We start from the raw sequence: 56,455 nt of genomic DNA on the forward strand, positions 1-56,455 counted from the left end.
GGGAACGCTCAAGCTCACCGCCCAGGACACCACAGGCTTGAGCATCGACGACATCCTCACCGTCGCGCGCTTGCCGCCCGACCCCGCTGCGCCTCTCCGCGGGACGGACGCCGACGGCTCGGCCGGCTGGGAGAACGAGGGCGGGTTGGTCACCGACCAGGAATCGCCCTCCACCAGACGGCCGTCAGCGTCGGCGTGACCCGCGTGCCGCCTGCCGACCGGATCGAACGGTTCCAGGACCGCCTGTTCTGGCGGCGGACCGACTTTCCGGTCGGCAGGCATCCCATCGCATTCCAGCTTCTCCACAAAGGAGACTTCCATGACCGTCATCGACACCGCGCCACTCGCCGTGGCCGACCCGTCAAAGCCGACCACCGTTCATCTGTCCGGCGAGATCGACATCTTCACCAGCGCGGCGCTTCGCCGGCGACTGCTGAGCACGCTGAACTACAGCACGAGCCTGCTCATCATCGACCTGTCGCAGGTGTCGTTCTGCGACGCCGGCGGCCTGGCCGTCCTGGTCGGTATCCAGCGCCGCGCCCGGCCGTTGGGTATCACCTTGGCCCTGAGCGGGCCCCGCCCGTTCATGTCCCGGCTGCTGAACCTCACCGGCCTCGGTCGCGGCCTGCCGATGGTGGCGTGAGCGGGGTGCGCGCCCAGGCCCCGGCTCCGGCATACGATGGGCGATCGCCGTTCCCGCACGTCCAGCAGCTCCACAGTGCCCACGCCGGGCAGGTGGCACTGACCGCCACGATCGTCATCGCCCCGTTCATCGCGCTGAGCGCCGGAATCTGGCTGGCGTGGGGAACCGGTGTGAGCCTCACCGACCTGCTGCTGGCCGCCGTCCTCTACGTCGTGACCGGGCTGGGGGTGACGGTCGGCTTCCACCGGCTGCTGACCCACCGTTCCTTCACCGCCCGCCCCTGGCTACGCGTCGTCCTGGCCGTGGCCGGGTCGATGAGCTTTCAGGGCAACCTGATCGACTGGGTGGCCGTCCACCGCCGCCACCACGCCTTCACCGACCGGCCGGGCGACCCGCACTCCCCCTATCAGTACGGCACCGGTCTCGGCGGGCAACTGCGCGGGATTCGTCCTCACGACGCCGTCCCGCTCGGAAGCCCGGTTTCGTGCTCTGAGCAGGCTTTCGCCGCGTGATCAGGCCAGTGGCTCTGACCATCGCGGGGTGTCGGTGAACGCACAGCGCATGGCGGACAACCTGGTGCCGTTCCTGCCGCGCTGATCACGGTGCCGGCACTGATCTCGCTGCTCGCCGAGGATGCCGACGGCGTGACTGACGTGCGGCGCGGGTCCGGTGGCGCTGCTCAGCCGTTCCCGTAGGTGGGCGCGATGTCCTGTGCCGGCAGCGTTGCGGGCGGAGGGAACAGGAACGGTAGTGATCGTCAAGCGGAAAGAGATCTTCTGACATGGTGTGCGGCGGCGACCATGTTGCGCAGAGCGGTTTCGATCTCGGCAGGTTCCCGGGTCCTGAATCCGCAGTCGGGGTTGACCCAGAGCCGGTCGGGTTCGATGGACTGGAGCAGGTGGTGCAGGGCCTGCGCCATCTCGTCGGTGCCAGGAGCGCGGGACGAGCGGCTGTCGTAGACCCCGGGGCCCACGCCGGTGCGGAAGAGGGCTGCGCGGGCGCCGGACAGGGGTTCTGTGCGAGGTCGGGCGGCCTCGACGCTGGTGACGTCGGCGTCGAGGGCGCTGATGGCGGCGAGGACGTCCTGGGACCACGACTGGCAGATGTGGGTGTGGATCTGGGTGGTGTCGGCGACGCCGGAGGTGGCCAGCCGGAACACGCTCGTGGCCCAGGACAGGTAGAAGGCGCGCTCGGCCCGGCGGAGGGGCAGGAGTTCGCGCAGCGCGGGTTCGTCGATCTGGATGATGCCGATGCCGGCCGCTTCGAGGTCGTGGATCTCGTCGCGCAGGGCGAGGGCGAGCTGGCGGGCGATGTCGGCCCGGGGGAGGTCGGTGCGGGCGTACGAGCGGGCCAGCAGCGTGACCGGGCCGGTGAGCACGCCCTTGACCGGACGGTCCGTCCGAGACTGGGCGTAGGTGGCCCAGCGGACCGTCATCGGCACAGGACGGGAGACGTCGCCGTGCAGGATCGGTGGGCGCACGTAGCGGTCGCCGGCCGCCTGTACCCAGCCTTCGGCTGTCAGGGTGAAGCCTCGCAGTTGTTCGGCGAAGTAGCCGACCATGTCGTCGCGCTCGGGTTCGCCGTGGACGAGCACGTCGAGCCCGAGCCGTTCCTGGAAGGCGATGACGCGGTCGATCTCGGCCCGTACGACCTGGTCGTGGGCGGCCTCGTCGATGCGGCCGGCACGCCAGTCGGCCCGGGTACGGCGGACCTCCGCGGACCGGGGGAACGAGCCGATCGTGGTGGTGGGCAGCGGCGGCAGCCCGAAGACTCGCCGCTGGGCCGCGGATCTGACCGGCCACTCCGCCCGGGGGCGGCCGTCGCCCAGTACGTCCACCCGGGCACGCACGCGGTGGTCGGGAGCGTTCATGGCCACGTCACGGCGGGGGACCGCCCGTTCCTGACGGAGGGCCTGGCCGAGCAGGACGACCTCGTCGATCTTCTGCCGGGCGAAGGAGAGCCGGGCGCGCAGGTCCGGCTCCAGATCGGGTTCGGCGTCGAGGTCGAGCGGGACGTGCTGGAGCGAGCAGGACGTGCTCACCACCAGTTCCCCGGCCAGGCCGAGCAGAGACGCGCATGTCGCCAGGGCCCGACGCAGGTCGGTTCGCCAGATGTTGCGGCCGTCCACCACGCCTGCCACCAGTGTGCGCAGCGGCAGCCCGCCGATCGAGGCCAGCGTCCGCAGGTTGCCCGGCCCGGTGACGAAGTCGAGGCCGATCGCCTCCACCGGCGTCCCCGCCAGGACAGCCAGAGCGTCGCCGATGTCGCCGAAAGCGGTGGCCACCAGCAGCCGTGGGCGCGACGGCAGACGGGCGAGCCTGCGGTAGGCGTGTCCGAGCGCGGCCAGCTCGTGCGAGGTGAGATCGGTGGCCAGCACCGGCTCGTCGAGCTGAACCCACTGCGCGCCCGCCCCGCTCAGCCGTTCCAGCAGTTCGGCGTACACCTCGATCAGGTCGTCGAGCAGGTCCAGCGGCCGGAATCCGGCCGACGCGGCGGACAGCAGCAGAAAGGTCAGCGGGCCGACCAGCACGGGCCGGGTCTCCACGCCCAGCGTCCGCGCCTCCAGGTACTCGGCCAGCGGCTTGGACCGTCCCGCCGCCGCCAGCCGGAACCTGGTGTCGCGGCCGACTTCGGGAACGAGGTGGTGGTAACCGGTGCCGAACCACTCGCGCGTCTCCAGTCCGGGCGTCCCGTCTGTGCCCCTGGCCATCGCGAAGTAGGCGTCCAGCCCGTCCAGATGGCGGAAGCGCTCCGGGATGGCGTCGACCAGCAGGGCGGTGTCGAGCACCTGGTCGTAGAAGGAGAAGGTGTTGGAGGGGATCTGTTCGAGACCGGACTCGCGCAGGTCGGTCCAGACCGAGTGGCGCAGCCGGGCGCCCATCTCCAGCAGCCCCGCGGCGTCGAGGCGGCCCGCCCAGTAGTCCTCGGTGGCTCGCTTCAGTTCGAGCCGGGTACCGATCCGGGGGTAGCCGAGTACGGTCGCTCCGGGCACGGGGGCTGTCATGGCTGCTCTTTCTCGTCGTGAAGCGGGCGGGCCGGGATCCGAGCGCGGTCCGGGTCGCGGGCCTGGCAGCCCGGATGGGTGCCAGGCCCGCGCCGGGCTCAGCTCGCCTTGAAGTCGGTCGCCTCGCCGCGGATCTCCCGGGCCGCGGTCACCAGGTTCTCCAGCGAGGCCCGTACCTCGGGCCAGCCGCGGGTCTTCAGCCCGCAGTCGGGGTTGGCCCACAGCCGGTCGGCGGGGATCGCGTCGAGCCCCTTGCGCAGCAGCGAGGTGACCTCCGCCACGCTGGGCACGCGCGGGGAGTGGATGTCGTAGACGCCTGGGCCGACCTCGCGCGGGTAGCCGGCCTCGGCCAGCTCGTGGGCGACCTGCATGTGCGAGCGGGCGGCCTCCAGGCTGATCACGTCGGCGTCGAGGTCGTCGATGGCGGCCAGGATCTCACCGAACTCCGCGTAGCACATGTGCGTGTGGATCTGCGTCTCCGACCGCACCACAGCCGTGGCCAGCCGGAACGCCTCGGTCGCCCACGCCAGGTAGGCGGTCCTGTCGGCGGCGCGCAGCGGGAGCGTCTCACGCAGCGCGGGCTCGTCCACCTGGATCACCCCGGTCCCGGCGGTCTCCAGGTCGGCGACCTCGTCGCGCAGGGCGAGGGCCACCTGGCGGGCGGTGTCGGCGAGCGGCTGGTCATCGCGGACGAACGACCAGGCAAGCATGGTGACCGGGCCGGTGAGCATGCCCTTGACCGGGCGGCTGGTCTGCGACTGGGCGTAGGTGGTCCAGCGCAGCGTCATGGGCTCGGGACGGGAGATGTCGCCGGCCAGGATCGGCGGGCGCACGTAGCGGCTGCCGTAGGACTGGACCCAGCCGTGCTGGGTGGCGACATAGCCGTCGAGCTGCTCGGCGAAGTACTGGACCATGTCGTTGCGCTCGGGCTCGCCGTGCACCAGCACGTCCAGCCCGGCCTCCTCCTGGAAGGCCAGCACGGCGCGGATCTCCGCTTCCATGCGCTCGTCGTAGGCGGCCTGGTCGATGCGGCCGGCCCGCAGATCGGCGCGGGCGGTGCGCAGCTCGCTCGTCTGCGGGAACGAGCCGATCGTGGTCGTGGGCACCGGCGGGAGGCCCAGCCGGGTGCGCTGGGCCTCGGTCCGCTCGGCGTACGGCTGGGCGCGGCGGGTATCGGCGGCGGTGACGGCCTCGGCGCGGGCCCGTACGGACGGGACCCGGGTGAGCGGCGAGGTGGCCCGCGACCGCAGGGCGGCCTGGTTGGCGGCCAGCTCACCGGAGATATCGTCACCGGCGAGGCCGCGGGCGAGGGTGACGATCTCCGCGGTCTTCTGGCGGGCGAAGGCGAGCCAGCGTGCCACCTCGGGGTCGATCTCGGTCTCGAGTGCGGCGTCGTAAGGGACGTGCAGGAGGGAGCAGGAGGCGGCCACGTCCACCCGGGCGGCGAGGTCGCGCAGCGCGGTGAGCGTGGTCAGCGACCTCTCCAGGTCGTTGATCCAGATGTTGCGGCCGTCCACGACTCCGGCGACCAGCCGCCTTCCCGGGAGGCCGCCGAGGGCGGTCAGGTCGTCCAGGTTCGTCGCGGCGGGGCCGGTGAAGTCGAGCCCGAGGCCGTCGACGGGCGCGTCGGCGAGCACCGGCAGGGCCTCGCCGAGCCGGTCGAAGTAGGTCGCGACGAGGAGCTTGGGCCGCTGGGTCAGCCCGCCGAGGTACCGGTAGGCGGTGGCGACGGCGTCGAGCACGGCCCGGGGCCGGTCCTGCACCAGGGCGGGCTCGTCGAGCTGGACCCAGGTGGCGCCGGCGGACCGGAGCGCGGCCAGCACGTCGGCGTAGACGGGCAGCAGCCGCTCCAGCAGGCTGAGCGGCTCGAAGGCGGGGTCGACGCCTGGGGCGGGCTTGGCCAGCAGGAGGTAGGTGACCGGGCCGACCAGGACCGGACGCGCCTCCAGGTCCAGGGCGAGGGCCTCGCGCAGCTCGCCGAGCTGCTTGGCCGGGTCGGCGGTGAAGGTGGTGCCGGGGCCGAGTTCGGGCACCAGGTAGTGGTAGTTGGTGTCGAACCACTTGGTCATCTCCAGCGGCGCGACGTCCTGGGTGCCGCGCGCCATGGCGAAGTACCCGTCGAGCGGGTCGGCCTCGACGGCGGCGCGGTGCCGTTCGGGGATGGCGCCGACCATGACGGTGGTGTCCAGCACGTGGTCGTACAGCGAGAAGTCGCCGGTCGGTACCTCGGCGACACCGGCGTCGGCCAGGCGGCGCCAGTTGTCGCGGCGCAGCGTCTCGGACGTGGAGCCCAGCTCGGCCGCGGTGACGCGGCCGGCCCAGTAGCCCTCGACGGCCTTCTTCAGCTCCCGGTCCGGACCCTGACGCGGGTAGCCGTACACGGTGGCGGCAGGGATGGCGCTGGGGGTGGCAGGAGTTTCGGCCACGGAACTCTCCTTCGCGAGTCACGAGAGACCTCGACGGATCCCCGGAGCGAAGGCGCGACCGCAGCGCGGGCATGGGCACGTGCCTGCGGGTCCGCCCGGCCCGCCCTCGAGGCCGTCGACGTCGCCGCGCGCTGGTGCGCGCGGGCAGTGGCAGGTCTTCGGACTCGTGGGCGTCCTGCTCGCTCCTACTGGCCGTCGCTTCCCCGGCCTCAAGAGGCCGAGTGCTGGTGACGGCGGTCGTTCCCACTCACCGCTGCGGGGCAGTCCCGGACTCACACCGGGTTCCCTCTTACGACGCGCCTGCCTGGCGGGCAGGGCGAACCAACTGCAAGGGCCACACTAGAGCCGAAACGCATCTCACGCGACAACGGGTCCCGTGCGTGAGTCGGGATGATCTAGTGATCGGCCAGGTCGTGACCGTTCAGATCGCGAACCTTGCCGGATCAGTGCCCGATCTCTCGGGCTTTGATCCGGCACCCGGGCGTCGATCAGACTGCCTTCTTCAGGAACTGCAGGACGCGGGCGTTGTAGGCATCGGGCTTTTCGGCGGGGACGATATGGCCGGCGCCCTGAATGAAGTCGGTCTCAGAACCGTCGGCCAGGCTCTCACGGATGGCGGTCAGGGACGCCTCGTCCATGGAGACGCTCTGGTCGGCGGTGCCGTGCAGGTAGAGCGTGGGCTGGGTGGGGAGCGCGCCCCACAGCGCCATGTGGGCGGCCTCCCATTCGGGGGTGCCCATCACCTTCGGGCCGAAGTTCATCCGGTAAAGGTCCAAGGCAGCCCGCAGGCGGGCCGGTTCGTTCAGGGCCTTGCGGACCGCTTCGAAGTCCTCGGTGGCGTCGTAGCTGGGTGCGGTCCACTTGTCCTGCATGACCTGCCTCAGCCAGGCCATGTCGTTGGCGGCAACGATCGTTTCGGCCATGTCCATCTGGAAGAACCAGAAGTGGTTGAGCCGCTCGATGCCCTCATAGGTGCTGGCGTAGTTGGCGAAGAACCACAGCGGTGGGACGTCGCTGATGACCACCTTCGACCAGCGCTCGGGTGCGGTGGTGGCGGCGGCCCAGGCGGTGGCGGCGCCCCAGTCGTGGCCGATCAGGACCGCGTCGCTGCCGCCGCCGAGCGCCTGGTGTATGGCATTGGCGTCGGAGACCAGGTCGACCAGCAGCATGCTGCCGTCGGCCGGCAGGGCTGAGGGGGCAAAGCCCCGGATGTTCGGGGCGACGGCCCGGTAGCCGGCCGCGGCCAGCGCCGGGATCAGGTGCCGGTAGGTTGCCTCGCCGGATTCGGGGAAGCCGTGGAGCAACAGCGCCAGCGGACCCTCGCCCTCTTCGACGTAGGCGATTTGGATACCGTTGACGGTCACGGAACCGTGCTGCATTGCGCGATCTCCTTGCAGGTTGATGGCCTCGGAGCTGCCTCCGGGCCGAACACGCACGATCCTCACAGCTTGCCAACCACTCGACAAGTACCTACTATTTTGTAAGGTACTGACCTTTTTCTCAGTGAATGGGTGTGCGATGAAGAAGACGAGCTACTCGTGCGGCCTCGACGCCGCCGTCGACGTGGTCGGCGGCAAGTGGAAGGCGCTGATCCTTTGGGCGCTGCATCACGAGCCGATGCGGTTCGGCGAGCTGCGCCGTCAGGTCCCGGGCATCAGTGAGAAGATGCTGATCCAGCAGCTGCGCGAGATGGAGCATTGCGGCCTGGTCCATCGCGAGGTCTACCAGCAGGTCCCACCCAAGGTGGAGTATTCACTCACCGAGTTCGGCCGGTCGTTGAACACCGCGCTGATCCCGCTGGGCGAATGGGGCGAGAAGCACATGCAGACCATCGAGGCCATCCAAGCTGCCGATGGCGCTTCCAGCGTTGCCTGACCAGATTGCCGCGCCGTCTCCGCGGGCCGCTACCCAGATCGAGCACGTCCAAAGTGTCCGCATCCGGGCAGCGAGCCTGTCTACCAACAGGCCCATTTTCACGTGGGCCGACCGTCGCTGATGCGGTTCTTCCTCGGCAACTTGAATGGTCGCGGGCATTCGTCTCGGGAAAACCTTCGAACTCGGCCCTCAGCCTGGGGGACTCCGAGCAGGCGTGCTCGGCCGACTCGACCGGCACCGTCGCGCGCACCCAGCCGCGCTCGTCGGGCTCGGTGGCGGTCTCCTCCACCGCCCGCACCACGGCGTGCCGTGTACCGGGGCGTCGGTTGGACCGTCGCCCCGGCCATCGTCGTCGGCCCGGTTTCTGCTGCGATCAGGGGCGTTGGCCGGGCTGGTTCACGATCGTGGCTTCGAGTTGCGCGGTCAGGCCCACCGTGCCCGCCTTGAAGGTCTCCTTGCGGCCGTCTGCCCACTCGTAGGTCCGGTCCTTCAGCCGCGTCGAGTTGGTACCCAGGTAGCGAAAGGTCTCCGGGTCCACGATCAGGTAGCTGCGCGCCTCAACGTCGGTGAGGCTGAACGCCACGCCTCGCCGTCCGTCGGCGACGGGTACATCCTGGGTCACCGTGATGCCCTTGATCGTGGGCAGCGCGCGGAAGAGCGCGGCCCGAACATCGGGGGCGAGCCACTGATCGGTCATGAGCTGCGTGATCTCCATGAGCAGCATCACCGGCGGGACGTGGCCGTTCAGCTCCTGCGGCCCCCGGCGGTCTTCGTCGAGGACGGCCGCCTCGATCCTGGCGATCACCTCGGCCGGGGTGACAGGCGGCTTGGCCAGCTCGGCCGGATCCATGACCGCGCTGCCCTGGAACATCAGCTTGCCGTCCTGGTACCAGGCCGACCGCTTGCCGTCCACGCTGGTCCAGCGTTCCCAGATACCGCGGTGGTCTCGGTCGACGTCCCCTTCGACGCCGGTCAACTGCAGTTCCCTGGTGTAGAACCACTGCGTGGGGTCGGGGGCGGGCGTGGGGTCGTTCTCGGCCGCCCGGGCGGCGCGTTCGCCCAGTTCGGCCACGCTCGCCACCGGTGCCAAGCTCGGCTGGTCCCTGAGCGCCATGGTGGTCCCGCCGACGGCCAGGGCCAACGCCGCCGCCATCGCGACCCGCCACCCGAACCTTCTCGCGCGGGCCACGGCCGGCTTCTCGGCGGCCTCCTGCTCGTGGATCGCCGTCATCAGCCGTGCCCTGGCCGCAGCCGCGGCTTTGTCGGTGATTGCCGGGGTGCTCCGGCGAAACTCCTTGATCACGTTCATCACAGCTCCTCGTCCCCGAGCACGTTCCTGGCCGTCTTCCGCGCGCGGTGCAGCCGTGACCGTACGGTCCCCACCGAGATGTCCAGCGCTCGCGCCACCTCCTCGTACGACATGTCCTCCCACGCCACCAGCAGCAGCACGTCCCGATGCCCACGGGGCAACGACGCCAGCGCCCCCGCCAGTTCACGCTCCCTGCCCTGTGCCGTCACCCGGCGCGTCACGGTGTCGGCCAGCGCCTCAGGCAGAGGGTCCACCCCGGTACGGCTCAGCGCCCGCAGCAGTCGCTCCTCCTGCCGCCGATGTCTGGCGATCAACGTGGTGGCGATGCCGTACAGCCAGGGCCTGGCCAGCGCGAACGACGTGTCGTACGCCCCGCGCCTGCGGAAGGCGGCCAGGAACGTCTCGGCCACGATGTCGTCGGCGGCCTGTGTGCCGAGCCGCCGCGCCGCGTACAGATGGATCTGCTTGGCGTAGCGGTCGAACAGCGCGGCGAACTGCTCTGGGTCGTGCGTCGAACGACGGATCAGTTCTCCGTCGTCGATCTCGACCGTCTCAGCACTCAACGCCTCTCCTTCGTACGTAGGTATTTCACCGTGCTGTCTCCCGAAGGGGGTCGACGAGTTCCCCAGAGCCGCTGACACAGCGGGGATCGACATGCCGCCGTCCGCGGGTGTTGGTTCGCCGGCCGTCCTCAGGCTCAAAGCCGGTGACGCCTGGCAAGCTCACAGCCTCGTGTTCTGCACGAGCATCGACACTCCGCTGAACGGTTGCACACACACCGGGCCGATCATCTTCGATGACCTTCCCATCGGCTCCGCGCCGGCGGCGTCCGGCAAGACGGACGCGACTACCGCGCCGTGCGTGTGCGGTCAGGCCAAACCGCTTCGGGGTGCAGCGGCACCGCCTTGCCCGGGGCGACGTGACGGCGCACCACTGTCCTGGTTCGGTCGTGGACGATCGAGCCTGGCACGCCTGCGAAATGGTCGAACGCCCTGCGATGACAGGTCCAAAAGGTGGCCACTGGGCAAAGACCTGTGGAGAGCCCGATGCTCGGAGACGGGCACGCCGGGTTCGGGACGGCGGCTCGGGGAAACGGACCGGTGGCAACGCCGACACCGCGCCCCGGGCCGACCGCACAAGCCCGCACCAGGTACATCGTGACATCGTGGCGCCATGACTATCGCAGTTCGCCCGGCTTCAGCCTTCGAGGATGTCCGTACCCTGGTCGGTCCAAAGTCACCTGGGGCCAACGTCTGCTGGTGCCTGAGCTACCGGATCCCGTCCAAGCTCAACAACGAGCTTCGCGGGCCGGCCCGCGGTGAGTATGTCGCCGAGTTGTGCCGTGCGGAGCGCGCACCGGGGGTGCTCGCGTACGACGGCGGCGAGCCGGTCGGCTGGGCTGCCGTGGCGCCCCGTTCGGACACCTCCTTCGCGCGCAGCCGTAGGATTCCGCATATTGACGATCTGCCGGTCTGGTCGCTGTGGTGCCTCCGCGTACGCCCTGGTCATCGTAAGAGGGGGATCTCGCATGCCCTGATTGCCGGTGCGGTCGAGTTCGCTCGTGCCCATGGCGCACCGGCGATCGAGGCGTACCCGCTGGACAGCGGTGGCGCCGAGGTCGATGTGACGATGGCGTACGCCGGGATCCGGAGGAACTTCGAGCGCGCCGGGTTCGTCCACGCCGCCGACACCACCTCGGTGCTGGCCGGTCACCCCCGAGTCCTGATACGGCTCGACCTGCGCTGATAGACAGCCCGGCGCCTCAACGGCCGGCAGGACGGTGGTCAGTGATCGCAGGACCGGAGCGCCGGTCTTGTGGTTGTGCCAGATGGCCGTGGCCATCGCGAGGATGCGCTCGGCGACGCCTTCGAAGGTCCGGTCGCCGGCATGACAGACAATCTAAGTTCTCTGTCACATGTCAGGCGTTGTAGTCGCACGAGAGCGGGCGCGGTCTGGTTGGTGGTGTTCGGCGGGTTCCTACGCGCCAGCGACAATTCATCGGCAGATGCCGGGGCGCCGTTTCTTGAGGCCGGAGTTCAGTGATGCCGGTGGTGGAGTGCTCGTTGCTCTGCGGCGTCGAGTGCGGGTCTGAGGGGTGCGAGCGTGGTGTGCAGGAGGTCTGGTAGCGAGCCGGACGGCACGACGAGCCCGCTGGCCGTGGAGGACGAGGCAGTCGTCTGCAGCCACTGCTTGAGCGCCACGCGGACTGCGGCGGCCACGCTCGCCGCGAGCACCCGTGCGGTGTGCGGGTCGCCATCGCCGAGACGCTCGGCGATGGCTTCGGTGAGGGGATGTTCGATCGCGGCGGTGGTGTCGATGAATGCGTCGCGCAGCGCGGGGCGGGTGGTGATCAGCAGCAGCGCGTCCCGGCCGGGTGCGTCCGAGGCGGTGTACTGATCCACGATGGCCTCGATGACGGCGTCTGCGAGGCCGACGCCGTCGGGCCGGTCGGCCACCGCCGCCGCGACTCGTGCCTCTCGTTCCCTGGTGACGGCGGCGACGATCGCCTGTTCGCGGCTGGAGAAGTAGTTGTTGTACGTCCTCGGTGAGACGCCGGCGGCTTCGGCGATGTCATCGACGCGCACGTTGTCCGGTCCACGCTCAAGAGCCAGCCGCAGGGCCGCCGCGCGCAATGCCTCTCGGGTGGCCTGCTTCTTCTGCTCGCGCAGCCCCGTCCGGCTCGTCATCACGGTCTCAGCATAGTCTAGATGCGTGCAGCGCAAATTTGCGTGCACGCAAATTTATGCCTAGCTTGGCGTCCTCACCCTTCAGGAGGGAACCAGAACGATGAGGGCCAAGGGCATCAGCTTCGACATCGGCTTCGTCAAGAACGGAGCGAACTCCCGCAAGCTTCGACCCGGACGTGGTCGAGCGCGAGCTGCGCATCATCCGCGATGACCTGCACTGCACCGCGGTCCGTGTCATGGGCGGCGACCCGGAACGGATCGAGCTGGCGGCGGCGCACGCCGCCGATCTGGGCCTGGAGGTCTGGTTCTCCCCCTACCCCCTCGAACTGGCCGCCGAGGAGACGCTGTCGTCTCGGCGGCAAGGTGACCTACGCCTCCGTGCCGCTTGAGCGGGTCGACTGGGCACCCTTCGACATCGTGTCCATGGATCTCTATCGGTCGGCCGAGATCGCCGACCGTTTCACCGACGGCGTCCGTGGCCTGGTCGCGCAGGGAAAGCCGGTCGCGATCACCGAGTTCGGCGCAGCCGGTTACCAGGGTGCCGGCGAGCGGGGCGCTCTCGGTCTGGAGATCGTCGAGTACGACAAGGACGGCCTTGTCCAGTTGAACGGCGACTATGCCCGGGACGGGCCTGGTCAGGCCGCGTATGTGCGTGAGCTGCTGGAGGCATTCGAAGCCGGCGGCGTCGACAGCACGTTCGTGTTCACCCTCGCCCTGTACGACCATGTGCACCGGCCCGACGGCGATCCCCCCGACGACGGCATCGTCAAGGTCAACGAGAACCGGCTCGGAGCCACCACCCCGACATGCCCTGGGCACCCAAGGCCGCCTTCACCACCCTCGCCGAGTACTACCGCGGCTGACCACGTCCCAAGTCCGCGGCCCGAAGCGAGCCGCACCGGCACCGCCCACGACCCTACGCCTCAGCGCTCCACCCGTCCCACCCTGTTCCGTACGAACCAAGGAGAACACGTGATCACAGATGTCGTCATCGCCGGCGGTGGCCCGAACGGGCTGATGTTGGCCTGCGAACTGAGCCTGGCAGGGGCCCGGCCGGTCGTGCTGGAGCGGCTGATCGAGCCCAGCCAGGAACCGAAAGCGAACGGATTGCTCGGCCAAGTCGTGAAAGTGCTCGACCACCGGGGGCTGCATGAACGTCTCAGTGGTAGCCCAGAACCTCCGCAGCCGAACTCCGGATACTTCATGTTCGGCGCGATGGGCCTAGACCTGAGCCTGCTGCAGGACAGCCCTGTCTATGCCCTGCCGGTGCCGCAGCGACGCATCGTGCAGGTTCTGCAGGAGCGCGCCATCGAACTGGGCGTGGAGATCCGGCGAGGACACGAGGTCGTCGGCCTATCGCAGGACGACGACGCGGTGACCATCGACGTCGCGAGCCCGGGCGAGGAATACCAATTGCGGGCCCGGTACCTCATCGGCGCGGACGGAGCTCACAGCACCACGCGCAAGCTCTCCGGCATCACATTCCCCGGCATCACCTACGACCGGATGACTGTGCGCTCAGCGCATACGACGGTCCCGGCGGACTGGGTCGATCCTGCGACCGGTGCGCTGAACGTGCCCGGCCATGGAGCTGTCTTGCCGTTCCTGCCCCTCCGCACCGAGCACGGAGGGTTCTCCTACGCGCCGATGCCTGGCCACCCGCCGCTGGTCAGCACCACAGAGTGGGACCAGCCCACGACCGACGCTCCGATGAGCCTGGAGGAGCTGCGGGCGAGCATCCGCCGCGTGCTCGGTGTCGACGTGCCGCTTGGTCCGCCCGACGGCCAGGGACCGCACGCGCTGCGGCGGCTGACCGGCGGTAACACCCGGGTCGCCGAACGGTTCGCCGACGGCCGGGTGTTCCTGATCGGTGACGCCGCCCACGTGTACGCCGCCACGGGGGGCGGTCCAGGGCTCAACCTTGGCCTGCAGGACGCGGTCAATCTCGGCTGGAAACTCGCCGCCGAGATCCGGGGAAGTGCCCCGTCCGGACTGCTGAACAGTTACGAGACAGAGCGGCGATCGGCCGCCCAGCGCATGGTGCTGAACGCGCAGGCACAGGCGGCCCTGATCGCTCCCGGCAGCGATGTCACCGGACTGCGCGAGGTGTTCACCGAACTGCTCCGCGACCCGGACACCGTGCAGCGCCTGGCCGAACTCACCGCGGGCGTCGACGTCCGCTACGACATGGGCGGACACGAGGCGCACCCGCTGACCGGCCGATTCGCCCCGGACCTGGACCTGCGCACCCCGACCGGACCGGTCCGTCTGGCCGAGCTGACCAGAAACGCACGCCCTCTGCTGCTCGACCTGACCGAAGAGGCATCGCTAGCAGGGACACTCGCCCTGCGGCACGACCAGGTCGATATCGTCACGGCGCGCTCCCAGACCCCCGCGCCCACCGCCCTGCTCCTTCGACCGGACTGCTATGTGGCCTGGGCATCTGCATCGCCCCGGCCCAACCCCACGGAGATCGAAGATCTCCAGGCAGCCTTGCAGCGGTGGTTCGGAGTCATCAAACCCGCCCACACCTAAAGTCGTGGGCGTCGACTCACGTATATACGTGGGCGGTCCAAGACCTATCTTCCTGCTCACACAGATCCAGCCGTGAGCCCGGTAGTGGTCCGCGCCGTGCGTGGGCCACCACCGCCCACGTCTCCTCCCTATCGCGGCGCAGGGACTGTCAGGGCGTCAGCCCCAGCTCACGCAGACGGACGGAGGCGATCCGGTGATCGAGCGCCGTGGCGGCGCCGTAACCTTCTATCCGCGCCGGGTGAACCTGGCCCAGATCGGGGCGTTCGCGGGCGTCGGGCGGGTAGCGATCGCGCTGCGGCGCCGCTGGCACGACGACTTCCCGCCAGCGATCGGAGGCACAGCGGAGAGCCCGCTGTTTCACCTCCTGGAGGTGTGGGACTGGCTGCGCCAGCACCCCTCCCCGTTGGAGGTGACGGACAGTAGGTGCTTGCCCGGGGCGATTCGACAGCCCCGGTCACCTACTGCGACGGTCAGGTGGTCTCTTCGCTCGCGCCGGCGTCGACCGGACGTACTGACCACGCATACGGACCAGAAGCCGACGGCTACTCGCATGCCGGGCAAGGCATGGGTGCACGGGCAGTTCAGGCGCGGCTGGGGGATAACGAGCTGCGCCACTACCAGTTGGTTGTGTCGGGGACAAGTGACAGCGTTTGCCGGTCTCCTGCGGCATACCGAACATGGACGATCCTCTCAAACACGCACTGAGTGGGGGCTTGGCCCTTGAAGGGGGCGAAAGGTGGCAGTTCTCGCACGCCGCGTTCCGCATCTCCTTGAGACAGGCGAGTTAGCCTGGTGTTCTGCACCAAACATCGGCACTCCGCTCGATGCGGCGAACGTACGACGGGCGTTCAAAAAGATCACCAAAGACGCAAAGATCGGAACCAACTGGACGCCCCGCGAACTGGTGTTGCCGGAGCGCTTGGGCTGCCAGAGCAGTTCGACGTGCTCTACCGAGCGCTGCCTGATGCAGACTCTCAACTTCCGGTGTGATGATCGTCCGCGGTCTTCTGGGAACGGTCGGCGTCTTCACGTCGCGACAGGGGGATCCAAGCGACGACGTGATCCCAGCGAAGCGCTCGGGCTTCCTCTGTACGGATGCCGGTGGTAAGGCTGAGCACCACGTAGGCGTGGAGTTCGGACGACTCCGCAGCCTTGACATCGCGTCCGCCTGGTGCCGGGTGAGCGCCTTGCTGGGACGACCGTCCCTGCCCGAAGGCGTGGTGACCAACTCGGCAACGTTCCTCAACGCCAGGTCACGTGCCTGAGCCTGCCGAATGGCTCGCTTGAGCACGCTGTGGACATCTCGCAGCGTCCGGGTGGCCAGGTCGCTGGAGAGTGGTCCCAGCTCCGGTAAATACGTTGCGGGGTCCGAAACGGGCGGGGCATGCTGGGTCGATCGAGCGGCGGAGAGCGCTGCCTGGACTAAGGAGGGCTGACGGATGGCCATCACTGCGCTGCGGCATGTCCGCATCAGTCCCACCTCTTTGTTCAGGAGCACACCCGTTGTCTTCCGAGTACGAACTCTCTGATACCTACTCCGACCTCGACTCCCGCCGCTCCGAATTCGTCGGTGACGAGTCCCAACCAGATCCGGCCGCAGCCTTCGTCTTCAAGTTCCATTCGGTCGACGAGGAGCTGGGCCCGGACCAGCGGTGGTCCACCTGGCTGGAGGTCGAGCGCGGTTCTCGCGGCCCGGAGCCACGGCCCTCGTGGGTTGTGACGGAACAGGCTGCGATCGACACCGAGCTCGGCGTCCTCAAAACCGGCAAGGAAGCCGACGTCTTCCTGCTCGAACGCGCCGTCGAAGCCATTGGCGACAACCCGGCGAAATCCTCGCTGCTGGCCGCGAAACGGTACCGCACCGAGGAACACCGGTCCTTCCACCGCAGTACGTCGTACGTCGAAGGTCGCCGTACCCGCAACAGCCGCGACAATCGGGCGATGGCGAAGAAGACCTCGCACGGCCGCAGTGTCGCGGCCGGTCAGTGGGCATACGCCGAATGGGACGCCCTCAACCGGTTGTGGAAGGCCGGCGTCCCGGTGCCGTATCCCGTGCAGGTGGACGGCACCGAGCTGCTGATGGAGTTCATCGACGACGGCGAGGGCGGCGCCGCGCCCCGGCTCGCCCAGGTCCGGCCATCGAAGGAGCTGCTCGGTGTGTACTTCGAGCAGCTCCGCAACGGCATGCGTGAACTGGCCCGCGCGGGGCTCGCGCACGGCGACCTCTCGCCGTACAACGTCCTCGCGCAGGCCGAGCGGATCGTGATGATCGACCTGCCCCAGGTCGTCGACATCGTCGGCAACCCGAAGGGCATGGACTTCCTGCTGCGCGACTGCCACAACATGGCCACGTGGTTCACGAACCGCGGGCTCGAGATCGACGAACAGGAGCTGTTCGCCGACCTGCTCACGATGGTGTTCTGATCGCCTTCATGCTCGCGCTGGTCTGGCCTGCGACGCAGCGTCAGGTCCACGTGATTTGAACTGTCGCCCGAGCCCGGTGGTCGGAGCCGGGTGATCATGGTGCCCAGGAGAACTTGTTTGAACCCGCCAGTGACCCTTGGAGCCGTTCAGGGCGACGGTCAAATGACGGTCAAACGGTCAAGGGCCTGATCGCTGTCTCCAGCGATCAGGCCCTTGACCTGCAACCACACTGTCGGGGTGGCGGGATTTGAACCCACGACCGCTTCGTCCCGAAGCAAGTCGAGCACTAGTTCGTATAATGCTGCGTGAGGCTGTGACCTGTGCAGATGGTGCGGGAACGTACGTCGGTGTTCGTGATCGTCCTTGCTGGTTGTCACGCAGAATGTCACTCAGGCTCTCGTTGCAGCCGTCCAACAAGTGGGCCACTGACCAGTCACCACTTGTCCCATCCCGAGTATGCGTACCAAGGGCCGGAGATCGGATCGAACTGCTCCACATCGCTGTCGGGCATTTGGCCGGCCGGACTCCAGATGAAACCGGCCGACGTGCGCACTCCCGGGTCATCGACGGTGAATCTTGCTCCGCCGCAGGGTGTCGCTTCCGACCAGCAGGTGGGATAGAGGCCCACCTGGTGGCACTCCCGGGAGACAGTGCCGCTCCGGGCTACGGCCTGGGCATGGGCAATCAATGCTGACTCCGACAATGCGAACCGCACCCGGAACGGCATATCGAGACTTACGGCGACAACAACGCCGCAGACGATGATCCACGGTATGAACCATCGGAGCTTGCGGTCCCGGATCGCATCGGCATCGCCAATGAGCGCGGCGACTGCACGTACAGTCCAGACGAGGGCAAGCGCGCAACCAATGAAGAACACCCAAAGGCGGAACTCGACGTATACGTAGGGAGCGCTGGCCCACCACAGGGCTACCAGAGCCGCGAGGGAAAACGCCGTTAGTAACGGCCATCCGGGAGGTTTGGTGAGCACCGCGCAACTCTAAGACCTTCGCTTGGATCTTGACTAGATGGATGCCAAGCGGGCCGGGACCTGCGGAGGAATTTGGGCATGATCAGCGGTGAGTGATCGTCAACTCGCAATGAGTTCATGATCTCGGGGGGCCGATGATGTGTGATTGTCCACCGTCCGCGTTCGTCCGTTGTACGCCTTCAAAACCCCGGCGTGTCCGTGGGCCGCTCGGCATCGCGCTCGCATTCGCCGTCACTATGGGGTCCAGCGCAGGTCTCGGGTTTTCTGCCGGTCATGCGATACAAGCGGAACGCGCGATCGCCCGCGCCCAGCCCGCCGCAGCGCAACCGGCCCCAACGCCGCTGACTGCTTCTGCCGCGACTGCGGCAAGGCCGGTGGAACAGACGTCGTCCACCGTCTCGAAGCGCGCGCCCGCGCCGAAGGCGAAGTCGGCACCGTCACGTCTCTATCGACCCCGCGCCTTGGGCTCCCTGAGCAGTACAACGGTGGTGTAGTCACGCAGTTAGCCACTCAGAAGACAAGAGAGGCCGCTTCCGATCTTCGGAAGCGGCCTTCTATCTGCGGCAATACTGTCGGGGTGGCGGGATTTGAACCCACGACCTCTTCGTCTCGAAGCAAATCAAACGCTAGTTCGTATAGTGCTGCATGCGGCTGTGACCTGCGCAGTCGGTACGGGAACGTACGTCGGTGTTCGTGATCGTGCTTGCTGGTTGTCACGCAGAATGTCACTCAGACCCTCGTTGCAGCCGTCCAGCAAGTGGGCCACTGACCAGTCATCACTTGTCCCATCCTAAGTAGGCGTACCAAGGGCCAGCGGAGCTTGCGATCCCGGATTTCTAACGCGCCCGCCCCGAGGGCAGGTGTCGGGCAGGCGCTACGTTGGTGTTACCGGTCGTTGATCCGGGCGAGCTTGTCGGGGTTGGTGACGGAGTAGATTCCGCGTACGTGGTGGCTGTCGGGAATCAGGTCCAGTACCAGGACGGCGATTGGGGAACCGCTGTCGAAGAGCACCGCGGAAGGATCGCCGTTGACTCGCCGGTAGCGGATGTCGAGGCCACGCGCGTAAGCGGCGACGGTCAGCAGGGTCCGGGCGACAGCGTCGCGGCCGTGGATGGGGTGCAGGCTGGTGGCTGGTCCCTTCCCGCCGCCATCGGTCCACAGCGTCACCTCTGGCGCGAGGACCTGGAGGAGTGCTTTCAGGTCGCCGCCGAGCGCGGCGGACAGGAACCGTTCGGTCACCTCGCGGCGCAGGCGGGGGTCGGCGTGGTGGCGGGGGCGTCGGGCGTGGACGTGTTCGCGGGCGCGGTGCGCGAGCTGGCGTACCGCGGCAGGGCTGCGGCCGAGCAGGTCGGCGATTTCGGTGTGGGCATAGCCGAACACCTCGTGCAGCACGAAGACGGCGCGCTCGGCCGGGGTGAGGGTCTCCAGCACCACGAGCAGCGCCATCGAGGCGGAGTCGGCCCTGACTGCCGCCTCGGCGGCGTCCCCGGCGCCGCCGGTGTCCGCCAGCGGGGTGACGACCGGTTCGGGCAGCCATTGCCCGACATATGTCTCCCGCCGCCGGTCGATCTCCGCTCGCTTGGCCAGGGCCTGGTTCACCGCGACCCGTACGAGGTAGGCGCGGGGGTTGTCAACTTGCCCGGCGTTCCTCGACCCCGTACGCGTCGCCCAGGACAGCCAGGTCTCCTGCAGCACGTCCTCGGTGTCGGCGACGCTGCCGAGGATGTTGTAGATGACCGCGAACAGCAGTTCCCGGTGACCGACGAAGACCCGCGTGGCGTGGTCGGCCACGGCGATGTCGGCTTTCTGCCCCTCGGTCATGGTGGATGCCTCCTTTCCAGGCTCGCTTGATGAGAGGTACGCCGGCTCCGCGAGTGTGACACCGGCGAGGCAAATGTGATCGACGTCTCGGCGCGGCTTGTGGTGTCACACTTACGGCCTCGTCCTGCCTCTTGGATCGCGTAACCGCCGGGGCACCCCGCCTCGGCAATCTACGCAGTCCAGGAGGGCCGATGCGTACCCTGATCCGTGATGTGCGCGTGTTCGATGGTGAGCGGACCGTTCCGAGGACCGACGTCCTCATAGACGGGGACCGGATCGCCGAACCCGACGGCCGCCCCGCCGACGTCGAGGTCGACGGGTCCCGCAAGACGCTGCTTCCCGGCCTGATCGACGCGCACACCCACACCTTCGACGGCAGCCTCGCCCAGGCGCTGGCGTTCGGCGTCACCACCGAGTTGGACATGTTCTGCCTGCCCGGCAACCTGGCCCGCCAGCGCGAGTTGGCCGCCGGCGACGACGAGGTGGCGGACCTGCGCAGTGCCGGGATGCTCGCCACCGCCCCGGGGGGGCACCCCAGTCAGTTGATGGGCGGGTTCGACGCCTCGACGCTGGAGGCGTTCGGTGATGCCGTTGGCGGGTTCGACACCGTCGCGGACCCCGGGCAGGCCAGGCGGTTCGTCGAGGCGCGGCTGACCGAGGGGATCGACTACCTGAAGATCGTGGTCGACGACGGTGTGGTGCACGGCGCCCGGCTCCCGGCGCTGACGCCGCAGATCGTGGCCGCGCTGGTCGAGGCCGCCCACACCAACGGGCTGACCACCATCGCCCACGCGATCACCATACGGGAGGCCACGATCGCGCTGGACGCCGGCATCGACGGCCTGGCCCACGTGTACGCCGACGCCGTGCCCGAGGACCCGGCCGGGCACGAGCTCGCCGCCCGGATCGCCGCACAGGGCGTGTTCGTGGTCACCACGTTGGCGTACTTCGAGGCGATCACCGGGCAGACTGAAGCGGCGGACCACGCGCTCCCCGGCTGCGCCGACAACGCCGTCCACGCCGCCCGGACCCTGCACCAGGTCGGCGTACCACTGCTGGCCGGCACCGACGCCAATCCGTTCGCCCCCGTACACGGCGCCGCCATGCACCGCGAACTTGCCCTGCTCACCGAAGCCGGGCTCAGCAACGAGGAGGCCCTCGCCGCGGCCACCAGTGTGCCCGCCCGCCACTTCGGGTTGGCCGACCGCGGCCACGTCGCCCCCGGTCTACGCGCCGACCTCCTGCTCGTCGACGGCGACCCGACCAGCGACATCACCGCCACCGCCGCGATCGCCGAGGTATGGCGCCGCGGCACTCGCCAACCCCGCTAGTACGGCAGCCGCCATTCGTTAGCTGAGCTGGGTATATGCGGTGGACAGGCGGGCGCACCGGTGGAACCATCGGGCGCGTTCGTGTGGTGAATGCGTGGGACCGCTGTTCTTCGGATGGCACGTCTGTGGTGATCCGTGGCGTCCTGCTTGCCCGCAGTGGCTCGCGCCCTGGTCATCACAGTGGCGGACGCATCCCCTTGCACGCAGAGGTGACCTCCGTCCACCTGCAGCGCCGCGTTGAGCTTGTCCGCAGCCCACAGGGGTGCGATCAGGTGGGGCCGCCCGGGTGCTGGGTCGTTGGCGCGGCCCGGTGAGTGGCCTTATGCCAAGCTCTCATTCCCTAGGCCGACCCCGTCGCCGCCCTCCCGATCGTCCGCCACCGCCACGGCGGCGCCCCTCAACCTCGACGTGCCTGACGCGGCGTTGGATCTGGCGTGCGCTGATAGTGCAAGAACATCCACTGGCGTTCGTGATCGCCTCTTGCGGTTGTCACGAGAACGTCATGCAGAGGCCAATGTATGGATGGGGAGAGCCCCATGTGGGGTCACGGGCCCAGACGCGGGAACGATCAACGATAGGTGATCGTCTACTCGCAATGAGTTCATGATCTCGGGGGGCCGATGATGTGTGATTGTCCACCGTCCGCGTTCGTCCGTAGTACGCCTTCAAAACCCCGGCGTGTCCGTGGGCCGCTCGGCATCGCGCTCGCATTCGCCGTCACTATGGGGTCCAGCGCAGGTCTCGGGTTTTCTGCCGGTCATGCGATACAAGCGGAACGCGCGATCGCCCGCGCCCAGCCCGCCGCAGCGCAACCGGCCCCAACGCCACTGACTGCTTCTGCCGCGACTGCGGCAAGGCCGGTGGAACAGACGTCGTCCACCGTCTCGAAGCGCGCGCCCGCGCCGAAGGCGAAGTCGGCACCGTCACGTGTGCGGCAGGTGAGGCGGCCCGTGATTCACAAGAAGAGGGGCGTGAGCCGTGCCTATGTCCACAGGTCCACAGTGGTCGTTCACAAGAGTGTTCATGCCAAGCGTCCGCAACGCCTCGGGGTCGACGGGCTGAGGGAGCGTATCCGCAGAGCCATCTACGCACGAGTGCTGAAACACTTGAGGGCGCGGCCAGCCAGGTAGCCAGTGTTCCAGACATCCCGGGGACAGGCTGGGCAGTGCTGTCCCCGGAATGTCCCTCTCCGCCGCAGGCATTTCCGCACCTCAAGAGCGGGTGAGAGACAGCGGGGACAGCCGGGACGCATTCATGGCTGCGAGGCTGTCAGGGAGTCCTTGATCGCCTCTGCGCCGGGTGCACCCGCCGACGCTAGGTCCTTGGCGGTTCGTCGGAGTTCGGTTACGGCGTAGGCGTTGAGCGCTGTAGCGTCCGGGGCCACGTCCAGGGCGGTGGAGATTGCTGCTTCGGCGTCGCCCTGGAGGGCTTGGGCGCGGGCGAGGCAGGCTCCGTACCAGGCTCTGTCGCGGCGGTAGTGGTCGGGGAGGGTGGACAGGCCGCGTTCGAGGTAGTCGGCAGCGCGGCGGCCGTCGCCGAGTTCCAGTTCGGCCATGCCGCGTTGCATGAGGAACCAGCCCTCGTTGTAGAAGTACATCCAGGGTGGTTCGTCTTCGGGGTGTTCGGCTGCGGTTCTGATGAGGTCTTCGGCTTCGGCGAGCTGGGTGCGGGCCTGGTTGGCCTCGCCCATCTGGGCGTGTCCGCGGCCGGCCATCTGGGCGGCCATGCCTTGTACGCCGTGGGTGGTGCGGCCGTCGTGCCAGCGGGAGGCTTGGGCGAGGCGGACGCAGCGTTGTGCGTCGCCGAGGCTCCATGCCTGGTGGGCGCGCATGTTGAGGGTGGTGGAGGCGAGGCAGGCGTCTCCAGCTTCCAGCGCCCAGGCGTGGGAGCGGTCGTACCAGGCCAGGGCGGCGGCGTGCTGGCGGGAGTCTTGGCACATCCAGGCGATGAACTGGGCGTATTGGGCCAGGACGGCGATGGCGCGGTCGGCGAGCGGGCCTTGGGCGCCTCGGGCGAGGTCGGCCACGGTGGAGAGCTGGGCGTGGATCAGGGGCAGGAGGGGGCGGCTGCCGATGGTGTCTTCGACGCGGCGGTGTTCGGCCAGGCAGTGTTCCAGCCATTGCACGGTGGCCAGATCGACGCGGGAGGGGTGCTCGATGGCGCGGGTGATGCGTTCGTACAGGTCGGCGTCGGGGGACAGCGTGGGGAGGGCGAGGGCGGGGACCGGCTTGATGACGGTGCCGAAGAGCTGGTCTTCCGTCAGGCCGAACGCCTTGCAGTAGAGCGTGGTGTAGAAGGCGTCAGGACGGTGTTCGCCGGTCTCATGCCCTCGGATGCGGCGGATGAGGTTCGGCAGCTCGGTGAGGGGCTTGTCGGCGGCCTTGATCAGCTCGCGGGCCAGGTCGCGCTGGGACCAGCCCTTGGCGATGCGTGCGGCCAGCAGACGGGTGGCCCAGACGGGAACCGCTGGAGTGGCATTCATCCGGTGCACCTCCGGGGGCGGACATCGGGCCTCGCCTCTCAGTGTCCTCTTCTGACGCGCTGCCGCTGCTGGCTCTGATGTAGTCGTGCACGGGGACACCGATGGTTTCTACTCGTGGACGGCTTCTGACAGCGACGGCCGGGGCTCGTGCGGCATAACCGGTGAGCTCGAGCGGGCCACCGAGCTTCTGCGGCAGGCGCTTGAGTCCTTAGCACCCGGTGCCACGGGCTCAGTTCAGGTCGTGCGTCTTGACCGCTACGCATCGGCCCCCTCCTACATCTACGGCACGACCGCGTTGTGCCTGCGCAGGGTGAGGGCCGCCGACGTCAGCTCTTGAAGCTGGTCGGACCAGTTCAGCGATCGCAGGGGGCGACGGCAACGGACGCCGCCCTCTGCCCACGAAGCGAAAGCAAACCGCCATGTACGTCTGGACGCGGCATGTCCCGTACGGCCCACGTCCCGTACGGGTGATGGAAACCTCGTGCTGCGGCGAGTACGAGTGGTGCTGTGATGCCGGGCAATTCCTCATCCTTCGCCACAGCGAGGAGAACGGATAGGACGAGACCGTACGAGGGCGCCACGCCACTGCTCGCCGCGTCTGGGCCGCGCTGGTTGCCGGCCATCGGCACAGAAAGCGGACCTCTTGAGGCAGGCTGCTCTTGTCACACATCGGCCTCGGCACTCCACTCGATGATGTTCTCGACTGGGGTGGGAGCGGCCCGCCGTTGGAAGCAGGCTCCTGAGTCACGCCCCTTCACGTCGACCGACCGGACGTGGTCAAAGCCCTGCTCCCGGTAGTAGCGCTGGAGCCCCTTGTTGGTGCGACACACGTCCAGGCGTAGCCAGGGGAACCCACGCCGCGCGGCCTGGTCCACCGACCAGTTCACGATGTCGGCCCCCAACCCCTCGCCCGCGCGGTCGCGTGCCAGGAGGAGCTTGTACAGGTAGAGGGCGGGCCCGTCGGCGTCAAGGTCCCAGAAGTCGAGATCGGGCCGGGCGTTCAGGGTGACTGCGGCGATCGCCTCGCCGTCGTCCTCGAATACCCAGGTCTCGCGGTTGGCGATGTTGCGGCGGATCTTCTCCCGGCCGATCTCGTCCCACCTGGCCGTCCACTGCTGGATGCCGCGCTTGGCCAACCAGCGTTCGGACTCGGCACGCAGTTCGATGACGCGCTCTGTGTCGCTCTTTACGGCGAGGCGGGCCGCCAGGACGGGACGCTCAGGCATCGCTGTGGCCCACGTGGTAGACGACTTCGACCCGTTGCCCGGTCTGATCTGGTGCAGCACCAGGACCGGCTTGCCTGAGGTGGTCAGCGTGGTCCGCACCACTTCGAGCACGGCCATGACACCGGCCAGATTCAGCCGGTCCGTCTCCTGCCGGGAGGCGATCCGCGGGGTCAGCTCGTCGACGTGGTCGCGCATCGGACACCTGAGGTCGGCCAGGACCTGAGCCGTGTTGACGCTGTCCGGCTCCATGATCCCGGTGTCCTTGACGAGGTTGTAGGCGTAGTAGGAGTCGGCCAGCGATTCGGGTTCGTTGGCGGGCTGGTCGAGGCCGGGGCCGATGTAGCGGACGCGGCTGCGTACGACGATCCTTTCGTTCTCAGGGATGCCCAGTCGCTCGGCGATCGGTGTTCCAGCGACCAGGTGGCTGCCGGGCAGGATGCTCACGCTGATCGAGCGACTCGCGGACGTAGAAGCCCTTTTTCGGGACCGCCACGACCAGGCCCTCGCCGATGAGCGCCTGGTAGGCGTGGCGCACGCTCAGCGACGAAACCTGCTCCTGCTCCATGAGCTCTGACGTGCTGGGAAGCCGGTCGCTCAAGCCGGTGATCACCAAGGGCGCTCACACCATGAACACAATCTTCGGCGACAAGCCGACGGGTTGAGTCCGAGTGAGATGGCTCCCCGATTGGCTCCCATCGACTTCCAGAAACGGAAAAGGGCCCGACCCGCTTGGCGGATCAAGCCCTCTACCTGGCAAAACTCTGTCGGGGTGGCGGGATTTGAACCCACGACCTCTTCGTCCCGAACGAAGCGCGCTGCCAAGCTGCGCTACACCCCGGTGCACGCCCTTCGTGCGCGTGCTGTTGAAGTCTAGCGGACTTCCATGGTGGTTGTGACCGCCTTTATCTCCGGGGGACCAGGGTGAGTAGGGTCGCCTCCGGGAAGCAGGCGAAGCGGGCCGGAGCGCACGGGGAGGTGCCCAGGCCGGCCGAGACGTGCAGCCAGGCACTGTCGTGGCGGCTGAGGCCCTTGACGCGGGCGCGGTCGATGCCGCAGTTGGTCACCAGGGCGCCGTAGAACGGGATGCAGAGCTGGCCCCCGTGCGTGTGGCCGGCCAGCAGGAGTTGGTAGCCGTCGGCGGCGAAGCTGGTCATGTTGCGGGGCTCCGGCGAGTGCATGACCCCGAGCCGGAGGTCGGCGTCCGCGGGGGCGGGGCCCGCCACCAGGTCGTAGCGGTCGCGGGAGATGTGGGAGTCGTGGATGCCCGCCACCGCCACGTCGAGGTCGCCGATCTTGATGCGGGCGGTGGTGTTGTTCATGTCGAGCCAGCCCTCGGCCGCCATGCCCGCCCCCAGCTCCTCCCAGGGCAGGGAGGGCACGTGCTGGCGGCGCTCGTTCTTCGACGTACGCCACAGGTAACGGGCCGGGTTCTTGAACTGGGGGGCGTAGAGGTCGTTGGAGCCGTACACGAACAGGCCGGGTCGGGACAGCAGGGGCTCCAGGGCGTGCAGGAGCGAGGGGACGGCCTCCGGGTGCGCGATTGAGTCGCCGGTGTTGACGACGAGGTCGGGCTCCAGCGCCCCCAGCGAACGGACCCAGTTGATCAGCATCGTCCGGCCCGGCGTCAGGTGCAGGTCCGACAGGTGAAGGACGCGTACGGGACGCTGGCCGCGATCCAGCACGGGCACGTCGAAGCGGCGCAGACGGAACCAGTTCCGTTCCACCACGGAGGCGTAACCCAGCCCGGCCAGGCCGAGACCGAGCATGGTCAGGGGTACTGCGACGGCTTTCCTCACGTATTCATGATGCCCGACATCCGGCGCGGGACGACCGTTCGCGATGCCTCACCTGGTGCGCGTGGCGGAGGGACCGGTCTACGTGGTGGAGGGGATGGGGCGTTCACCTGGTGGTGAGGGGGTCGGGCGCTTGCCTGGTGTGCGTGGCGGACAACACGGGTCGCTCGCCTGGCATGCGTGAGGGAGGGACGGGTGGCTCGTTTGGTGCGGGTGGCGAACGGGGGGTTCGTTCGTCTGCTGTGCGTGGTGAACCGGGCCGGTCCGCGCAGGCGGCAAGATGGACCGCATGAGCGCATTGAAGGACAAGCTGAAGGCCGACCTGACGGCCTCGCTGAAGAGCCGTGACGAGCTACGCCTCCGTACGATCCGCATGGCACTGGCCGCGGTGAACGTCGAGGAGGTCGCCGGCAAGGAGGCCAGGGAGCTGACCGACGACGAGGTCATCAAGGTCCTGACCAAGGAGGCCAAGAAGCGGCGCGAGGCGGCCGAGGCGTTCGGTAACGCGGGGCGTAAGGAGCAGGCCGAGGCGGAGCTGGCCGAGCAGGCGGTGCTGGAGGGGTACCTGCCGGCGCAGCTCTCCGACGAGGAACTGGCCGCGCTGGTCGACGCCGCCATCGCCGAGACGGGCGCGGCCGGGCCGCAGGCCATGGGGCAGGTCATGAAGGCGGTCAATCCGAAGGTCGCCGGGCGAGCCGAGGGCGGCCGGGTGGCCGCCACCGTCCGTTCGCGCCTGTCCGCAGGTTAGAAAGTCCCTGCGGAGCGCCTCCGTACGTGCGCGCCTGTCCGCAAGCTGCTGGAAAGCTCCTGTGGAGCGCCTCCGTACGTGCTCGCAAGCTGGAAAGCCCCTGTGGAGGGCCGGTGAGTGTGCCTGTCCGCCGGCTCTTCTGCGGGGTTCGCGGGGTTCGTCTGTTGAAGGCGCCGTATGGGCCCGCTGCTCGAGAGCCTCTGCGGGAGGCCGGGCATGGCCCTGTGCGGTCCTCAGCGCCCGTTGGAGGCCCCAGGAGCCCGCGAGCCCCTCCTAGGCCAGGGGCCACGGGCCCGCGGGGCGTGAGAGGGTCTCAGCAGCTCTCAGCCGCCCGGCGTGATGATGGGGCCGGCGTCGCCGCCGCGGCCGTTGCCCTGGCCGTTGTTGCCGCCGGGCCCGCCCCAGCCCCCGCCGCCGTCGTCGGTCGGGCCGCCGCCGTTGCCGCGGTCGAAGATGTCGAACGGGTCGTCGGGCCCCGGCTCTTCCTTGTCCTTCTTGGGCTTGGGCGCGCAGTTGGCGGTGCAGCCGCCGAACCGTGACTGGTCGACCGGCGAGAACTCCGTCTTGTCGACCCCCTTGAGCGCCTCGATCATGGAGTCCTTCCAGATGCGCCCGGAGATCGAGGCCCCGTACACGTACGGGTAGTACTGCCCGCCGATCGTGATGCCGATGAGCTTGTGGGCCGAGGTGCCGCGCGGGTCGCCCAGGCTGACGGCGGAGGCGAGGTCGGGGGTGTAGCCGGAGAACCAGGCCGACATGTAGTTGTCGGTCGTGCCCGTCTTGCCGGCCGCGTCGCGTCCGATGCCGCCGACCTCCGTCATCGTGCCCTTGGTGAAGACCCCGGACAGGATGCCGCTGACCGCGTCGGCGACCTCCTCCTCGAGCACCTGCGAGCACTTCGGCTTGTACTGCGTGGCCTTGCCGTTCCTGTCCTTGATCTCGGTGATCGCCAGCGGCTTGCAGTATTGGCCGCGCGAGGCGAAGACCGCGTAGGAGCTGGCGATCGTGACGGGGTCGACCTCGTTCACCCCGAGCGTGAACGTCTCGACCTCAGAGAGCTTCTGTCCGTCGGCCCGCTTGACGCCGAGCTTCTTGGCCATCTTGACCACGTCGCAGAGGCCGACCTCTTCCTGCAGCTTGACGAAGAACGTGTTCACCGAGCCCCAGGTGCCGGACTCCAGGGTCTTGAAGCCGCCGCCGCCCTCGCTGGAGTTGCGCACGGTGTGGGTGGGGTCGCCGACGTTCTGGTTCTTGCAGTTCTTGAACGAGCTGTAGCCGCCGGCGGTGTAGCCGGCGGGGGACGGGAAGCCGTCGCCGTACTTGAGCCCCTCTTCCAGCGCCGTGGCCAGCGTGTAGACCTTGGCCGTCGAGCCCTGCTGGAACCCGCGCCCGCCGCCGTGCGCCGCGTCGGCCACGATGTTGTAGCTCATCTCGTTGCTCGACTTGCTGCGGCCGAACTTCCGCGAGGCGGCCATGGCCTTGATCTCGCCGGTGCCGGGGACGACCATGGCCTGCGAGGCGACGGGCTTGTCCTTGGCGCTGACGTACTTCTTGATCGCCTTCTCGGCGGCCGCCTGTGTCTTCGGGTCGAGGGTGGTCGTGATGCGCAGGCCGCCGCGCTGGAGGAGCTTCCTGCGCTCGTCCTGGTTCTTGCCGAAGTCTTCGTTGTTGAGGATCTCGTACTGGACGTAGAGGCAGAAGTACGGGTATTTGCTGGCCTCGCAGCCACCGGGGACCTTGACGTCCTTGTAGCCCAGTTTCTCGGCCTTGGCCTCGGCGGCCTGCTGCGGCGTGATCACCTTGATCTCCGCCATCCGGTCGAGCACGACGTTGCGCCGCTCCTGCAGTCGCTGCCGGGACTCGGCGCCGATGTTGGGGTCGGTGCGGGCCGGGTTCTGGACGGCGCCGGCGAGCGTGGCGGCCTCGGAGAGGTCGAGCTCGGAGGCCGGCTTGTCGAAGAAGCGCCTGGCCGCCGCCTGGATGCCGTGCGCGCCCGCGCCGAAGTAGGCGATGTTGAGATATTTCTCAAGAATCTGGTTCTTGGTGTACTTCTTCTCGATCGCCATCGCGTAGCGCAGTTCGCTCAGCTTGCGCGAGACCGTGGGGGCGATGGCCGCGGCCTGCTCCTCGGGCGTCTCGGCCTTGTTGACCAGCACCTGCTTGACGTACTGCTGGGTGATCGACGAGCCGCCCTGCGTCACGCCGCCGGTGGTCAGGTTCTTCACCAGCGCTCGGGCGGTTCCTTCCACATCGATCGGCCCGTGCTGGTAGAAACGGAAGTCCTCGATCGCGATCAGCGCCTGCTGCATGATCGGGGCGACCTTGTCGAGCGTCACGGACTGCCGGTTCTCGAAGTAGAACTGCGCGATCCGCTTGCCGTTGGCGTCGAAGAGCTCGGTGCGCTCCGACAGAGGAGGCTCGTCGAGCGCTTCCGGCTTGAGGTTGAGCGCCTCGACGGCGCTCTTGGTGGACATGCCCGCTCCGCCGACCGCCGGCAACGCCACGGCGGCCGCGAGCACCCCGGCGGCGCCTCCCGCGATGACGAGGCGCAGGAGGCTCAGGATGGGGTTGGAACGATCTTTGCCCTGGGCTTGCACGCCTCTAAGAGTACGTCGAAAGACTGGCGTTTTCGGTAGCGCGACACCATTTCGCCTTGACTGACGGGGGTGACTAGTCATTCCCGGTCAAGACAGCCGCGAGAAATTGGTCCTCTGGGGTCTGTCGGCCCGAACGTCTAGTTGCGTACGTTCTCCTCTGCGGCAACTGAATACGGAGGCTCGGCGCCCGCGCCCGTCGGCCCCAAATGACGACTGACCACCTAAGGGGAGTGGGGTCGAACAAATGTGGATCACGGATTGGACCTCCCGTGCCGCCTGTAAGGGTGCGGATCCGGATGCCCTGTTCGTGCAGGGCGCCGCGCAGAACCGAGCCAAGCTCATCTGCCGGGGCTGCCCGGTTCGTACCGAATGCCTCGCCGATGCGTTGGACAATCGCATCGAGTTCGGGGTGTGGGGCGGTATGACCGAGCGGGAACGACGTGCGCTGCTTCGACGGCGGCCCGATGTGGACTCGTGGCGCGACCTGCTCGAGTCCGCCAAGGAAGAGTACGAACGCACCAACGAGTTGATCGCGGGCTGATCCCAGCCCGGCGACCGCGTACGGCCGGCGCCGCCCGCCGGCCGTACTTCTATGCGGTGGCCAGCAGGTCCCCGATCCGCCGCAGTCCGGCGAGATCGTGGACGTCCTCGGACATGGCGCGAACCTGTGCCACGGGCACCGTGGGATGGGCCGAGATGAAATGCTCCTGCTCGCGGCTTTCGCGGGCAGCGAGCTGCATTCGCCCGGCGTGCAGCCGCAGCACCGCCGCGGTGAGCTCGTGCTCGCCCCTCGACTCCAGATCCTCCGCGGCGGCGGCGCTGCGGGCGGCGGAGAGTGCCGAGGCGGGTGACCCGTGCACCCGGTTGACCACGAGGCCGGCCAGGGGCATGCGCTCCTCGGCCAGGCGTTCGACGAAGTAGGACGCCTCGCGCATCGCATCGCGCTCGGGCGCGGCCACCACGAGGAAGGCCGTGCCCGGCGCCTGGAGCAGCTTGTACGTCATCTCGGCACGCTGCCTGAACCCGCCGAACACGGCGTCGAGGGCGGAGACGAAGGTCTGCAGGTCCTTGATCACCTGTGCGCCGAGCAGCTTGGTCATCGCCCCGGCCATCAACCCGAACCCGGCGTTGAGCAGCCGGAACGCGCTGCGTCCCCCGGCCTTGGCCGGCGCGGTCAGCAGCCGGATGAACCTGCCGTCGAGGAAGCGTCCGAGTCGCTCGGGAGCGTCGAGGAAGTCGAGCGCCGAGCGCGAGGGCGGCGTGTCGACGATGATCAGGTCCCACTCGTCCGAGCGGCGGAGCTGTCCCAGCTTCTCCATGGCCATGTACTCCTGTGTGCCGGAGAAGCTGGAGGACAGGGACTGGTAGAAGGGGTTCGACAGGATCTGCCGGGCTCGCGCCGGGTCGGCGTGCGCCTCGATGATCTCGTCGAACGTACGCTTCATGTCGAGCATCATCGCCCAGAGCTGGCCGTCGCCCTTGGGGGAGACGACCAGGCGCGGCGTGTTGTCGAGCTCGGTCAGCCCCATCGACTGGGCCAGGCGTCTGGCCGGGTCGACGGTCAGCACGACCGCGCACCTGCCGCGCTCGGCGGCCCGCAGGCCCAGCGCCGCCGCGGTCGTGGTCTTGCCCACCCCGCCGGCGCCGCAGCAGACGATGATCCTGGTGCCCTCGTCGTCGAGGATGGCGTCGATGTCGAGTGTGGCGGGCTTCTTCACGCTGCTCCCTGGGTGCGCATGCTCTCTGCCAGCTCGTACAGGCCGGCCAGGTCGACGCCGTCGGCCAGCAGCGGCAGCTCGTACGTGGTCAGCCCCGCCCCGGCCAGCGTCTCTCGTTCGGCGCGCTCCAGCTCGGTGCGGTGGGCGTGCTCGGCGACCTCCGCCGCGAGCGCCTGGGCCAGTGCCGTGGCCTGCGCGGCGTCGGTGACCCCGGCGGCCTTGAGCCCCAGTGTGAGCTCGTCAGCGTCGAATCGGCCCTTGACAGCCCTGTCAAGAGCGGCCCGCGGCAGCAGTGACTCGGCCACCATGTTGATGAAGATCCCGCCGGGGGGAAGCTTCGCCGAGCGCAGTTCGGCCAGGCCGTCGAGCGTCTCCTGCACCGGCATCTCCTCCAGGAGGGTGACGAAGTGCACGGCGGTCTCGGGGGACTTCACGACGCCGTTGACGAGCTCCGAGTGGTTCTTGATGGGCCCGACCTTGGCCAGGCCCGCGACCTCCTTGGTGACGTTCAGGAAGCGCGTGATGCGGCCCGTGGGCGGCGCGTCGAGCACGACCGCGTCGTAGACCCTGCGGCCGTTCCTGCCGCGCCTGCGTACGGCCTCGGTGGTCTTGCCCGTGACGAGGACGTCGCGGAAGCCGGGGGCCACGGTGGTGGCGAAGTCGACGACGCCCATCTTGGTCAATGCCCGACCCGCCCGGCGCATGCCGTAGAACATCTCCATGTACTCGAGCATGGCCTCTTCTGGGTCGACGGCCAGCGCGTACACGTCGCCGCCCGAGGGGGCGACGGCGATCCTGCGCTCCTCGTAGGGCAGGGGCGGCAGGTCGAAGATCTGCGCGATGCCCTGTCTGCCCTCCACCTCCACGAGCAGCACTTTGCGCCCGCCAGAGGCCAGGGCGAGCGCGAGGGCGGCGGCGACGGTCGTCTTGCCGGTGCCGCCCTTGCCGGTGACGACGTGCAGTCGTACGTCGGCCCAATCCGGGTCCGGAGAGTCCACGATTCGAGGCTACCGAACGGTCACTTGTCGAAAGCCGACGACCACCCTTTGAGATTGCTCACAATAAGCTGCCCCCATGAAGAAGTGGGAGTACCTCACAGCCCCCGTGCTGATTCACAACACCAAGATGATCCTCGACAACTTCGGCGCCGACGGCTGGGAGCTCGTCCAGATCGTGCAGGGCGCCTCGCCCGAGCAGCTCGTCGCCTACTTCAAGAGGGAGAAGCAGTGACCCCGGAGCAGCGGATCGAGGAGCTGGGTTACACGCTGCCCGCGCCTGCCGCGCCGGCCGGCTCCTACCTGCCGGCCGTCCGCACCGGTGACCTGGTCTACACCTCGGGCCAGGTGCCGATGCTGGAGGGCAAGCTGCACCAGACCGGCAAGCTCGGCGCCGACCTCGGCGTCGACGAGGGCAAGGCGCAGGCGCGCATCTGCGTGCTCAACGCGCTGGCCGCGCTGAAGGCGGAGCTGGGCGAGCTGTCCAGCATCCGGCGGATCGTCAAGGTCGTCGTGTTCGTCGCCAGCGACCCCGGCTTCACCCAGCAGCCGCAGGTGGCCAACGGCGCCAGCGACCTGCTCAGCGAGGTGTTCGGCGACCAGGGCAGGCACGCGCGCAGCGCCGTGGGCGTCGCCGCGCTGCCGCTGGACTCGCCCGTCGAGGTGGAGGTGATCGCCGAAGTCGGTTGAGCAGGCATATGTCACCATGACCGAGTGATGTTCTAAAAGGAGGTCATGTGACCGGATTGCCGCTTTCAGCCGAGCTCGCCGCCCGGGCGCGGGACGTGCTGGCCGGCCGGGTCCGTCCGGCGCCGGCCCGGGACGCCGCCACGGTCGTGCTCCTGCGCCCCGGGCCGGAGGTCTACCTGCTGCGACGCAAGGCCACCATGGCCTTCGCGGCGGGCGCGTACGTCTTCCCCGGCGGCTCCGTCGACGCCCGCGACGCCGACCAGGACGTCGCCTGGGCCGGGCCCTCCCCGGCCGAGTGGGGCGAGGTCTTCAATGCGGGCGAACGGCTGGCGCGCGGGCTGGTGTGCGCGGCCGTACGCGAGACGTTCGAGGAGTCCGGGGTGCTCCTGGCGGGCCCGGGGCCCGATTCCGTGGTGGCCGACACGACCGGCGACGACTGGGAGGCCGACCGGCTGGCGCTGATCGACCGGAGCCTCGGCCTGTCGGACTTCCTGGCCAGGCGCGGCCTGGTGCTCCGTTCCGACCTGCTCAAGCCGTGGGCCCACTGGATCACGCCGGAGATCGAGAGCAAACGGTTCGACACCCGGTTCTTCGTCGCGGTGCTGCCGGAGGGGCAGCGTACGCGGGACGTGGGCGGGGAGGCCGACCGGGTGATCTGGCAGCGGCCGGGCGAGGCGCTCGAGCTGGCCCGCGAAGGGGAGATCTTCCTCATGCCGCCCACCCACCACACGCTCGGCGAGCTGACCGCCTACGACCGCGTGGCCGACGTCCTGGCCGCGCGCAGAGAGATCGTGACCATCATGCCCAGGGCCGTGGAGATCGAGGGCGAGCTGCGGCTGGTGACGTCGTGAGCGAGCGCGCGCACGCCGGGAAAGGAACTGGATGAGCGGCCTGCACATCCCGATCGGGACGCCCGACGGCTCGCGTACCGAGCACGCCGAGAACCTGCTCGCCCCCAACCCCTCCGCGATGACCCTCGACGGCACCAACACCTGGGTGATCGGCGCCGGCGAGGAGGTGGTCGTCGTCGACCCAGGGCCGGCGGACGAGTCGCACCTGCGCCGCGTGCACGAGCACCTCGGGGCCCGCCGGGTCACCGAGATCCTGCTCACCCACGGGCACTTCGACCACAGCGGCGGAGCCAGGCGGTTCGCGGAGCTGACCGGCGCGCCCGTACGCGCGCTCGACCCGCGCCACCGGCTCGGAGACGAGGGCCTGGCCGACGGCGACGTGGTCACCGTGGCCGGGCTGGAGATCCACGTCTACGGCACCCCGGGCCACTCGTTCGACTCGCTGTGCTTCTGGCTGCCGGCCGACCGGGCGATGCTGACCGGCGACACCGTACTCGGCCGGGGCACCACGATCATCGCCCGCGACGGCGGATTGGCCGACTATCTGCGCAGCCTCGACCGGCTCAGGGCGGCGGCCGAGAGCCTTGAGGCGCGGGCGCTGCTGCCCGGCCACGGCCCGGTGCTGCCCGACCCGATCGGGGCCCTCGACGGGTACATCGCGCACCGGCGTGAGCGGCTCGACCAGATCAGGGCGGCCCGCGCGCAGGGCGCCCGCACTCCGCGCGAGATCGTCAAGATCGTGTACGCCGACGTCGACCGCTCGCTCTGGCCGGCCGCCGAGATGTCGGTACTGGCCCAGCTCGACTATCTCGACCGGTTGTAGAGCCGGTCGATGTCGAGGATGACCACGGCCTTGGCCTCGATGCGCAGCCAGCCGCGCTGGGCGAAGTCGGCCAGCGCCTTGTTGACCGTCTCGCGCGAGGCGCCGACGAGCTGCGCCAGCTCCTCCTGCGTCAGGTCGTGGTGCACCCGCAGGCCGTCGTCGGTCTTGGTGCCGAACCGCTCGGCCAGGTCGAGCAACTGCTTGGCCACCCGTCCTGGCACGTCGGTGAACACCAGGTCGGCGAGCACGTCGTTGGTGCGCCGCAGCCGCTGCGCGAGCGCGCGCAGCAGGTGGAGCGCCACCTCCGGCCGGCCGGTCAGCCAGGGCCGCAGGTCGTCGTGGCCCAGCCCGGCCAGGCGCACCTCGGTCAGCGCCGTCGCCGTCGCCGTACGCGGGCGCGGGTCGAACAGCGACAGCTCGCCGAACATCTCGCTCGGCCCCAGCACGCTCAGCAGGTTTTCCCGCCCGTCAGGAGAGGTACGGGAAAGCTTGATCTTGCCTTCCAGCACGACGTAGAGCCGGTCGCCCGTCTCGTTCTCGTGGAAGAGCGTCTGGCCCTTGGACAGCTGGACCTCAGTGATGCTCGTGCGCAGCGCGGCGGCGCTCTCGCGGTCCAGCGCGGCGAACAGGGGGGCCTTGCCCAGCACATCTTCGGTGTTCACTCTGCCTCCTCTGCTGCCATTGTGACTCACCCCACTCTGGGCAGCACACACAGGTTAGGGGAATGTGAGAGTGCTCTGGACTTGCCCAGATATGTCGAGTCCAGGGGAAAGGTACAGGACTGCCGCTCCTGTACCGTGACCGGTCCCCTTCCGCACGCTGGGTCGTACGGGGAAATCCCGTCCTGGGTTCAACCCTCCTCAGGAGCTTCTACGCTTGCCGCATGGCGACGAACGCGGCGGGGCGCAAGCCGGAGACCCAGCTCGCACTGGTGCGGCGGGCGCGCAAGATGAACCGCATCCTCGCGGAGACCTACCCGGACGCCCACTGCGAGCTCGACTTCGCCAACCCTCTGGAGCTCCTGGTCGCGACCATCCTCTCCGCGCAGTGCACGGACAAGCGGGTCAACATGGTGACCCCCGTCCTCTTTGCGAAATATCCGACCGTGGATGACTACGCCGCCGCCGACCGGTCGGAGATGGAGGAGATCATCCGCTCGACCGGCTTCTTCCGTGCCAAGACCAACAGCATCATCGGCATGGCCCAGGCGGTCTGCGGGCGGTTCGGCGGCGAGGTGCCGGGCAAGCTGAAAGACCTGGTCACGCTGCCCGGGGTGGGCCGCAAGACGGCCAATGTGGTGCTCGGCAACGCCTTCGGCGTCCCGGGCCTGACCGTGGACACGCACTTCCAGCGGCTCGTGCGCCGCTTCGGCTGGACCGAGGAGACCGACCCGGTCAAGATCGAGCACCTCGTCGGCGAGCTGCTGCCCCGGCGCGAGTGGACGATCTTCTCCCACCGGGTGATCTGGCACGGGCGCCGCATCTGCCACGCCCGGCGGCCCGCGTGCGGCGTGTGCCCGCTGGCCGGGCTCTGCCCCTCGTACGGCACCGGCCCCACCGCCCCCGCCGAGGCCTCGAAGCTCGTCAGGCCGGGCCCGTTCTCCTGACCAAAGAAAGCCGCTACCACGGGAAGCCATTACCACGGGAAGCCAATCGCATGACGTCGTGTTGGAGGATGCGTGACTCAAGTGCCCGACTGGCTGGAGAGACTGGCGGCGCAGGCGCAGCGGATCGGGGTGCCCCCCGTCCTGCGGCCTCCGGCAGGGCGCGGACGCGCCGCCGCGGTGCTGATGCTGTTCGGTGAGGGGCCGAACGGGCCCGACGTGCTGCTCATCCAGCGCAGCACCCGGGGGCGCAGGCACGCCGGCCAGCCGGCCTTCCCCGGTGGCGGCGTCGACCCCGAGGACGCCGGGCCGATCGAGGCGGCGTTGCGCGAGGCCGAGGAGGAGACCGGGGCCGACCCGGAGGGCGTCCACGTCCTGTGCACGATGCCCGAGCTCTACCTGACCTACAGCGACAACCGGGTGACCCCGGTGATCGCCTGGTGGCGTGAGCCGTCGGCGGTGCACGCGGCCTCGCCCGACGAGGTCGACTCCGTCGAACGGGTGCCGATCGCCGAGCTGGTCGATCCCGGCAACCGGATCATGCTCCGCCACTCCAGAGGCACGGCGGGGCCGGCGTTCCGGGTGCGCGGGATGCTGGTGTGGGGCTTTACGGCGATGGTGCTCGACACGGTGCTGCGCGAGGCCGGGCTCGAACTGCCGTGGGACCCGACGCGTACGGAGGAGCTGCCGCCCGAGGTGGTGAACCTGGCCTCGCGGCGGTGAGCCGGGCGCTCGATACCGCCCCGGTCAGCGGGCCGCTCTGAGCGCGACCCCGAGCGAGGCCCAGCCGGCCACGTCGGCGTCGCTGTCGTCGGCCAGTGCGCGCAGCGTCTCCAGGCCCGCCCGGTCGGGGGGCTCGCCGAGGACGTGCTGCAGCGCGTACGCGGCTCCGTACCTCACTCTGGGGTCGTCGTGGCGGGCCAGGTCGATCACCGACGGGAGCGAGCGCGGGTCCGCCAGATGGCCGAAGGCGATCAGCACCGAGTAGAGCACCATGGCGTCGTCCTCGCTGGCGGCCAGATAGCGCAGCACCGGCAGCGTACGGTCCACGAACGGCCGCAACATCCCCATGATGTCCACGCCCAGCAGCCGCTCGGCGACGCTGTCGGCCGCGCACAGCCGCCGCGCCTCGATGAACGACTCCAGGTCGCCCCGCTGACGCAGCAACGAGATCACGTGCCAGCGCAGTGGCCCGTCGGGGTCGGTGTCGCGCAGCGCTGCCTGGATGAGATCGCGCACTGTTCCCTCGTCCGGCGGCATACCGCTCAAGATAGCCAGGTGAGTGACGCCGTCCTGATCGAAGACGTGCACACTTGACCGTATCCCTGGTTACCTTTGAAACGTGCGCGGTGATCTGCTTGACCTCATCTTGATCGGCCTGGTGATCGCCTTCGGCATCTCGGGATACCGGCAGGGCTTCATCATCGGAGCGATGAGCTTCGTGGGGTTCGTGGGCGGCGCCGTGCTGGGGGTGTTCATCGCGCCGCCGATCTCCAAGGTCGTCGTCGACGGCGACACGCCGCAGGCCCTGCTGGCGATCGTGATCGTGTTCCTGGCGGCCACGATCGGGCAGTTCGCCTCCTCGACGCTGGGCGCGGTCGTGCGCAGCCACGTCACGTGGGAGCCGGCCAAGGTCGCCGACGCGGTGGGCGGGACGTTCGCCAGCGGGCTGTCGGTGCTGGTCATCGCCTGGCTGATCGGCTCGCTGATCGTCTCCACGTCGTTCTCCCCGCTCGTCGACCAGGTCAAGAACTCCGCGCTGCTGACCACGGTCGACGACGCCATCCCGCAGGCCGCGCGCAACTGGCAGCAGCCGTTCAGGAAGTTCATCGACCGCTCCGAGTTCCCGCCCGTCTTCGACGCGATCGGCGCCGGGCAGCTCATCGACGTGCAGCCGCCCGACCAGAGCGTGCTGCAGGGCGCCGAGCTGTCGCGGGCCCGCCGCGCGATCGTCAAGGTCCAGGGCAACGCCGAGAGCTGCAACAAGCACATCGAGGGCACCGGCTTCGTCTACGCCCCCGGCCGGATCATGACCAACGCCCACGTGGTGGCCGGAGTCAGCCGCGACCTGCAGATCATCGACTCCACCAACACCCGCCACACGGCCACGGTCGTGCGCTACAACCCGCGCCGCGACATCGCCATCCTCTACGTGCCCGGCCTCGACCTGCCGCAGCTCTCCTTCGAGGGCGACGGCTCACGCGGCGACAACGCGATCATCGCCGGCTTCCCCAAGGGCAAGGGCTTCACCGCCGAGCCCGCCAGGATCGGCAGCCAGCTCACCGCCGAGGGCCCCGACATCTACCGGGCGAACACGGTCAGCAGGAAGGTGTACGCGATCCGCGGCCAGGTGCTGCCGGGCAACTCCGGGGGCCCGCTGCTGACCGTCGACGGCAAGGTCTACGGCGTGATCTTCGCCGCCGCCACCAACGAGGAGCAGACCGGCTACGTGCTGACGGCCGAGGAGGTCGCTCCCGACGCCTCGGCGGGCCGCACCGACACCACACCGGCCAGCACGCAGGAGTGCGACTAACCACGCACCTCTGATCCATTCACCTCCAGGAAGGGATCTCCCTTCCGCGCGCCCCGATGTGATAGCTTCTCACAATGTGATAGCCAATCACATTGAGGGGGAGTCATGACGACACGCAGACTCGGCCGAACCGACATCGAGCTCAGCCCCATCGGCCTGGGGTGCATGCAGTTCTCCGGCACCAGGAACGTGGTGCGCTGGATGATCAGGCCCATCGACCAGGAGACGGTCACCTCGGTGGTGCGGGCCGCCCTCGACGGCGGCGTCAACTGGTTCGACACGGCGGAGATGTACGGGCAGGGCCAGTCGGAGGAGGCCCTCGCCGCCGCGCTCAAGACGTGCGGCATCGCGCCCGGCGAGGTCACGGTGGCCACGAAATGGGCGCCGCTGGGCCGTACGGCCGCCGACATCACCCGGACGATCGGCGACCGCCTGCGCCACCTCGGCGGCTTCCCCGTCGGCCTGCACCAGATCCACATGCCCACGGGATCGTGGTCGAGCATCCCCGCCCAGCTCAAGGCCATGGCGGCGCTGCTGAAGTCGGGCGAGATCCGCTCGGTCGGGGTGAGCAACTTCTCCGCCAGGCAACTCGTGCTCGCCCACCGGGTGCTCGCGGCCGAGGGCGTCACCCTGGCCGCCAACCAGGTGCGCATCAACCTGCTGCACAGGAACGTCGAGCGCGACGGCGTCCTCGACGCGGCACGCAGGCTGGGCGTCACGCTGATCGCGTACTCGCCGTTGCAGGGCGGGTTGCTCAGCGGCCGGTTCCACGACGACCCCGCGCTGGTGAGATCGCAGCCGGTGATGCGCCGCTTCTTCGGCGTCCTCGACCGGCGGGGGCTCAGCGCCCAGGGGCTCGCCCGTACCAGGCCGCTGGTCGACACCATGCGCGCGATCGGCAAGGCGTACGGCGTCTCGGTCTCCCAGGTGGCGCTCAACTGGCTGATCACCCGCTACGGCGACACCGTCGTGGCCATCCCCGGCGCGTCCAAGCCCCGGCAGGCGGCGGACGCGGCCGCCGTGATGGAGTTCCGGCTCACCGAGGCCGAGATCGGCAAGCTGGACGAGCTGTCGCTAACCTGAGGCGGTGCCCAGAACCGCCAAACGCGACCGTTACCACCACGGCGACCTGCGCGCCGCGCTGATCGACACCGCTGTGGAGATGATCGCCGAGCAGGGCGTGCAGGGGTTCTCGCTGGCGGAGGCGAGCCGGCGGCTCGGGGTCGCGGTCAGCGCCCCCTACCGGCACTTCGCCGACCGCGACGAACTGCTGCTGGCGGTGGGAGTGCGCGCTGGGGAGCTGCTCGTGGCCGCCGTGACGGCCGAGCGCGGTGGCGACTCTCCGCAGGAGCGGCTGGCGGCGGTGGCGCGGGGATACGTGCGGTTCGCGGCCGGGCACCGGGCGCTGTTCGAGGCGTTGTTCGGCGCGTTGACGCCGGTCGGGGAGCCGGAGCTGGAACGAGCCGCGCAGCCGGTGAAGGCGGCCTTCCAGTCGGCCGCGATGTCCCTGTCGGGCGGCGACCAGAAGGCGGCAGAGGCGCTCGGGATGGCGGTGGCCGCCACCGCGCACGGGCACGCGGGGCTGCTGCACCTGGGGATGTTCGGCGAGGGTGCGCAGGCCGTGGACACCGCCGTCCGGCATGCCGCCGCCGCCACGCTCGCCCTCGTCGCCGGGCGCGCCGCACTGACCCTCTGACGGCCCCTCTGACGGCGGCCGGTCAGCGGGGCAGTCTGCCCAGCACCGACGCGATGGCCGTGTCCGGGTCGCTGTCCTGGGTCAGGGCCGAGGCCGCCTTCCCCACGGCGTCGTACGCGCCCCCGTACGACTGCGCCTTGGCCGCCCCCCTGCTGAACAGCGTGACCGCCCCCCGCCCGTTCCCGCGCTGCAGGTGCGTCAGCCCCACGCAGATCTGCGCGAGCCCCTGCCACAGCTCCCGCTCGTCGTCCGGCGCGCACTTCCAGCGCCCCTCGAACACCTCGTGCGCGTTGAACGGCAGCCCCTCCTCCAGGAACCGGCGGCCGTCGGCGAGCGCCTGCTCGGTGGTGGGGGCGTAGTCGTCGGGGACCCTCGGCATGCCGGGCGCGCCGTAGGGGAGCGGCCGGCCGTACGCGTCGCGCGGGCGGGCGTTGCGCGGTCTGCCCCCGGGGTCGCGGTCTCTCATCGGTCGGGCTCCGGATCGTTCAGCCAGCCGAGCAGCTCGGTGTCGAACACGTCGGGAATCTCCTCGTGGGGGAAGTGGCCGGCGCCTTCGAGCAGCCGCCACCGGTAGGGCGCCGCCACGTAGCGGCTCGAACCGTGCGCTGTGCGCGGCAGGACGCTCGGGTCGAGCGCGCCGTGCAACTGGAGCGTGGGGGCCTCGACCTCCGTACGCATGGCCCTGGCGTAGCGCCGCCCGTCGGGGCGTAGCTGGGAGCGGCCGAACCACCGGTGGTATTCGAGCGCCGAGTGCGCCACGGCCGGGATGCGGAACGCCTCGCGATAGGTACGCGACTCGGCGGGGTCGGGCCAGCCGGGCCGGGACCAACCATCCAGCAGCCGCCCCACGAGCACCGCGTCCTGGCGGGTGAGCCGGTGCTCGGGAAGCAGCGGAAGCTGGAACCCGAGCCGCCGGCCACTGGCCCTGAGCTGCCCGAAGGGGTCGGCCACCAGCGCGCTGCGCAGCCGCAGCGGATGGGGGGCCGACACGGCGACCAGACGGCGTACGCACTTGGGGTCGAGCACGGCCATCGTCCAGGCCAGCAGCCCGCCCCAGTCGTGCCCCACCACGATGGCCCCGGTCTCGCCCAGCGCCCTGATCAGCCCCGTCGCGTCGGCGGCCAGGGTGGGCAGGTCGTAGCCGCGCGGCGGCTTGTCACTGCCTCCGTAGCCGCGCAGGTCGGGCGCCACCGCCCGGTATCCGGCCCCGGCCAGCGAGACGAGCTGGTGTCGCCACGTCCACCAGAACTGGGGGAACCCGTGCAGCAGCAGCACCAGGGGCCCCTCACCCGCCTCGACGACGTGGAAGCGGGTGCCGCCCGCGTGCACCGCGCGGTGCGTCCAGGGCCCGGGGATCTGAACGACCGACTCGTCAGGTGCCATCGCGGGTCACCGGCTCGCGGTCGGGGGCGAGCGCCGGCAGTGGCTGCTCGTCATGCGTGGCGATCTCCTTGAGTCCCTTGATCGATCTGGCCGTGCGCTTCATCCCGGCCAGCCCCTTGAGCCGGCGGATCCCGATGAACACCAGCAGACCCGCGACCAGCAGATAGAACACGGTCACGATGAGGAAGGCCGCCCAGTTGGGCAACCACTGGGCGAGCACGAACGCGATCGTGAACGAGGCGAGGATCAGACACAGGTGCGCCATGAAGGCGGCGGCGGCGAACAGCCCGCCCGCCATGCCGACCCGCCTGGCGTCGAACCGGAACTCGGCCTTGGCCAGCTCGATCTCCGAGCGGATCAGGGACGAGATGTGGCTGCTCGCCTGGGCGACCAGCGAGCCCAGGGATTCTTCCTCGGGAGTCTGCGGCATGAAACGTCTCCTATCGGGGCCTGGCGGCCGTGTCAAACATCATCCAGCGCCGTGCGACGCGTGCGTACCCGGGCCTTGAGCAGCGCCGCCGCCAGGATCGACGCGACGACGCTGGCCGCGAGGATCCCGATGGTGACGGCTTCGGCGCGCTGCCGGTCGGCTCCGTACGCCAGGTCGCCGATCAGCAGTGACACCGTGAACCCGATCCCGGCCAGCAACGACACCGCCGCCATGTCCCGCCAGTGGAGCTCCTCCGACAGTCTCGCCAGGCCGAGCCGCACCGACAGCCAGGCACCACCGAACACGCCGAGGAACTTTCCGAGCACGAGCCCCGCCATCACTCCCAGAACTACCCGATCGGACAAGATAGCGCCGAGGTTTGAGCCGTCCATTTTCACCCCCGCCGACAGGAAGGCGAACGCGGGCACGGCCAGGCCGGCGGAGATGGGCCGGAAGAAGTGGTCGGCCGCCTCTGCGGGGGAGCGCAGCTCGGGCCGGTCCGGGGTGACCCTGGTCAGCAGGCCGAGGGCGACGCCCGCGACGGTGGCGTGCACGCCGCTGTTCTCGACGGCGTACCAGGCGGCCAGCGCGAGCGGCACGAGCAGCCACGGGCTGGTGACGCGGCGGCGCTGGAGCAGCCCGTACGCGGCCACGAACGCGGCGCCGAGCAGGAGCATGAAGACGTTCAGCCGCTCGGTGTAGAAGATCGCGATGACCAGGATCGCGCCCAGGTCGTCCACGACCGCGCAGGTCAGCAGGAACGCGCGCAGCGCGGCCGGCATCGCGCCGGCGGTCACGGCCAGCACGGCGAGCGCGAACGCGATGTCGGTGGCCGTCGGGATCGCCCAGCCCCGGGCCGCGTCCGGCGCGCCCCAGCTCACGAGCAGGAAGACGACGGCCGGCATGACCATCCCGCACAGGGAGGCGATGATCGGGAGGGCGGCCTTGCGCGGGTTCGCCAGCTCGCCGTGGACGAACTCCTCCTTGACCTCCAGCCCCGCCACGAAGAAGAAGATCGTCAGCAGGCCGTGCTGGGCCCACTTGTACAGTTCGAGCGGGCCGACCTCGGTGGCGCGGAACGCGTCGTAGCCGGTGGGGGAGAGGTTCGCCCAGATCAGGGCGGCTGCGGCGGCGAGGAGCATGATGATGCCGCCGATGGTCTCGGTCCGCAGGGCCTCGGCCAGGGCACGGGCGTAGCGGGCGCCGGTCGGGAACGGCCACAGCTCGGTACGCAAGGAAGCTCTCTTTCGTCTGGTCCGTCGTTGCTCTGACTCGCCGACCAGACTTCCCGGCACACCACATACCAGCGTACAGAAGACATCTAGCCGCATATCCCGATTTTTCGGGACATGCGGCTAGATGGGGCTTTCTAGCGCGCCGGAGAGATCAGTCCTCGGCCTTGGCGGAGGGGAGCTTCTCCGAGATGAGGTTCATCACCGTGCTGTCGGCCAGCGTGGTGACGTCGCCGACGCTGCGGTTCTCGGCCACGTCGCGCAGGAGGCGGCGCATGATCTTGCCCGAGCGGGTCTTGGGGAGTTCGGGCACCACCAGGATCTGGCGCGGCTTGGCGATCGGGCCGAGCGTCTTGGCCACGTGGTCGCGCAGGTCGGCGGCGATGTCGTCGCTCTCCTCCGCCGTGCCGCGCAGGATCACGAACGACACGATGGCCTGGCCCGTCACCGGGTCGGTCGCGCCCACGACGGCCGCCTCGGCCACCTTCGGGTGGCTGACCAGCGCGCTCTCCACCTCGGTGGTGGAGATGTTGTGGCCGGAGACCAGCATGACGTCGTCCACGCGGCCGAGCAGCCACAGGTCGCCGTCGTCGTCCTTCTTGGCGCCGTCGCCGGGGAAGTACATGCCGTCGAAGCGGCTCCAGTAGGTGTCGATGTAGCGCTGGTCGTCGCCCCAGATCGTACGGAGCATCGACGGCCACGGCTCGCGTACGACGAGGAAGCCGCCGCCCCCGTCGGGGACGCTGTTGCCCTGGTCGTCGACCACGTCGGCGCTGATGCCCGGCAGCGGGCGCATGGCGGCGCCGGGCTTGGCCGAGGTCACGCCGGGCAGCGGGCTGATCATGATGGCGCCGGTCTCCGTCTGCCACCAGGTGTCCACGACGGGGCAGCGGTCGTGGCCGATGTGCTCGCGGTACCAGACGTACGCCTCGGGGTTGATCGGCTCGCCGACGGAGCCCAGGACTCGCAGGCTGGACATGTCGTACTTGGCGGGGATGTCGTCGCCCCACTTCATGAACGTCCGGATCGCCGTGGGAGCCGTGTAGAGGATCGTGATCTTGTACTTCTGCACGATCTCCCAGAACCGGCCCCGGTGCGGGGTGTCCGGGGTGCCCTCGTAGATGACGCTGGTGGCGCCGTTGGCCAGGGGGCCGTACACGATGTACGAGTGGCCGGTCACCCAGCCGATGTCGGCCGTGCACCAGTAGATGTCGGTCTCGGGCTTGAGGTCGAAGACCGCGTGGTGGGTCCAGGCCGCCTGCGTCAGGTAGCCGCCGGTGGTGTGCAGGATGCCCTTGGGCTTACCGGTGGTGCCGCTGGTGTAGAGGATGTACAGCGGGTCCTCGGCGTCGTGGGGCTCGGCGGTGTGCTGGTCGCTCTGGCGATCCACCAGGTCGTGCCACCAGACGTCCTTGTCGCCGGCGGCGACGTCCTGGCCGGTACGCCGTACGACGAGGACGTGCTCCACCTGCGGGCACTCGGCGACGGCCTCGTCCACGGTCGGCTTGAGGGCCGACGGCTTGCCCCTGCGGTAGCCGCCGTCGGCGGTGATGACCAGCTTGGCGTCGGCGTCGTCGATCCGGCTCTTCAGCGCGCCGGCCGAGAACCCGCCGAACACCACCGAATGGATCGCCCCGATGCGGGCGCAGGCCAGCATCGCGATCGGCAGCTCGGGGATCATCGGCATGTAGATCGCGACGCGGTCGCCCTTGGCCACGCCGAGCTCCTGCAGGGCGTTGGCGGCCTTGCTGACCTCGTTCTTGAGGTCGCTGTAGGTGAGGGTGCGCGTGTCGCCGTCGGGCTCGCCCTCCCAGTGGTAGGCGACCTTGTCGCCCCGGCCCTCCTCGACGTGGCGGTCGACGCAGTTGTAGGCCACGTTGAGCCGGCCGCCCACGAACCACTTCGCGAAGGGCGGATTCCATTCGAGCGTCGTGTCCCACCGGTCGGCCCAGGTCAGGCGTTCGGCCGCGCGTTCCCAGAAGGCGAGGCGATCGGCTGCGGCCTCGTCGTATGCGGCTTCGGTCACGTTCGCGGCCGCCGCCAGGTCAGCAGGCGGTGCGAACCGGCGGTTCTCCTGCAGCAGGTTGGACAGCGCCTGGGTGTCGTTGCCAGCGGTCTCGGGGGCCACTTCGTGCTCCTTCTATGGCCAGATTGGATAGGTTCGTGTCCCACTTCACCAGCTCACGACCTCCGTACACAAGAGGTCTAGACAGGTCTGTACCGAGCGGCCGGTGGCGGGGATGTTTTATCACGATGCATTACAAATGCTATTGAAATGTTGTCATCCTGAAATCTTGAGAATGTGCGGGCGAGGGATGGCGGCGCTTTATGGGTCCCATTTGTGGAGGGCTCCGCGGTCGGCTTGTCCGAGGGGCGGGCGCTCGCGTCCTGTCACTCTCGGTCGGGACGCGGGGCTCGGTCGCGCCCCGATCGCAGGTCACCGGCGTCCGCGCGGCCTTGGGAAATCTGGGTCCTACCCGCGGGTAAGGTCGGGACCGTGAGTGATCCACTGGCCGTCATCGCGGAGTTCCCCGGCGTCCCCGAGGCGGTGGACGAGGCCCGGCAGGCCGTCGACAGACTGTACCGTCACCGAGTCCTGCGCCGGGCCAGCCCCGCAGTGTCCGCGGAGTCGGCCCTGCGCGGCGCCCGTGCGTCGGCCGCCGTCGAGGGCGTCGACGTGCCCCTCGACGCCCTGCGCCGCGACGAGATCCACGATCCCCTGGTCCAGGGGGCGCTGCGCGTGTCTGCGGAAATGGGACGCATGGGGCCGACCTGGCGGAAGGCGCCCAGGCAGGTGCTCGCCAGGTTGCACGCCGTGGCCGCGGCCGGGCTCGTGTCTCAGGAGGAGTTGGGGCGCCCGCGTTCGTTCGACGAGACCTCCGACCCCTTGGGTCTGGGCCCCGCGCCGGCCGCCGCCGACGCCGCGGTCCGCGTGGAGGGCCTGCTCGACCTGCTGGAACGGCCCACGAAGGCGTCCGCGGTCGTGCTGGCCGCCGTGGTGCACGCGGAGTTGGCGGTGCTGCGCCCGTTCGGTACGGCGGACGGGGTCGTGGCCCGCGCCGCCGAGCGGCTGACGCTGGTCGAGTACGGCCTGGACCCGAAGTCCCTGGTGGCGGTGGAGGTGGGGCATCTGGAGCCCGCGTACGGGGAGGCGCTGCGGGCGTACCTGGGCGGGACGCCTGAGGGGGTGGCCGCCTGGGTACAGCACTGTGCCTCCGCGGTAAGGCTCGGCGTACGCGAGACGACTGCGATCTGTGAGGCCATGCAGCGCGGCTGACGTTCCGGCCCCGGGCCTCGGCCGCCTGGGGGTGCGGGAGCCTCGGCGACCGGGGAAGCCCGAGCACTCGAAATCCATCGAGGAACACCAGGTCAGGGCGGGAATGCCAGGTTCGTTGAGTAACGCTGGATCCATAGGGGAATGCCCGGATTCTTGAGGAATGTCTGGATTCTGGGAGGAATCCGACATAGCTGACGGCGTCTCTGTCACGAGACGCCGCCTGCCTGCGCATCACGCCGGGTTACCAAGCGTGCACCTGTATTCGTCGAAGCGGGTCAAGCCCGTTACGACGCGCCTCCCGCGGCTGGTCGCGCGTGGGTGCCCGGTTGATGCACCCGGACAACTGTCCGTAACCCCTTTCTACGTCGGATCTGCCCTGATGGGAACCCCTCGGAGCAAGACCTTTACCCCGCTGTGGTCGTGCTCCGGCGGCGCGCGAGGGCGAGCCGTTGGAGCGATCCCGACGCCAAGCCGTGATGCTTACTCTGAGTAACGGTCTTTATGTGATCGTTATGAGGTGGCGAAAAAACTTGGCGGAAATGCGAGATTGCTCCTCGACGAAACTCAAGTTGATCGGGCAGCATACGGAGGTATCGCCCGAAACTGGAGCGTCCTTGCACGGGAAGCTTTGCAAGTCCCTTGCCAGGCTCCGGTCTAGTGATGAAAGCTTTCTTCTGAAACGGGACCGGCTCTACCCCCCCGGAGCCGGACCGGTCAGGCGACCCCCGCTCTCCCCCCCGGCGGGGGTCGCCCCTTTTCCGGCCCTTTTGGCCCGCGCGGGCGATGCGCCCTCCGCAGGCGGACGGCCCCTCACAGACGCCACGCGTACGGGCCACGCTTCCTCGCCCGCGTAACAGCCGTTCGTTCTTTGGGACGCCGTTGAGCACGTACGCCACCGCTCGTCCCTCGACGCTCCACTGAGCACGTCCCACGGGGCCGCACACCACGGTGCCCTTGACCTTCATCGCTCCGCCGCACCCACCTGGCGTGGCTCCGCGCGTCACCTGCCCTCCGCGCCACTCACGCCTTCACCCGCGCCAAGACGCCCGCCTCAGCCGTCACCGCGCCTGCCGTCACCGCGCCTGCCGTCACCGCGCCTGCCGTCACCGCGCCTGCCGTCACCGCGCCTGCCGTCACCGCGCCTGCCGTCACCGCGCCTGCCGTCACCGCGCCTGCCGTCACCGTGCCCGGCGTCACCGTGCCCGGCGTCCGGCCCCATCGCCGCGCCCGGCGGTCCGTACCACTGAGCGTGCCTATCACGGCCTCCCGGAGGCGCGTGGCCAGCAACCCCCGGACACCCCATCCACACCGCGCTGCCCCCACAACCACCACAGCCACTCGAAGGCCGGGGACTCACTCGTCCACAGCCACTCACCACCTCCACCTCCACAATCCACAGAACCCCGTTCGGCTCCCCACCGCCTTGCCCACCTCCAGCAAGCTCGACCTCCCAACGCCGGCCCAAGCCGCCACACCCACCCGGCCCCAAGCCGCCACACCCATCCGATCCCAACCCGCATCCACCCGGGAGGCCGACCACCATGCACCGCCCCTTGGTCATCACCGAAGACTATGCCCTGCTCGACGACCTGGTCCGCATCGCAGCCGCAGCAGGCGCGCAACTCGACGTGGCGCACGTCCCAGCCCACGCCCGCCCGTTCTGGAACCTCGCCCCACTCATAGCCATAGGCGCCGACCAGGCCGACAACGTGGCCGCCACCTCACCCCCACCCCGAGACCAGGTCCTCCTCGTGACCCGAGACGGCGAAGACCCCGACACCTGGCGAAAATGCGTAGCAGTCGGTGCCCAGGCCGTCATCACCCTCCCGGGCGACGAGCGCGACCTGGTCGACCGGCTCGCGGACGCCATGGAGCCAGACCCCCGCTCGGGATCCGTGGTCTGCGTGATCGGCGGCCGAGGCGGGGCGGGCGCGAGCGTACTCGCCGCCTGCATGGCCCTGCGAGCTTCGGCCGACCGCCTTCGCACCCTCCTGGTGGACGCCGATCCGCTCGGCGGCGGCATAGACGCGCTCCTGGGCCACGAGGAGGCGTCAGGCGCCCGCTGGGGCGACCTCGTGGCAAGGGAGGGCAGGATCAACTCCAGCGCGCTGCAGGCGGCGCTCCCGGCGTTCGGAGACCTGGCCGTCCTGTCCTTCCACAGAGGCGAGGTCGCGGAGATCCCGTCTCAGGCCATGCGCTCGGTGCTCGAAGCGGGCAGACGCGGCTTCGACCTGGTCATCGTGGACCTCCCCAGGCACCTGGACCCCGCCGCGACAGAGGCCCTGACCCGAGCGCAGACGACACTGACGGTGGCCACGGCCGACGTACGCGGCATCCTCTCCGCCGCCCAGGTCGTTTCCGAGGTACGCAAACACACCGCCGACATCCGCGCCATCCTCCGCCCGGGAGTCCTGGACGACGACGTGGCCATGTCCTCGCTGGGCATCCCCTCGGCAGGGAGCCTCCCCGACCAACCCAGGCTCACAGCCACCCTCAACCGTGGCGAACTCCCGGGACTCGGCCCGCGCACCGTACTGGGCGCCCTGTGCACCTCCCTCCTCCGCGACCTCCTACCGGCGACATGACCACAAACTCCACCACCACCCCACGCCCACCCACCCCACAAGCCATGGGCCCACGCCCATCCCAATCTCCCCAAAAGCAGCAGCACCAAGCGCAACAAGGACCCCAACCACGAACACACCAGCCACCACAACAAGCCGCCCTGCTTCCCCCAACCACCACGGTCTCCCCTGACCTGGTCGAAGCCGTTCGCGTCCGCCTCGCCCGCGCAGGCGTGGAGCCCACGGCCGCCCAGGTCGCGGTGGCTCTGAGAGCGGAGAAGGCCGTATACGGCGACGCGGAGATCCTCGCCGTGGCCAGGGCACTCTGCGCCGACCTGATCGGCGCGGGCCCGCTGGAGCCGCTCCTCGCCCGCCCCGACGTAACGGACGTCCTGGTCAACGGCCCTCGTGAGGTGTGGATCGACGACGGCACCGGCCTACGCCGCACGTCGGTCGCCTTCACCGACGACGGAGCCGTACGCAGGTTGGCGCAACGCCTCGCGACCGCCGCCGGTAGACGCCTGGACGACGCCTCCCCGTACGTGGACGCCCGCCTTCCGGGCGGCGTACGCCTCCACGCGGTGCTTCCCCCCGTGGCCTCCGGCGGCACCTGCGTCTCCCTACGTCTGCCGCCACGACGCACCTTCACCCTGACCGACCTGGTCTCCGCGGGCACGATCACCCCATCCGCGATCCCGGTGCTCACCGCCATGGTCACCGCCAGGCTCGCCTTCCTGGTCACGGGCGGCACCGGCACGGGCAAGACCACGCTCCTGTCGGCCCTGCTCTCCCTCGCCGACCAAGGCGAACGCCTCCTGCTCGTGGAAGACTCGGCCGAGCTGCGCCCGATCCACCCCCACGTGGTACGCCTGGAGACCCGCCCGGCCAACCTGGAGGGTGCGGGCGGGGTGGAGTTGCGTGACCTCGTACGTCAGGCACTCAGAATGCGCCCGGACCGCCTGGTGGTGGGGGAGGTACGCGGAGCGGAAGTCGTGGACCTGCTGGCCGCCCTGAACACCGGGCACGAGGGCGGTTGCGGCACGTTGCACGCCAACACGGCGGCCGACGTACCACCCCGCCTGGAGGCCCTCGGTTGTGCGGCGGGCCTGACCAGGGAGGCCGTACACAGCCAGCTCGCAGCGGCTCTCGACGCCGTCATCCACCTGACCCGCAGCCGCCAGGACGGCCGCAGGCGCATAGCCGAGATCTGCCTGCTCGCCAGGACTCCGACGGGCCTGGTCGAGTCGGTTCCGGCCCTCACCTTCAACCCTCAAGGCACCGTCCAACCCGGCCCCGGCTACGAGGCCCTGGCCCGCCGAGCCCGTCCCTAGAAGCGACGAGACAGCAGAAGCGACGGAGACAGCAGAAGCGACGAGACAAGCCAGACGACCAGCAGCAACAGCCGCATCGCGCAAGGCGATACCCCCTGATGCGAGGCAGCGCCCACCACCCACGACGGCAGGCAACACCTGCTGCCATCCGCCATCCGCGTCGCGAAGCCGCAGCACCAGGGAGCCCTCACCCCGCCACCCCCACTACGAGACCCCATGACCAACGCCCTGATATCCGCCCTGTCCACAGCCTGCGCGATCTGGCTGTGGACAGGCCCCACCACGGCCACCACCCGCCTCTCCCACCTGCTGACCTCAAGCACCCCCGCACCAACGTGGCCATCACTGTCCAAGCTGCTCACCCGCCCCAGCCCCACCCGCCGTGCCGACGCCTGGCGACGAGCCTCGATAGAGCTCTGCCAGTCCCTGTCCGCAGAGCTCTCAGCCGGACGCACTCCAGGCGAGGCCATGACCAGAGCCATCTCGGCAGTAGACCTCCCCGACCCCGATCTCCTCCGCTCGGTCATCGCCGCGGCCAGGGACGGCGGCGACGTCGCAGCCGCGCTGACGACAGCGGCCCCACTTCAAGGAGGCGAAGGGCTCCGCCAACTGGCGGCCTGCTGGGAGGTCGGCACCACGGTTGGGGCAGGAATGGCCTCCCTGATCGACCGGGTGGCACAAACGTTGAGAGCAGCCCAAGCCCATCGCCAGGACGTCGCAGCACAACTGGCGGGCCCGCGCACCACGGCCAGAATGCTCGCCGTCCTGCCGGCCCTCGGCCTCCTCATGGCCGGGGCCCTGAACATGCATCCGCTCGAGTTCCTGTTCGGCAGCATCCCGGGCTTCATGTGCCTGATCGCCGGTGTGTCACTCGACGCGTGCGGCCTGTGGTGGACCAACCGCATGGCCACCCAGGCGCAGGGCTGAACGAGCTGCGGCATTTCGGCGAAGGACGCGACCCGCCGTTCTTCGCACTCGCACCGAACCACCGATCGGACCTGACGATGCTCCACCTGCTGTCTGCCCTGTGCGCAGCGATGTCCGCCTGGCTCTGGCTCTCACCCAGAACCCCCACAGAACGCCTCACCCGCCTACACCCCCACCCATCACCGCCTTCCCACACCCTCGAACCGCCCCAGGCCCACCCCACCCCACCACGCGCCAAGCACCAGACCCCACGCGCCAAGCAACAGCTCCCACCCGCCAAGCACCAGCAAGCCACCACCAACCCCCACATCCAGCTCCCACACCCCGCCTGGTTGGAGCAGCCGACCCCACGTCAGCACCGCCTCACCCGCAAATCGGTCCTGACAGCCATCTGCATCGGCCTGATCTTCGCGCTCCTGATCGGCGGCAGCGCAGGAGTCGTCGCAGGCATCCTCATCACCCCCGCGGCGGCCCTGTTCCTGCACCACAAAGCGCAAACCTCGCCACAAGCCCAAGCCGACCGTCGCCGAATGGCCGCCGACCTCCCCTTCGCCGCCGACCTGATGACTGCCTGCCTACGCGCAGGCCGCCCCGTCAGCGCCGCCACCGAGATCGCCGCGAGCGCGATCGGCGGCCCACTCGGCGAACGCCTGTCATGGGTCAGCAGCCAACTAGGGCTCGGCGCAGACCCAGAGCCGACCTGGTCCTCCCTGGCCCGAGAGCCCGCCATGGGCCAACTCTCCCGAGCCATGAGCCGAGCAGCTCAAAGCGGCGCCCCTGTGGCCGACGTCCTGACCCGCCTGGCGGACGACGCCCGAGAGGCGAGCCGAGCCGCATCCGTCGCCTCGGCAAGAAGCGTCGGGGTGAAAGCCGTGGCACCCCTTGGCCTGTGCTTCCTGCCGGCGTTCGTCCTGCTCGGCATCGTCCCAGTGGTCGCCGGCCTCGCCTCCACGATCATCATCCCGTAGGCCACCACCAACTCGCTCGCACAAGCAGCCCACGGACAACGACCACGCCCGCACCTCTCCCACCAACCGCGCCCCCACAACGCCGTACTTCCAGCTCGCAATCAGCCCCCACCAGCGCAAGCAAGGCCATCACCGCAAACCGTCCGCCACGAGCGGGACCACACGCAAAAGCGGTGCACGCCAAGCACGAACTCGCACCCCACGCACCCATCGCATGTAAGGGCACCCGTACGCATGATCGCCACAACCCCTACCAGGCCCTCCCGCTACGAGCGTGCGCCGCTACGAGCGTGCGCCCGGAAGCACGTCCAGCACGCGTCTCGAGGAAGTGGCGATCAGCCCCGGACCCTCCCCTCATCCACAAGATGCGTCCGCCGCCATCGGCTTTTCCACAGAATGCCGCTCGGCCCACACCCGCCCCCACCCCCTCGGCCACCCTTGAACTCCCGCCGGACAAGACCCCGGCTCCAACCACCTGGAGGCAAGATGCCCAGTCCCGCTATCACGCCAGACGACATCAAAGCCGCCCCAGACCACTCGCACGCCATCCCGTCGCCCCGTCACTCGCATCCCCAAATCACACGAAGCCCGACCACCCCCATCGCAGCCAAGCCGATGACCACCGCAAGCACGCCGCCCTCCCCTGTCCTATCGACACCCGCCCCAGCAACACCTTCCACGACCTCAACCGGACGTTCGACCAGCACACCCACCCTCAGCCCCACCCCCAAGCGACAGAAGCAGCAGATCAGAAACCCCTGGCTGCGAGCCGACAAGTGGCTCCACTACGCGGCCGTCAACAAGGAGCGCGGCATGTCGACCGCGGAATACGCGGTGGGGACGATTGCGGCCTGTGCCTTCGCCGCGCTCCTCTTCAAGGTCGTGAGCAGCCCAGAAGTCCAGGAGATGCTGACCTCACTCATCAACCGAGCACTCAACACCACCAAGGAATGAGCCTCCGCCACACGCGGGCCTCGTCTAGCAGCACGCGGTCGGCATCGCGCGGTTCGGTGACGGCCGAAACCGCCGCGATGCTGCCCGCCCTCATGGTCGTCCTGGCAGCCGCCCTGTGGGCCGTCCAAGCCGTTGGCGTTCAACTCGAATGCGTGGACGCAGCCAGAGCGGCCGTCCGAGCGGCAGCCAGAGGAGAACCCCTGGATCAGGTCCGCGACTACGCCCGCTCAGTCACCAGCCCGAAGGCCGAAGTATCCATCACACGCGACCCCGAACTCACAAAAGTGCAGATATCCGTAGAAGTGCGCCCATCCTGGGCCAACCCCCTGCCAGCAGTCCGAGTCTCAGCCACAGCAACCGCCGACACGGAACCGTAACTCCCCACCGCATGCGCGAGAGGACACCCGACTCCCACAAATCCAACCGAATCTTCCTCCTTCGGCTGGCTGGGTGAACAGACAGCCAGTCGACCGAGAGCGGATGGCGGACTGGACCACAGCCCTTCGACGGGCCGGTCGTTCCACGGCCAATCCTTCCTTCACCGTGAGCCGAAATAGCCCGCCCATCGCCAGACATCCACCCATCCCGACAGGCACTCAACCCTTCCCCCACCCCGCAGTCCTCCCCTCCAGAGCGCCCAACCCCTTACATCCACTGCCCGTCCACTCCTTCAAAGCTTCGGAGGAAGCGTGAACACGAAAGACCGAGGCTCGGCAACCCTGTGGGGTGTGGCTCTCATGGGCTTGCTGATGGCGGTCGCCACCACGCTCGCCACGGTGGGGTCCGTGCGCGTGGCCCGCCACCGAGTCAACAACGCCGCCGACCTCAGCGCCCTGGCAGCGGCCAAGCTGGCGTTGATCGCCCCGGACAGAGCCTGCGAGAAGGCAGCCGCCCTGGCCACCGAGAACGGCGTCGAGCTCACGGAATGCAAGATCACCGGCGACGTCGCCGATATCCGGACCGCACTGCCACTCTCGCTCCCGTTATTAGGAACCCGAACCTTGACGGGCAGATCACGTGCCGGCCCAGCGGACCCCCGCCCCTGAACGGACCCCACTCCGAAGCGTCCTTCCTCACCAAGAATCTCCCAAGCTCCCAAGCGCCCCGCCCCTGGATAGACCCGTCTTGAAAGGTTCGTCATGGAGACGTCCGTCCCAACTCCATCTGTAGAGCTTCTGCTGTTGGCCACAGACACCGATACGCCGCAGCACCAGGCCAAAAGCGCCAGAGACGCTTGCCTCGGGCCCGCGCATCAATTGAGTGGCCGCAGATGTGGATGGACACCACCGGCCAGCAGCAAGAACAGCGGGACCCGACGACGGCGTGCCAACTCGGCCTCATCCCCATCGAACCGATCCGGATCGGGCGCACACTCCCGAAGAGCCGTAAGCGTGAAACCGGCGTTGAGCATGGCGGCCACATAATCCTCGACAGTGCGATGAAACCAGGTGACCGTGCCGCCCAGCCAACCCCTCTCCCTTGGCCCATTGACGAAATAGTCGTTCACAATCCAGTGGGTGCGTTTCACCTCCATCCCCGGGTCATACGAAGTCAGGACCGGGTGTACCACCGTGAAGACGATCCGCCCGCGAGGCGAAAGTACAGCGTGACAGGCTTCCAGAATCGGGTTGAGATCCTCGAGATAGTGGAACGCGAGACGCGCAAGGATGAGATCGAAAGACGATGGTGGCGCTGAGAAGTCCTCGATGTCCATCAGATCCACACGGCCGGACGTCCCCCGCAGCCTTGCCCTCCCGGCCTCGACCATCACGGCCGAGCCGTCCAGTCCCAAGTAGCTCAGGCATCCGGCCTCCAGCAGGGCCTGGCCGGTGGCGGCGTCGCCGCATCCGAGATCGAGTACGCGAAGCCCCGCGACCGGGCCGAGTTCGTCCAGGAGAGCCGGTTCCTCCATCACGTGGTTGGGGCTGGAGACACCGCTATGCCGATGAGTGAGATACCGATCGAGGATTTGAGGCGCGTCGTAGAAGGAAGCCCCGCGTTTTTCTGGATCATGGCCGGAACTGTATATAGGCGATTGCATCGATGAAACACCTGGTTGTCCGGCTGAGGCTGTGGTCCTACGGCGGTCCGGGGCCGGAGATGAACGACGAGGTCTTGCCCGCTTGGCATCGCAGAATCACGTAACTGCGCTGTTGAGAACGGTTGTCAATTGGCGATTGAGTGCTTTGTGGTGCCTGTGGCTTACGGGGCAATGTCGCAATCGAGTCACGAGTTCTTAGACGTTCTGTCCAAGAGCTGTGTATCTCCCGTAAGGTTCCGCTTACCCTCGGTCCATGCCGTATGTGACAGGGAGTCTGGGCGAGCAGGAACACAGTCGCTAGGGTGCGGGTTCGGGGACGGTCGGTGACCGTATCGGCCGGACGGACTGCACTTCCGGTCGTCGCGTGGGCGCCCCGAGGGTGCTCAGGCGGCGCGAGGCTCTCGATGGAGGGAAGCGTCGTGTCGGTAGTCGGCAGAGTGGTGGTCGCAGGGTTGGTCGCGGTTGGATCCATCGCGCTCGGCGGTCCCGCTCATGCGGCCGTGGCGACGCGGCAGCTCGGCTCCTCCGGTCAGGCTGGTCATGCCAG

At 69.0% G+C, this 56,455-nt stretch carries 53 protein-coding genes, 1 tRNA gene, 1 pseudogene and 1 riboswitch (1 of these 56 running past the window's edge); of the genes and pseudogenes, 28 read left to right on the top strand and 27 right to left on the bottom strand.

From position 1 onward, the window contains the following. The 3 genes from ABD844_RS13465 to ABD844_RS13475 form a co-directional block, all read left to right on the top strand. Nucleotides 1-199, top strand: the 3' portion of a protein-coding gene (locus ABD844_RS13465; protein ID WP_344877054.1) for a DUF5994 family protein. Its footprint begins 341 nt before the window's first position; the window shows 199 of its 540 coding nt (coding positions 342-540); its start codon lies beyond the left edge, outside the window; it ends in the stop codon at nt 197-199. A gap of 120 nt (nt 200-319) precedes the next feature. After that, complete coding sequence (locus ABD844_RS13470; protein ID WP_344876629.1) at nt 320-643, top strand: STAS domain-containing protein; 324 nt, start codon at nt 320-322, stop codon at nt 641-643. Beyond that, nucleotides 640-1,155, top strand: coding sequence for a fatty acid desaturase (locus ABD844_RS13475; protein ID WP_344876631.1), 516 nt, complete (start codon nt 640-642; stop codon nt 1,153-1,155). The genes ABD844_RS13470 and ABD844_RS13475 overlap by 4 nt, the downstream gene beginning before the upstream one ends. 245 nt (nt 1,156-1,400) lie before the next feature. On the opposite strand, the gene metE (ABD844_RS13480) is transcribed toward ABD844_RS13475, so the two are convergent. From metE (ABD844_RS13480) to ABD844_RS13490, 3 genes are all read right to left on the bottom strand, one after another. Continuing rightward, nucleotides 1,401-3,647, bottom strand: a complete 2,247-nt coding sequence (gene metE / locus ABD844_RS13480; RefSeq protein WP_344876633.1) for a 5-methyltetrahydropteroyltriglutamate--homocysteine S-methyltransferase — start codon at nt 3,645-3,647, stop codon at nt 1,401-1,403. 98 nt (nt 3,648-3,745) lie between these two features. After that, on the bottom strand, nt 3,746-6,073 hold the full coding sequence (gene metE / locus ABD844_RS13485; protein ID WP_344876635.1) for a 5-methyltetrahydropteroyltriglutamate--homocysteine S-methyltransferase: 2,328 nt from the start codon (nt 6,071-6,073) through the stop codon (nt 3,746-3,748). 132 nt (nt 6,074-6,205) lie between these two features. After that, nucleotides 6,206-6,415: riboswitch (cobalamin riboswitch) on the bottom strand. 146 nt (nt 6,416-6,561) lie between these two features. Beyond that, on the bottom strand, nt 6,562-7,452 hold the full coding sequence (locus tag ABD844_RS13490; RefSeq protein ID WP_344876637.1) for an alpha/beta fold hydrolase: 891 nt from the start codon (nt 7,450-7,452) through the stop codon (nt 6,562-6,564). 139 nt (nt 7,453-7,591) lie between these two features. Here ABD844_RS13490 and ABD844_RS13495 point away from each other — a divergent pair, with 139 nt between their 5' ends. Next, a complete protein-coding gene (locus ABD844_RS13495) occupies nt 7,592-7,948 on the top strand; it encodes a winged helix-turn-helix transcriptional regulator (protein ID WP_344876639.1) in 357 nt (118 codons plus the stop codon). A 373-nt stretch (nt 7,949-8,321) separates the two neighbouring features. Here ABD844_RS13495 and ABD844_RS13500 read toward each other — a convergent pair whose 3' ends face one another. Both ABD844_RS13500 and ABD844_RS13505 read right to left on the bottom strand, forming a co-directional pair. Next, entirely contained in the window at nt 8,322-9,257 is a 936-nt protein-coding gene (locus tag ABD844_RS13500; RefSeq protein WP_344876641.1) for a CU044_5270 family protein, read from the bottom strand. Beyond that, nucleotides 9,257-9,820, bottom strand: coding sequence for an RNA polymerase sigma factor (locus ABD844_RS13505; RefSeq protein WP_344876643.1), 564 nt, complete (start codon nt 9,818-9,820; stop codon nt 9,257-9,259). Before ABD844_RS13505 ends, ABD844_RS13500 begins: the two co-directional genes overlap by 1 nt. A gap of 610 nt (nt 9,821-10,430) precedes the next feature. Between ABD844_RS13505 and ABD844_RS13510 the strand changes: the two genes are divergently transcribed. Next, nucleotides 10,431-11,003: a GNAT family N-acetyltransferase gene (locus ABD844_RS13510; RefSeq protein WP_344876644.1), complete on the top strand. Its 573-nt coding sequence runs from the start codon at nt 10,431-10,433 to the stop codon at nt 11,001-11,003. 39 nt (nt 11,004-11,042) lie between these two features. Here the strand turns inward: ABD844_RS13510 and ABD844_RS53105 are convergent. Further along, nucleotides 11,043-11,141, bottom strand: a pseudogene (locus tag ABD844_RS53105) (IS982 family transposase); the annotation flags it as partial. A gap of 152 nt (nt 11,142-11,293) precedes the next feature. Next, nucleotides 11,294-11,944 (bottom strand): TetR/AcrR family transcriptional regulator, encoded by a 651-nt coding sequence (locus ABD844_RS13515; protein ID WP_344877056.1) that lies wholly within the window; start codon nt 11,942-11,944, stop codon nt 11,294-11,296. Nucleotides 11,945-12,120: 176 nt separating this feature from the next. Here ABD844_RS13515 and ABD844_RS13520 point away from each other — a divergent pair, with 176 nt between their 5' ends. Next, a complete protein-coding gene (locus tag ABD844_RS13520; RefSeq protein WP_344876645.1) occupies nt 12,121-12,333 on the top strand; it encodes a hypothetical protein in 213 nt (70 codons plus the stop codon). After that, nucleotides 12,323-14,479: an FAD-dependent oxidoreductase gene (locus ABD844_RS13525; RefSeq protein ID WP_344876647.1), complete on the top strand. Its 2,157-nt coding sequence runs from the start codon at nt 12,323-12,325 to the stop codon at nt 14,477-14,479. Before ABD844_RS13520 ends, ABD844_RS13525 begins: the two co-directional genes overlap by 11 nt. Before the next feature lie 148 nt (nt 14,480-14,627). Here the strand turns inward: ABD844_RS13525 and ABD844_RS13530 are convergent, their stop codons facing one another. After that, on the bottom strand, nt 14,628-14,789 hold the full coding sequence (locus tag ABD844_RS13530) for a hypothetical protein (RefSeq protein ID WP_344876649.1): 162 nt from the start codon (nt 14,787-14,789) through the stop codon (nt 14,628-14,630). 1,151 nt (nt 14,790-15,940) lie between these two features. Here ABD844_RS13530 and ABD844_RS13535 point away from each other — a divergent pair. Next, complete coding sequence (locus ABD844_RS13535) at nt 15,941-16,903, top strand: serine protein kinase RIO (protein WP_344876651.1); 963 nt, start codon at nt 15,941-15,943, stop codon at nt 16,901-16,903. A gap of 433 nt (nt 16,904-17,336) precedes the next feature. Here ABD844_RS13535 and ABD844_RS13540 read toward each other — a convergent pair whose 3' ends face one another. Continuing rightward, nucleotides 17,337-17,894, bottom strand: coding sequence for a hypothetical protein (locus tag ABD844_RS13540; protein WP_344876653.1), 558 nt, complete (start codon nt 17,892-17,894; stop codon nt 17,337-17,339). 885 nt (nt 17,895-18,779) lie between these two features. Continuing rightward, a complete protein-coding gene (sigJ, locus tag ABD844_RS13545; RefSeq protein ID WP_344876655.1) occupies nt 18,780-19,715 on the bottom strand; it encodes an RNA polymerase sigma factor SigJ in 936 nt (311 codons plus the stop codon). 191 nt (nt 19,716-19,906) lie between these two features. Here sigJ and ABD844_RS13550 point away from each other — a divergent pair, with 191 nt between their 5' ends. After that, a complete protein-coding gene (locus ABD844_RS13550) occupies nt 19,907-21,046 on the top strand; it encodes an amidohydrolase family protein (RefSeq protein WP_344876657.1) in 1,140 nt (379 codons plus the stop codon). Nucleotides 21,047-22,298: 1,252 nt separating this feature from the next. On the opposite strand, the gene ABD844_RS13555 is transcribed toward ABD844_RS13550, so the two are convergent. The 5 genes from ABD844_RS13555 to ABD844_RS13575 form a co-directional block, all read right to left on the bottom strand. Next, the gene (locus ABD844_RS13555) at nt 22,299-23,528 is read right to left on the bottom strand and encodes a helix-turn-helix domain-containing protein (RefSeq protein WP_344876659.1); all 1,230 of its coding nucleotides are present in this window, start codon (nt 23,526-23,528) and stop codon (nt 22,299-22,301) included. A gap of 662 nt (nt 23,529-24,190) precedes the next feature. Further along, a complete protein-coding gene (locus ABD844_RS13560) occupies nt 24,191-25,198 on the bottom strand; it encodes a GNAT family N-acetyltransferase (RefSeq protein WP_344876661.1) in 1,008 nt (335 codons plus the stop codon). Then, complete coding sequence (locus tag ABD844_RS13565) at nt 25,131-25,364, bottom strand: GntR family transcriptional regulator (RefSeq protein ID WP_344877058.1); 234 nt, start codon at nt 25,362-25,364, stop codon at nt 25,131-25,133. The genes ABD844_RS13560 and ABD844_RS13565 overlap by 68 nt, the downstream gene beginning before the upstream one ends. A gap of 154 nt (nt 25,365-25,518) precedes the next feature. Then, nucleotides 25,519-25,592: transfer RNA gene (locus ABD844_RS13570), tRNA-Pro, on the bottom strand. Nucleotides 25,593-25,656: 64 nt separating this feature from the next. Continuing rightward, a complete protein-coding gene (locus tag ABD844_RS13575) occupies nt 25,657-26,520 on the bottom strand; it encodes a metallophosphoesterase (RefSeq protein ID WP_344877060.1) in 864 nt (287 codons plus the stop codon). Between the two features lie 316 nt (nt 26,521-26,836). Here ABD844_RS13575 and ABD844_RS13580 point away from each other — a divergent pair, with 316 nt between their 5' ends. Continuing rightward, complete coding sequence (locus tag ABD844_RS13580; RefSeq protein ID WP_344876663.1) at nt 26,837-27,295, top strand: GatB/YqeY domain-containing protein; 459 nt, start codon at nt 26,837-26,839, stop codon at nt 27,293-27,295. A 323-nt stretch (nt 27,296-27,618) separates the two neighbouring features. Here the strand turns inward: ABD844_RS13580 and ABD844_RS13585 are convergent, their stop codons facing one another. Next, nucleotides 27,619-29,892, bottom strand: a complete 2,274-nt coding sequence (locus ABD844_RS13585; protein WP_344876665.1) for a transglycosylase domain-containing protein — start codon at nt 29,890-29,892, stop codon at nt 27,619-27,621. A 244-nt stretch (nt 29,893-30,136) separates the two neighbouring features. Between ABD844_RS13585 and ABD844_RS13590 the strand changes: the two genes are divergently transcribed. Next, complete coding sequence (locus tag ABD844_RS13590) at nt 30,137-30,433, top strand: WhiB family transcriptional regulator (RefSeq protein WP_090771382.1); 297 nt, start codon at nt 30,137-30,139, stop codon at nt 30,431-30,433. Nucleotides 30,434-30,482: 49 nt separating this feature from the next. On the opposite strand, the gene bagB is transcribed toward ABD844_RS13590, so the two are convergent. Together bagB and bagA are read right to left on the bottom strand one after the other, a co-directional pair. After that, nucleotides 30,483-31,610, bottom strand: a complete 1,128-nt coding sequence (gene bagB, locus ABD844_RS13595) for an ATPase BagB (RefSeq protein WP_344876668.1) — start codon at nt 31,608-31,610, stop codon at nt 30,483-30,485. Then, nucleotides 31,607-32,608, bottom strand: coding sequence for an ATPase BagA (gene bagA, locus ABD844_RS13600; RefSeq protein WP_344876670.1), 1,002 nt, complete (start codon nt 32,606-32,608; stop codon nt 31,607-31,609). Before bagA ends, bagB begins: the two co-directional genes overlap by 4 nt. A gap of 76 nt (nt 32,609-32,684) precedes the next feature. On the opposite strand from bagA, the gene sp36 reads away from it, so the two are divergent. The 4 genes from sp36 to ABD844_RS13620 are packed head-to-tail and all read left to right on the top strand — an operon-like array spanning nt 32,685 to nt 34,969. Further along, nucleotides 32,685-32,840, top strand: coding sequence for a Sp36 family protein (gene sp36 / locus ABD844_RS13605; RefSeq protein ID WP_217708645.1), 156 nt, complete (start codon nt 32,685-32,687; stop codon nt 32,838-32,840). Beyond that, entirely contained in the window at nt 32,837-33,295 is a 459-nt protein-coding gene (locus tag ABD844_RS13610; protein ID WP_344876673.1) for a RidA family protein, read from the top strand. Before sp36 ends, ABD844_RS13610 begins: the two co-directional genes overlap by 4 nt. 56 nt (nt 33,296-33,351) lie before the next feature. Beyond that, on the top strand, nt 33,352-34,146 hold the full coding sequence (locus ABD844_RS13615; protein WP_425568563.1) for an NUDIX hydrolase: 795 nt from the start codon (nt 33,352-33,354) through the stop codon (nt 34,144-34,146). A gap of 31 nt (nt 34,147-34,177) precedes the next feature. After that, nucleotides 34,178-34,969, top strand: a complete 792-nt coding sequence (locus ABD844_RS13620) for an MBL fold metallo-hydrolase (protein ID WP_344876677.1) — start codon at nt 34,178-34,180, stop codon at nt 34,967-34,969. Here the strand turns inward: ABD844_RS13620 and ABD844_RS13625 are convergent. Beyond that, nucleotides 34,951-35,631, bottom strand: coding sequence for a Crp/Fnr family transcriptional regulator (locus ABD844_RS13625; RefSeq protein ID WP_246074851.1), 681 nt, complete (start codon nt 35,629-35,631; stop codon nt 34,951-34,953). The genes ABD844_RS13620 and ABD844_RS13625 overlap by 19 nt on opposite strands. 221 nt (nt 35,632-35,852) lie before the next feature. On the opposite strand from ABD844_RS13625, the gene nth reads away from it, so the two are divergent. Then, on the top strand, nt 35,853-36,575 hold the full coding sequence (gene nth / locus ABD844_RS13630; protein WP_344876679.1) for an endonuclease III: 723 nt from the start codon (nt 35,853-35,855) through the stop codon (nt 36,573-36,575). Between the two features lie 72 nt (nt 36,576-36,647). Then, nucleotides 36,648-37,295 carry an NUDIX hydrolase gene (locus ABD844_RS13635; RefSeq protein WP_344876681.1) on the top strand — a complete coding sequence of 216 codons (648 nt, stop codon included), beginning with the start codon at nt 36,648-36,650 and terminating at the stop codon, nt 37,293-37,295. A gap of 24 nt (nt 37,296-37,319) precedes the next feature. On the opposite strand, the gene ABD844_RS13640 is transcribed toward ABD844_RS13635, so the two are convergent. Further along, complete coding sequence (locus ABD844_RS13640) at nt 37,320-37,832, bottom strand: HEAT repeat domain-containing protein (protein ID WP_344876683.1); 513 nt, start codon at nt 37,830-37,832, stop codon at nt 37,320-37,322. A gap of 82 nt (nt 37,833-37,914) precedes the next feature. On the opposite strand from ABD844_RS13640, the gene ABD844_RS13645 reads away from it, so the two are divergent. The 3 genes from ABD844_RS13645 to ABD844_RS13655 all read left to right on the top strand — a co-directional run bounded on the left by ABD844_RS13645 (nt 37,915) and on the right by ABD844_RS13655 (nt 40,801). Further along, nucleotides 37,915-39,105, top strand: a complete 1,191-nt coding sequence (locus tag ABD844_RS13645) for a MarP family serine protease (RefSeq protein WP_344876685.1) — start codon at nt 37,915-37,917, stop codon at nt 39,103-39,105. Between the two features lie 105 nt (nt 39,106-39,210). Then, nucleotides 39,211-40,188 carry an aldo/keto reductase gene (locus ABD844_RS13650; protein ID WP_344876688.1) on the top strand — a complete coding sequence of 326 codons (978 nt, stop codon included), beginning with the start codon at nt 39,211-39,213 and terminating at the stop codon, nt 40,186-40,188. Nucleotides 40,189-40,192: 4 nt separating this feature from the next. Beyond that, the gene (locus tag ABD844_RS13655; protein WP_344876690.1) at nt 40,193-40,801 is read left to right on the top strand and encodes a TetR/AcrR family transcriptional regulator; all 609 of its coding nucleotides are present in this window, start codon (nt 40,193-40,195) and stop codon (nt 40,799-40,801) included. A gap of 22 nt (nt 40,802-40,823) precedes the next feature. Here ABD844_RS13655 and ABD844_RS13660 read toward each other — a convergent pair whose 3' ends face one another. From ABD844_RS13660 to acs, 5 genes are all read right to left on the bottom strand, one after another. Beyond that, a complete protein-coding gene (locus ABD844_RS13660) occupies nt 40,824-41,267 on the bottom strand; it encodes a DUF309 domain-containing protein (protein ID WP_344876692.1) in 444 nt (147 codons plus the stop codon). Then, complete coding sequence (locus ABD844_RS13665; protein ID WP_344876694.1) at nt 41,264-42,184, bottom strand: alpha/beta fold hydrolase; 921 nt, start codon at nt 42,182-42,184, stop codon at nt 41,264-41,266. The genes ABD844_RS13660 and ABD844_RS13665 overlap by 4 nt, the downstream gene beginning before the upstream one ends. Beyond that, entirely contained in the window at nt 42,174-42,614 is a 441-nt protein-coding gene (locus tag ABD844_RS13670; protein ID WP_344876696.1) for a phage holin family protein, read from the bottom strand. The genes ABD844_RS13665 and ABD844_RS13670 overlap by 11 nt, the downstream gene beginning before the upstream one ends. Before the next feature lie 32 nt (nt 42,615-42,646). Beyond that, entirely contained in the window at nt 42,647-43,849 is a 1,203-nt protein-coding gene (gene nhaA / locus ABD844_RS13675; protein ID WP_344876698.1) for a Na+/H+ antiporter NhaA, read from the bottom strand. Nucleotides 43,850-44,000: 151 nt separating this feature from the next. Then, nucleotides 44,001-45,974, bottom strand: a complete 1,974-nt coding sequence (gene acs / locus ABD844_RS13680; protein ID WP_344876700.1) for an acetate--CoA ligase — start codon at nt 45,972-45,974, stop codon at nt 44,001-44,003. Between the two features lie 369 nt (nt 45,975-46,343). Here acs and ABD844_RS13685 point away from each other — a divergent pair, with 369 nt between their 5' ends. After that, complete coding sequence (locus tag ABD844_RS13685; RefSeq protein ID WP_344876702.1) at nt 46,344-47,123, top strand: Fic family protein; 780 nt, start codon at nt 46,344-46,346, stop codon at nt 47,121-47,123. 1,020 nt (nt 47,124-48,143) lie between these two features. On the opposite strand, the gene ABD844_RS13690 is transcribed toward ABD844_RS13685, so the two are convergent. Continuing rightward, the gene (locus tag ABD844_RS13690; RefSeq protein ID WP_344876704.1) at nt 48,144-48,383 is read right to left on the bottom strand and encodes a hypothetical protein; all 240 of its coding nucleotides are present in this window, start codon (nt 48,381-48,383) and stop codon (nt 48,144-48,146) included. 293 nt (nt 48,384-48,676) lie between these two features. Between ABD844_RS13690 and ssd the strand changes: the two genes are divergently transcribed. The 7 genes from ssd (at nt 48,677) to ABD844_RS13725 (ending at nt 54,913) form a co-directional block, all read left to right on the top strand. Then, nucleotides 48,677-49,708: a septum site-determining protein Ssd gene (ssd, locus tag ABD844_RS13695; RefSeq protein ID WP_344876706.1), complete on the top strand. Its 1,032-nt coding sequence runs from the start codon at nt 48,677-48,679 to the stop codon at nt 49,706-49,708. A gap of 44 nt (nt 49,709-49,752) precedes the next feature. After that, entirely contained in the window at nt 49,753-51,018 is a 1,266-nt protein-coding gene (locus tag ABD844_RS13700; RefSeq protein ID WP_425568552.1) for a TadA family conjugal transfer-associated ATPase, read from the top strand. A 216-nt stretch (nt 51,019-51,234) separates the two neighbouring features. Next, nucleotides 51,235-51,945, top strand: a complete 711-nt coding sequence (locus ABD844_RS13705) for a type II secretion system F family protein (protein WP_344876708.1) — start codon at nt 51,235-51,237, stop codon at nt 51,943-51,945. Nucleotides 51,946-52,277: 332 nt separating this feature from the next. Next, the gene (locus tag ABD844_RS13710) at nt 52,278-52,913 is read left to right on the top strand and encodes a type II secretion system F family protein (protein WP_344876710.1); all 636 of its coding nucleotides are present in this window, start codon (nt 52,278-52,280) and stop codon (nt 52,911-52,913) included. Between the two features lie 615 nt (nt 52,914-53,528). Beyond that, nucleotides 53,529-53,867, top strand: a complete 339-nt coding sequence (locus ABD844_RS13715; RefSeq protein WP_344876712.1) for a DUF4244 domain-containing protein — start codon at nt 53,529-53,531, stop codon at nt 53,865-53,867. A gap of 92 nt (nt 53,868-53,959) precedes the next feature. Continuing rightward, the gene (locus ABD844_RS13720; RefSeq protein ID WP_425568564.1) at nt 53,960-54,244 is read left to right on the top strand and encodes a TadE family type IV pilus minor pilin; all 285 of its coding nucleotides are present in this window, start codon (nt 53,960-53,962) and stop codon (nt 54,242-54,244) included. Between the two features lie 312 nt (nt 54,245-54,556). Then, complete coding sequence (locus ABD844_RS13725) at nt 54,557-54,913, top strand: Rv3654c family TadE-like protein (RefSeq protein WP_344876717.1); 357 nt, start codon at nt 54,557-54,559, stop codon at nt 54,911-54,913. Between the two features lie 206 nt (nt 54,914-55,119). Here the strand turns inward: ABD844_RS13725 and ABD844_RS13730 are convergent, their stop codons facing one another. After that, nucleotides 55,120-55,908, bottom strand: a complete 789-nt coding sequence (locus ABD844_RS13730) for a class I SAM-dependent methyltransferase (protein WP_344876719.1) — start codon at nt 55,906-55,908, stop codon at nt 55,120-55,122. Between the last annotated feature and the right edge of the window lie 547 nt (nt 55,909-56,455).

It is taken from the genome of Nonomuraea antimicrobica (assembly GCF_039536965.1).
Lineage (GTDB): Bacteria > Actinomycetota > Actinomycetes > Streptosporangiales > Streptosporangiaceae > Nonomuraea > Nonomuraea antimicrobica.

Excerpts from the sequence above, each read along its gene's own strand:
- ABD844_RS13470 (WP_344876629.1), top strand. The coding sequence starts at position 320 with ATGACCGTCATCGACACCGCGCCACTCGCCGTGGCCGACCCGTCAAAG.
- metE (WP_344876633.1), bottom strand. The coding sequence starts at position 3,647 with ATGACAGCCCCCGTGCCCGGAGCGACCGTACTCGGCTACCCCCGGATC.
- ABD844_RS13490 (WP_344876637.1), bottom strand. The coding sequence starts at position 7,452 with ATGCAGCACGGTTCCGTGACCGTCAACGGTATCCAAATCGCCTACGTC.
- ABD844_RS13495 (WP_344876639.1), top strand. The coding sequence starts at position 7,592 with ATGAAGAAGACGAGCTACTCGTGCGGCCTCGACGCCGCCGTCGACGTG.
- ABD844_RS13500 (WP_344876641.1), bottom strand. The coding sequence starts at position 9,257 with ATGAACGTGATCAAGGAGTTTCGCCGGAGCACCCCGGCAATCACCGAC.
- ABD844_RS13510 (WP_344876644.1), top strand. The coding sequence starts at position 10,431 with ATGACTATCGCAGTTCGCCCGGCTTCAGCCTTCGAGGATGTCCGTACC.
- ABD844_RS13515 (WP_344877056.1), bottom strand. The coding sequence starts at position 11,944 with ATGACGAGCCGGACGGGGCTGCGCGAGCAGAAGAAGCAGGCCACCCGA.
- ABD844_RS13535 (WP_344876651.1), top strand. The coding sequence starts at position 15,941 with ATGTCCGCATCAGTCCCACCTCTTTGTTCAGGAGCACACCCGTTGTCT.
- sigJ (WP_344876655.1), bottom strand. The coding sequence starts at position 19,715 with ATGACCGAGGGGCAGAAAGCCGACATCGCCGTGGCCGACCACGCCACG.
- ABD844_RS13550 (WP_344876657.1), top strand. The coding sequence starts at position 19,907 with ATGCGTACCCTGATCCGTGATGTGCGCGTGTTCGATGGTGAGCGGACC.
- ABD844_RS13555 (WP_344876659.1), bottom strand. The coding sequence starts at position 23,528 with ATGAATGCCACTCCAGCGGTTCCCGTCTGGGCCACCCGTCTGCTGGCC.
- ABD844_RS13575 (WP_344877060.1), bottom strand. The coding sequence starts at position 26,520 with ATGCTCGGTCTCGGCCTGGCCGGGCTGGGTTACGCCTCCGTGGTGGAA.
- ABD844_RS13580 (WP_344876663.1), top strand. The coding sequence starts at position 26,837 with ATGAGCGCATTGAAGGACAAGCTGAAGGCCGACCTGACGGCCTCGCTG.
- ABD844_RS13590 (WP_090771382.1), top strand. The coding sequence starts at position 30,137 with ATGTGGATCACGGATTGGACCTCCCGTGCCGCCTGTAAGGGTGCGGAT.
- sp36 (WP_217708645.1), top strand. The coding sequence starts at position 32,685 with ATGAAGAAGTGGGAGTACCTCACAGCCCCCGTGCTGATTCACAACACC.
- ABD844_RS13620 (WP_344876677.1), top strand. The coding sequence starts at position 34,178 with ATGAGCGGCCTGCACATCCCGATCGGGACGCCCGACGGCTCGCGTACC.
- nth (WP_344876679.1), top strand. The coding sequence starts at position 35,853 with ATGGCGACGAACGCGGCGGGGCGCAAGCCGGAGACCCAGCTCGCACTG.
- ABD844_RS13640 (WP_344876683.1), bottom strand. The coding sequence starts at position 37,832 with ATGCCGCCGGACGAGGGAACAGTGCGCGATCTCATCCAGGCAGCGCTG.
- ABD844_RS13650 (WP_344876688.1), top strand. The coding sequence starts at position 39,211 with ATGACGACACGCAGACTCGGCCGAACCGACATCGAGCTCAGCCCCATC.
- ABD844_RS13660 (WP_344876692.1), bottom strand. The coding sequence starts at position 41,267 with ATGAGAGACCGCGACCCCGGGGGCAGACCGCGCAACGCCCGCCCGCGC.
- ABD844_RS13665 (WP_344876694.1), bottom strand. The coding sequence starts at position 42,184 with ATGGCACCTGACGAGTCGGTCGTTCAGATCCCCGGGCCCTGGACGCAC.
- ABD844_RS13670 (WP_344876696.1), bottom strand. The coding sequence starts at position 42,614 with ATGCCGCAGACTCCCGAGGAAGAATCCCTGGGCTCGCTGGTCGCCCAG.
- ABD844_RS13700 (WP_425568552.1), top strand. The coding sequence starts at position 49,753 with ATGGGCCCACGCCCATCCCAATCTCCCCAAAAGCAGCAGCACCAAGCG.
- ABD844_RS13705 (WP_344876708.1), top strand. The coding sequence starts at position 51,235 with ATGACCAACGCCCTGATATCCGCCCTGTCCACAGCCTGCGCGATCTGG.
- ABD844_RS13715 (WP_344876712.1), top strand. The coding sequence starts at position 53,529 with ATGACCACCGCAAGCACGCCGCCCTCCCCTGTCCTATCGACACCCGCC.
- ABD844_RS13720 (WP_425568564.1), top strand. The coding sequence starts at position 53,960 with ATGGTCGTCCTGGCAGCCGCCCTGTGGGCCGTCCAAGCCGTTGGCGTT.
- ABD844_RS13730 (WP_344876719.1), bottom strand. The coding sequence starts at position 55,908 with ATGCAATCGCCTATATACAGTTCCGGCCATGATCCAGAAAAACGCGGG.